This window comes from Paraburkholderia phosphatilytica (assembly GCF_003443895.1).
Lineage (GTDB): Bacteria > Pseudomonadota > Gammaproteobacteria > Burkholderiales > Burkholderiaceae > Paraburkholderia > Paraburkholderia phosphatilytica.
The window spans coordinates 1-43,786 of record NZ_QQOA01000053.1; the positions used below are offsets into that span (position 1 = coordinate 1).

The 43,786-nt window shown below is 63.6% G+C and carries 40 protein-coding genes and 1 pseudogene; 21 read left to right on the top strand and 20 right to left on the bottom strand.

Annotated features, from left to right (window positions below):
* Window positions 1-111: hypothetical protein (locus DVS29_RS32945; protein ID WP_164708047.1), on the bottom strand; the 111-nt coding region annotated here is incomplete at its 3' end.
* Window positions 112-416: 305 nt separating this feature from the next.
* Between DVS29_RS32945 and DVS29_RS32950 the strand changes: the two genes are divergently transcribed.
* Both DVS29_RS32950 and DVS29_RS32955 read left to right on the top strand, forming a co-directional pair.
* On the top strand, window positions 417-1,427 hold the full coding sequence (locus DVS29_RS32950) for a 2-hydroxyacid dehydrogenase (protein ID WP_118184830.1): 1,011 nt from the start codon (window positions 417-419) through the stop codon (window positions 1,425-1,427).
* On the top strand, window positions 1,409-1,951 hold the full coding sequence (locus tag DVS29_RS32955; protein WP_240655936.1) for a gluconokinase: 543 nt from the start codon (window positions 1,409-1,411) through the stop codon (window positions 1,949-1,951). The genes DVS29_RS32950 and DVS29_RS32955 overlap by 19 nt, the downstream gene beginning before the upstream one ends.
* 132 nt (window positions 1,952-2,083) lie before the next feature.
* Here DVS29_RS32955 and DVS29_RS32960 read toward each other — a convergent pair whose 3' ends face one another.
* Complete coding sequence (locus DVS29_RS32960) at window positions 2,084-3,187, bottom strand: porin (RefSeq protein WP_118184834.1); 1,104 nt, start codon at window positions 3,185-3,187, stop codon at window positions 2,084-2,086.
* A 128-nt stretch (window positions 3,188-3,315) separates the two neighbouring features.
* Complete coding sequence (locus DVS29_RS32965; protein WP_118184836.1) at window positions 3,316-4,524, bottom strand: aspartate transaminase; 1,209 nt, start codon at window positions 4,522-4,524, stop codon at window positions 3,316-3,318.
* Window positions 4,525-4,708: 184 nt separating this feature from the next.
* Between DVS29_RS32965 and nac the strand changes: the two genes are divergently transcribed.
* On the top strand, window positions 4,709-5,731 hold the full coding sequence (nac, locus tag DVS29_RS32970; RefSeq protein WP_240655937.1) for a nitrogen assimilation transcriptional regulator NAC: 1,023 nt from the start codon (window positions 4,709-4,711) through the stop codon (window positions 5,729-5,731).
* On the top strand, window positions 5,728-6,696 hold the full coding sequence (locus DVS29_RS32975; protein WP_118184838.1) for a LysR substrate-binding domain-containing protein: 969 nt from the start codon (window positions 5,728-5,730) through the stop codon (window positions 6,694-6,696). The genes nac and DVS29_RS32975 overlap by 4 nt, the downstream gene beginning before the upstream one ends.
* Window positions 6,697-6,727: 31 nt before the next feature.
* Here DVS29_RS32975 and DVS29_RS32980 read toward each other — a convergent pair whose 3' ends face one another.
* The 10 genes from DVS29_RS32980 to DVS29_RS33025 form a co-directional block, all read right to left on the bottom strand.
* Window positions 6,728-7,432, bottom strand: coding sequence for an HpcH/HpaI aldolase family protein (locus DVS29_RS32980; protein ID WP_118184840.1), 705 nt, complete (start codon window positions 7,430-7,432; stop codon window positions 6,728-6,730).
* Window positions 7,429-8,244, bottom strand: coding sequence for an SDR family oxidoreductase (locus DVS29_RS32985; protein WP_118184843.1), 816 nt, complete (start codon window positions 8,242-8,244; stop codon window positions 7,429-7,431). Before DVS29_RS32985 ends, DVS29_RS32980 begins: the two co-directional genes overlap by 4 nt.
* Window positions 8,245-9,939: a hydantoinase B/oxoprolinase family protein gene (locus tag DVS29_RS32990; protein WP_118184845.1), complete on the bottom strand. Its 1,695-nt coding sequence runs from the start codon at window positions 9,937-9,939 to the stop codon at window positions 8,245-8,247.
* A 14-nt stretch (window positions 9,940-9,953) separates the two neighbouring features.
* Window positions 9,954-12,032 carry a hydantoinase/oxoprolinase family protein gene (locus DVS29_RS32995; protein WP_118184847.1) on the bottom strand — a complete coding sequence of 693 codons (2,079 nt, stop codon included), beginning with the start codon at window positions 12,030-12,032 and terminating at the stop codon, window positions 9,954-9,956.
* A gap of 65 nt (window positions 12,033-12,097) precedes the next feature.
* Complete coding sequence (locus DVS29_RS33000) at window positions 12,098-12,871, bottom strand: branched-chain amino acid ABC transporter ATP-binding protein (RefSeq protein WP_118184904.1); 774 nt, start codon at window positions 12,869-12,871, stop codon at window positions 12,098-12,100.
* A gap of 5 nt (window positions 12,872-12,876) precedes the next feature.
* Window positions 12,877-13,731 carry an ABC transporter ATP-binding protein gene (locus tag DVS29_RS33005; RefSeq protein WP_240655938.1) on the bottom strand — a complete coding sequence of 285 codons (855 nt, stop codon included), beginning with the start codon at window positions 13,729-13,731 and terminating at the stop codon, window positions 12,877-12,879.
* Window positions 13,643-14,671 (bottom strand): branched-chain amino acid ABC transporter permease, encoded by a 1,029-nt coding sequence (locus tag DVS29_RS33010; protein WP_205962570.1) that lies wholly within the window; start codon window positions 14,669-14,671, stop codon window positions 13,643-13,645. Before DVS29_RS33010 ends, DVS29_RS33005 begins: the two co-directional genes overlap by 89 nt.
* 88 nt (window positions 14,672-14,759) lie before the next feature.
* The gene (locus DVS29_RS33015) at window positions 14,760-15,632 is read right to left on the bottom strand and encodes a branched-chain amino acid ABC transporter permease (protein WP_118184853.1); all 873 of its coding nucleotides are present in this window, start codon (window positions 15,630-15,632) and stop codon (window positions 14,760-14,762) included.
* A gap of 22 nt (window positions 15,633-15,654) precedes the next feature.
* Window positions 15,655-16,851, bottom strand: coding sequence for an ABC transporter substrate-binding protein (locus DVS29_RS33020; protein ID WP_118184855.1), 1,197 nt, complete (start codon window positions 16,849-16,851; stop codon window positions 15,655-15,657).
* A gap of 238 nt (window positions 16,852-17,089) precedes the next feature.
* Window positions 17,090-18,529 (bottom strand): ABC transporter substrate-binding protein, encoded by a 1,440-nt coding sequence (locus DVS29_RS33025; protein WP_240655939.1) that lies wholly within the window; start codon window positions 18,527-18,529, stop codon window positions 17,090-17,092.
* Here DVS29_RS33025 and DVS29_RS33030 point away from each other — a divergent pair.
* Window positions 18,528-19,672 (top strand): annotated as a pseudogene (locus DVS29_RS33030) (IS3 family transposase); the annotation flags it as partial. The gene DVS29_RS33025 and the pseudogene DVS29_RS33030 overlap by 2 nt on opposite strands.
* Before the next feature lie 704 nt (window positions 19,673-20,376).
* On the opposite strand, the gene DVS29_RS33035 reads toward DVS29_RS33030, so the two are convergent.
* Window positions 20,377-21,228 carry an ImmA/IrrE family metallo-endopeptidase gene (locus tag DVS29_RS33035; protein WP_240655940.1) on the bottom strand — a complete coding sequence of 284 codons (852 nt, stop codon included), beginning with the start codon at window positions 21,226-21,228 and terminating at the stop codon, window positions 20,377-20,379.
* Between the two features lie 8 nt (window positions 21,229-21,236).
* Window positions 21,237-21,584: a helix-turn-helix domain-containing protein gene (locus DVS29_RS33040; RefSeq protein WP_118184861.1), complete on the bottom strand. Its 348-nt coding sequence runs from the start codon at window positions 21,582-21,584 to the stop codon at window positions 21,237-21,239.
* Between the two features lie 177 nt (window positions 21,585-21,761).
* On the opposite strand from DVS29_RS33040, the gene DVS29_RS37095 reads away from it, so the two are divergent.
* The 14 genes from DVS29_RS37095 (at window position 21,762) to DVS29_RS33105 (ending at window position 37,786) form a co-directional block, all read left to right on the top strand.
* Complete coding sequence (locus DVS29_RS37095; protein ID WP_124800748.1) at window positions 21,762-22,715, top strand: hypothetical protein; 954 nt, start codon at window positions 21,762-21,764, stop codon at window positions 22,713-22,715.
* A 781-nt stretch (window positions 22,716-23,496) separates the two neighbouring features.
* On the top strand, window positions 23,497-25,827 hold the full coding sequence (locus DVS29_RS33045) for a bifunctional salicylyl-CoA 5-hydroxylase/oxidoreductase (protein WP_118184863.1): 2,331 nt from the start codon (window positions 23,497-23,499) through the stop codon (window positions 25,825-25,827).
* Window positions 25,828-25,829: 2 nt separating this feature from the next.
* Window positions 25,830-26,615, top strand: coding sequence for an SDR family NAD(P)-dependent oxidoreductase (locus DVS29_RS33050; protein WP_118184865.1), 786 nt, complete (start codon window positions 25,830-25,832; stop codon window positions 26,613-26,615).
* Window positions 26,612-27,175, top strand: a complete 564-nt coding sequence (locus DVS29_RS33055) for a MarR family winged helix-turn-helix transcriptional regulator (protein ID WP_118184867.1) — start codon at window positions 26,612-26,614, stop codon at window positions 27,173-27,175. Before DVS29_RS33050 ends, DVS29_RS33055 begins: the two co-directional genes overlap by 4 nt.
* Before the next feature lie 16 nt (window positions 27,176-27,191).
* Window positions 27,192-28,049, top strand: coding sequence for an enoyl-CoA hydratase family protein (locus DVS29_RS33060; RefSeq protein WP_118184869.1), 858 nt, complete (start codon window positions 27,192-27,194; stop codon window positions 28,047-28,049).
* Window position 28,050: 1 nt separating this feature from the next.
* The gene (locus tag DVS29_RS33065) at window positions 28,051-29,268 is read left to right on the top strand and encodes an acyl-CoA dehydrogenase family protein (RefSeq protein WP_118184871.1); all 1,218 of its coding nucleotides are present in this window, start codon (window positions 28,051-28,053) and stop codon (window positions 29,266-29,268) included.
* The gene (locus tag DVS29_RS33070) at window positions 29,265-29,738 is read left to right on the top strand and encodes an acyl-CoA thioesterase (RefSeq protein WP_118184873.1); all 474 of its coding nucleotides are present in this window, start codon (window positions 29,265-29,267) and stop codon (window positions 29,736-29,738) included. Before DVS29_RS33065 ends, DVS29_RS33070 begins: the two co-directional genes overlap by 4 nt.
* Window positions 29,735-30,130, top strand: a complete 396-nt coding sequence (locus DVS29_RS33075) for a RidA family protein (protein ID WP_118184875.1) — start codon at window positions 29,735-29,737, stop codon at window positions 30,128-30,130. Before DVS29_RS33070 ends, DVS29_RS33075 begins: the two co-directional genes overlap by 4 nt.
* A gap of 50 nt (window positions 30,131-30,180) precedes the next feature.
* Window positions 30,181-31,824 (top strand): AMP-binding protein, encoded by a 1,644-nt coding sequence (locus tag DVS29_RS33080; RefSeq protein ID WP_118184877.1) that lies wholly within the window; start codon window positions 30,181-30,183, stop codon window positions 31,822-31,824.
* 54 nt (window positions 31,825-31,878) lie between these two features.
* Window positions 31,879-33,099 (top strand): dienelactone hydrolase family protein, encoded by a 1,221-nt coding sequence (locus tag DVS29_RS33085; protein WP_118184879.1) that lies wholly within the window; start codon window positions 31,879-31,881, stop codon window positions 33,097-33,099.
* Window positions 33,100-33,145: 46 nt separating this feature from the next.
* The gene (locus tag DVS29_RS33090; RefSeq protein WP_118184881.1) at window positions 33,146-33,817 is read left to right on the top strand and encodes a glutathione S-transferase; all 672 of its coding nucleotides are present in this window, start codon (window positions 33,146-33,148) and stop codon (window positions 33,815-33,817) included.
* A gap of 196 nt (window positions 33,818-34,013) precedes the next feature.
* Entirely contained in the window at window positions 34,014-35,474 is a 1,461-nt protein-coding gene (locus DVS29_RS33095; protein WP_118184883.1) for a DHA2 family efflux MFS transporter permease subunit, read from the top strand.
* A 37-nt stretch (window positions 35,475-35,511) separates the two neighbouring features.
* Window positions 35,512-36,345, top strand: a complete 834-nt coding sequence (locus DVS29_RS33100; RefSeq protein WP_118184885.1) for an AraC family transcriptional regulator — start codon at window positions 35,512-35,514, stop codon at window positions 36,343-36,345.
* Between the two features lie 205 nt (window positions 36,346-36,550).
* A complete protein-coding gene (locus DVS29_RS33105) occupies window positions 36,551-37,786 on the top strand; it encodes a PepSY-associated TM helix domain-containing protein (protein ID WP_118184887.1) in 1,236 nt (411 codons plus the stop codon).
* A 248-nt stretch (window positions 37,787-38,034) separates the two neighbouring features.
* Here the strand turns inward: DVS29_RS33105 and DVS29_RS33110 are convergent, their stop codons facing one another.
* Entirely contained in the window at window positions 38,035-38,985 is a 951-nt protein-coding gene (locus DVS29_RS33110; protein WP_118184889.1) for a helix-turn-helix transcriptional regulator, read from the bottom strand.
* A 116-nt stretch (window positions 38,986-39,101) separates the two neighbouring features.
* Here DVS29_RS33110 and DVS29_RS33115 point away from each other — a divergent pair, with 116 nt between their 5' ends.
* Window positions 39,102-39,827, top strand: coding sequence for a glutathione S-transferase family protein (locus tag DVS29_RS33115; protein WP_118184891.1), 726 nt, complete (start codon window positions 39,102-39,104; stop codon window positions 39,825-39,827).
* Window positions 39,828-39,873: 46 nt separating this feature from the next.
* Here DVS29_RS33115 and DVS29_RS33120 read toward each other — a convergent pair whose 3' ends face one another.
* From DVS29_RS33120 to DVS29_RS33135, 4 genes are all read right to left on the bottom strand, one after another.
* Complete coding sequence (locus DVS29_RS33120) at window positions 39,874-41,166, bottom strand: RNA polymerase sigma factor (RefSeq protein WP_118184893.1); 1,293 nt, start codon at window positions 41,164-41,166, stop codon at window positions 39,874-39,876.
* A 52-nt stretch (window positions 41,167-41,218) separates the two neighbouring features.
* On the bottom strand, window positions 41,219-41,644 hold the full coding sequence (locus DVS29_RS33125) for a YciI family protein (protein ID WP_118184895.1): 426 nt from the start codon (window positions 41,642-41,644) through the stop codon (window positions 41,219-41,221).
* Window positions 41,645-41,778: 134 nt separating this feature from the next.
* Window positions 41,779-42,135 carry a YciI family protein gene (locus DVS29_RS33130; RefSeq protein WP_240655941.1) on the bottom strand — a complete coding sequence of 119 codons (357 nt, stop codon included), beginning with the start codon at window positions 42,133-42,135 and terminating at the stop codon, window positions 41,779-41,781.
* Between the two features lie 133 nt (window positions 42,136-42,268).
* Window positions 42,269-42,904, bottom strand: coding sequence for a glutathione binding-like protein (locus DVS29_RS33135; protein WP_118184897.1), 636 nt, complete (start codon window positions 42,902-42,904; stop codon window positions 42,269-42,271).
* Window positions 42,905-43,010: 106 nt separating this feature from the next.
* On the opposite strand from DVS29_RS33135, the gene DVS29_RS33140 reads away from it, so the two are divergent.
* The gene (locus tag DVS29_RS33140) at window positions 43,011-43,649 is read left to right on the top strand and encodes a TetR/AcrR family transcriptional regulator (protein WP_240655942.1); all 639 of its coding nucleotides are present in this window, start codon (window positions 43,011-43,013) and stop codon (window positions 43,647-43,649) included.
* Window positions 43,650-43,786 lie beyond the last annotated feature (137 nt).

Genomic DNA, 43,786 nt, shown 5'->3' on the forward strand with positions numbered 1-43,786 from the left:
CTGCTGGACCGTCACCCGGTGGCCCTGGGCGACGTATTTCTTCACCGTCTCGGGCGTCGCGGCGACGCGGGTTTCGTTCGCCCGCGTCTCGGCAGGGATGCCGATTTTCATGCGTTCCTCCATTGATGAACCAGCGCGAGCGTACGTCGATGCAAGCGGGAAACACAAAGACCTAATTCCTCTAACGGAATAGCGAACCCTTATGGCTGTCATCTATCGCGCGCACGACGCATCGGCACACGCTCCTGAAGCGGCCTGGATAACCGCCAACGCCATAAAAATCCGTTATCGGGCTAAAGCGAATCAGTCTTGGCCGATCCGCACAGCCGACGGTAGCCTGCTACGCGCGAGAGTCGCATTTCTCCGCCGGCATAGACATGCCAGCCATCTCAACACAAGCATCCAGGAGAACCATCATGCGGGAGTCCGTGCTCGTCACGCGCGCCACCTTTCCGAGTATCACCGATCGCTTGCGCGAGCATTTCGACGTGCTCGACAACTCCAGCGATACGATATGGAGCCAACCCGAACTCATCCAGCGTCTGCAGAACCGGTCGGGCGCCGTCGTTCACGGAAGCGACCGCATCGATGGAACCTTGCTCGATGCATGTCCGCAACTGCGCGCCGTCTGCAACATCGGCGTTGGCTACAACAACATCGACGTGGAAGCCTGCACGCTTCGCCGGGTTCTGGTCACCAATACGCCCGACGTGTTGACGGATACGACGGCCGACTTCGGATTCGCGCTGTTGATGGCAACCGCGCGCCGCATCACCGAATCCGAGCACTTCGTTCGACGCGGCGACTGGACGATCACCGGACGTTACGACATGTTCGTCGGATCGGATATTCACGACACGACCCTCGGCATCCTCGGCATGGGGCGCATCGGCCAGGCGATTGCGCGCCGAGGCGCGTTCGGCTTCGATATGCGCGTGATCTACCATAACCGCTCGAGGCTCGCCCCCGACGTCGAAGCGAGCCATCGCGCGCACTACGTCGACAAAGACACGCTGCTGCGCGAAAGCGATCACCTGGTCATCGTCGTTCCGTACTCGAAGAGTTCGCATCATGCCATAGCAACGCGGGAGCTTGCGTTGATGAAGCGTACGGCCACGCTCGTCAACATCGCTCGCGGCGGTGTAGTCGACGATGCCGCGCTCGCGCTCGCGCTTAACGAACACCGAATCGCGGCGGCCGGTCTCGACGTGTTCGAAGGTGAACCCCGCGTTCACCCCGATCTGCTCGATGCGTCGAATGTCGTGTTGACCCCGCATATCGGCAGCGCGTCCGTGGCGACGCGACACGCGATGGCGTCGCTGGCCACCGACAACCTGATCGCCGCTTTGGCACCGAACGCGCCCACGCGGGTGCCGCCCACTCCTGTGAATCCAGAGGTCCTGCAATCATGGGACTTGCCCAAATGACAGGCCCCGGCGAACCCGGCGGCGGTGCGTCAGCGATCAGGGTACTGGTGATGGGCGTCTCCGGATCCGGCAAATCGACATTGGCGGCAAGCCTTTCCGCCGCACTCGGGGCGGTCTTCATCGAAGGCGACGATCATCACTCTGCTTCGAGCCAGGACAAGATGCGCAGCGGCATCGCACTGAATGACGACGATCGTATGCCCTGGCTGATTCGTCTCGGTACCCTGGCTGCATCGCAAACCACGAACGTCGTGCTCTCTTGCTCCGCGCTGAAGACTGCGTATCGATCCGCACTCAGAGCCATGATTCCGGGCCTGAAGATCGTGTTTCTTGAACTCGATCTTCAGACTGCGCACAGGCGCGTCTCCGTCCGCAGCAACCACACATTCCCCGCCACGCTGGTGGCCAACCAGTTCGCGACGCTCGAATCGCCCGCGGGCGAGCCCGGCGTCCTGAGCCTGTCCGCCACCGATTGCGAAGCCGACCAGCTGCGCGCAGCGATGCACTGGTTGACGCCCACCTGATCGGCGTTCGACGATGCCGTTCCGACATCGACGCGCGCGCCGTCGATAAAAAGCAGCAGCCCTGGAATTCCTGAATTCCAGGGCCGCTCAACGGCGCCTTAGTCGCACCACCCTCCCCTCGGAGTTCCTGCCTTAGAACCGGTGCCGCAACCCAACGAACGTTTCGAGCACGCTGTTGTAGCCGTGAATCGGCATCGTAAAGTTCGGGTTCGAAGCCAGGGTCGTCCACGCGCCCGTGAAGTGGTTGTAGTCGAACCCGGCGTAGACGTCCGTTCGCTTGCTGAACAGATAATCGACCACCGGGCCCGTCGTGATGCGGGTCCCGCTGGTACCGGCGTGGTGCATGAAGTCGACGTACACCGGCAGCCTGATGTCGATATTCGGCGTCACCAGATAGTCGCCCGCCACCGAGAACGAATCGTTCTTGTAGTCGGCGGGCCAGACGTGGCTGTAGATATAGTTGGCGTAGAGCTTGAACTTCGAGAACGCGTACGTCGCGCCGATGGCAGCCGCCTTCTGCGTGCTGTCCGGAATCGTGATGCCGTAGTACGTGCTGCCGTACGTCGAGGTGGCGGGCGTCAAGCCGCCGATGTCGTTGACCACGACATACGCGCCGTTCACCGTAAGCGGGCCGTTCGCGTAGGTGAACGAGACTTCCGGCGAAGACGCATGGTGGAAATCGCCTGCCACGCCACCGAGCGTGTACTGGCCACGCAAGGTGATCCCGGCGAACTGCGGAGACGTGTACCGGATTGAATTATCCAACCGGGCTCCGGCGGTCTCGCCCGCCGCCTGGAACGCGAAGGTCTGCGAGTAGTTGGCGAGACTGAACACGTCGTTGGACGCAACCGTCTCGTGAATGAGCGCGTATTGACGACCGACGGTCACCGTGCCGTACGGGCTCGACAGGCCGACGAATGCCGTACGGCCGAAGATGCGCGTCGCACCAGCCGGCGTGGCTTGTTGCAGTGCGCCGGTGTTCGGCGTAAATCCCGATTCGAGCTGGAAGACCGCTTTCATTCCGCCGCCGAGATCCTCGCTGCCGAGCATGCCCCAGCGGTCGCTCGACAGCGCGCCGCCGTTGCCCATCGTGTAAAGCTTGCCGCCGGTCGCCGTCTGATGGGTATCCATCCGGATGCCGACATCGAGAATACCGTACAGCGTGACGCTGGACTGCGCCGAAGCAATCGACGAAAAGGCTCCAAACATCAGTAATACTAATAATTTTTGTTTCATTTTTTCCCCTGACTATGCATGGATGAATCACGCTATTGCACTTGCTCTCCCGGACAGGAACGATTCGAATCCGCTCCCGTCCGGCGCCTGCTCTCGTCCGATGTACGGCGTTGCCCCGAGGCACCCCATCACACCAGTTCGCTCACCGCCCTTTCGATCTTTCTGCAGCCTTCTTCGATCACGTCGATGCCTGTCGCGATCGACATCCGGAAATAGGGCGACACGCCATACGCCGATCCCGCGACGAGCACGACGCCGGCGGTTTCGATGAGATAGAGCACGAAGTCGCTGTCGCTGCCGATCACCTCGCCGGACCGCATCCGCTTCCCGATCACGCCCGCGCAGTTGACGAACAGATAGAAGGCCCCGGCTGGCGCCGCGCAGCGCAGACCCGGAATGGCGTTCAACAGCGCCACTGCCCGGTCTCGCCGCTTGCGGTAGATCTGTACGGCTTCGGCGATGCTGCCCTGATCGCCCTGCAGCGCCGCAAGCGCAGCGGCCTGACTGACCGACGAAGCGCAACTGGTCGACTGCGATTGCAGCGTGTCCATCGCGGCGATGATGTCGGAAGGACCTGCCGCATAGCCGATCCGCCATCCCGTCATCGCGTAGGTCTTCGATACGCCGTTCACGACGACCGTCCGGTCGCGGAGCGCGGGCTCGATCGCCGCGATGTGGGGATTGCCCTCGGCGTCGTAACGGATGTGTTCGTAGATGTCGTCAGTCAGCACGAGGACGTCGGGATGCCGTAGCAGGACGTCCGCAAGGGCCCGCAACTCACTGGCCGTGTACGAAGCCCCGGTAGGATTGCTCGGCGAATTCAGGATCAGCCAACGCGTGCGAGCGGTGATGGCGGACTCGAGCAGGTCCGGTGTGACCTTGAAGCCGGCGGACTCATCGCACGCCATGATGACCGGCACACCCTCGCACGCCACGACCATATCCGGGTACGAAACCCAGTACGGCGCGGGAATCAGGACTTCGTCGCCAGGCTCGACCGAAACCGCCAGCGCGTTGAAGATCGCGTGCTTCGCCCCGCACGTGACGATGATCTGCTTCGGGTCGAAGCGCAGATCGTTCTCTTGCGCAAGCTTCTCGGCGATCGCGGTCCGAAGGGCGATGGCTCCTGCCGTCTGCGTATAGCGGGTCTCGCCGCGCTCCACCGCCTCGGCCGCCGCCCGCCTGATGTGCGGTGGCGTCGGAAAATCCGGCTCGCCAATGGCGAGGTTGACGATCGCGCGGCCCTGGCGGCGCAGTTCCGCGGCACGATCGGCCGCGGCGCTGCTCGGCGATGTCTTGATGCGCTGCATCCGCGACGCGATGCGGGATGAACTCACTCTACGCTCCTTGTCTGCACGGTATGCCAGGCAAGTTAAGCGTGCCAAATTCTTCGCACAAAGATGGATTCGCTCTAGCGGAATCGTATTCGCTTATACCCAGGCCGCTTCCGCTGATACTGGCGAGCGCGACGGCCATAGCGCGCGATTCTCATTATTTTTCCGGATGTCGAATTGACGCCGCATGCCTTACGATTCCCGGCATCGATTGTCGAATCATGCGCGAATCGCAGGGCGGAAGGCCGTGAACCTCAGACGTTTGAAGTATTTCGTGAAGATCGTCGATCTGGGCAGCCTGACGCAGGCCTCCGAGATCCTTCATATTGCGCAGCCCGCCCTGAGCCAGCAACTGATGATTCTGGAAGGCGAATTCCGGCACCAGCTCCTCACGCGCACGAAACGCGGCGTGACGCCCACGGAGGCCGGTCTCACGCTGTACCGTCACGCGCAGATCGTGCTCCGTCAGCTCGAACAGGCGCGCAGCGACATGGACAAGCGCGACGACTCGCTGGTCGGCAAGGTCTCCATCGGGCTCGCACCAGGCACCGCCGCATCGACGCTGTCGCTTCCGCTGCTGAAGACGGTGCGCGCGCAGCATCCCGGCATCCTGCTTTACCTGAACGAGAGTTTCGGTACCACGCTCAGCGAACTGATCGTCAATGGCCGCATGGACATGGCTGTGCTCTATGGCGACCATGCGTCGCATGGCCTCGCGTTCCGGCGTCTGAAAGGGGAAGAGCTGTTTCTGGTCACGCCACGCAACATGGCCATGCCGGCGGGGCCCATCCCGATGTCCATGTTGCAGGATGTCGATCTGATGTTGCCGAGCCCTTATAACTACCTTCGCAAATATATCGACGACGCGTTGTCGATCGCGCGAGTGAGGCCTCGAATCGTGGCCGAGATCGAATCGGCATCCCCACTTTCGTCGGCGATCCGGGAGGGGATCGGCGCCACGATCCTGCCGGACTCGGCTGCCCGCATCATCGCGAACGCGGGAGACGGCATCCAGCGCCGCCTGGTGGCGCCGAGAATAGAAGCGCCGTTGTCGATCTGCGTCTCCGACCATCTTCCGCTTTCGGAGCCGGCGGTCGCGGTCCAGCAGATTCTCCTCGACCTGATCTCGAACCTGTCGCTGGACTCCGATGTGTGCGCCGGTTCCAAAGATGTTCAATGCGATCGGAAAGCGACGGAACAGCATTCATGACCATCAACTTCAAGCTGTTGAAAAGCTTCGTCGCGGCGGTCGAGCTGGAGAGCATGTCGGGCGCGGCCAGTCACCTGCATATCGCGCAGCCCGCGCTGAGTCAGCACGTCAGCCTGCTGGAGAAACACTTCGGGCAGAAGCTGTTGATCCGGACCAACGTCGGCGTGCAGCCGACTCACGCGGGCAAAGAGTTGTACCGTCACGCACTCGCCATTCTCGACCAGCTCGACAAGGCAGAAATCGACGTCACGCGATCGGCCAACGTGATTTCCGGCAATGTGCGGGTCGGCATTGCGACGTACAGCACCACGTCGTCGATCCTCTCGATCCCGCTGCTCAAGTCGATCAGACGCGACTATCCGGACATCAACCTGTTCCTCAACGACAATTTCGGTCTGGTGTTGAGCGAGATGGTCATTACCGGTCGCATGGACATGGCGATCATTTACGCGTCGCAGCCCATCAAAGGCGTCGTGTTGCAGCCGCTCCTCGAAGAAGAACTGTTCCTGATCGCGCCGCCTCACATGGATCTGCCGCCCGACATCGACGGCGCGATTCCGCTCACGGCGCTGGAAAGCGTCGAACTGCTGCTGCCAGGCCGCACACATTTCCTGCGGCAGATGATCGAGAAGTCGTTCGCGGATGCTGGAATCAAACCGCTCGTCGCGGCGGAAATCGAATCGGAAGCGACGTTGCGCGATGCGATCGAGGCCGGGCTTGGCGCGACCATTCTGCCGTGGGCACTGGCCAGCACGTTTTCTGAAACCCAACGGCCGCTCACCCGCCGTTTGATCGATCCGACTCTGCGCGCGACGGTTTCGCTCTGCGTGTCGGACAGCCTGCCGGTCTCGGAAGCGGCACAGGCAGTGCGCGGCGCGCTTGCGCAGCTGGTCGGTGATCTCGTTGCCGAGCAGCGTTTCGTTGGCGTGAGCGCGCCCGCTCGTGCGGGCGCGCTGATCGATTGACGCGGCCGCGTTGCGGCCGCCGGTTCCACTGCTACACCGCTTGCCCGGACAACCCGCGCATCAGCTTCACGCCATCCGCCACGAAAGGATCGGCGTGGTAGTACAGAAGCTGGGCGCCGGCCTTCACCAGATGCTCGACGTTCTCCTTCACCACCAGCGTGCCCGCATGCTTGCCCGCCTGACGGATCCGGCCCAGCGTGCGGTCGACCAGGTCGAGCACCGGCTGCGGACGGCGCGCGCCGGGCGCAACGTTCGGCGAATAGCCCATCGATTGCGACAGATCACCGGGGCCGACGAAGAACACATCGATCCCTTCCACCTTCAGGATCTCGTCGAGATTCTCCACGGCCTGCGTCGACTCGATCATCACGACGACCAGCCGGTTCTCGAAGTCGTCAGGGCACGCGTAGCGGATCGTGGCGACGACTTCGCGCGCGCTGTCGGCGGTATGCACGAGCGGGACCATCACGCCATCGGCGCCGCAGTTGAGGCAACGCGTAATGGTCGAGCGATCCTGGCTCTGCGGACGCACGATCGTATAGCCGCCGCCGAAGCGCGCCGCTTTTGCCATCAATTGAAGCTGGTCGAAACCAGCGGCACCGTGTTCGCAGTCGACGAAGATCGAATCCACGCCTGAGCGAGTCAGCTTCTCGGCAAGCGTCACTGAAACGTGATTCGGGTTCACCATCAGAACGGACTGCCCGTTCGCGAGTCGTTGCTTAAGCGTTGTGCTCATGCTTGCTTTCCTGGTACGTTTGCGGGCGCAACGCCATCGGGCGCGCCGAGCCAGCGGCTGATTTCCGTGTCCGGTCCCTGGTCGCGCTGCAAGGTCGGGCTGATCACGAGTTCCTCGATCGTGGTTCGCGCCGGCAACGTGCAACACAGCAGCACCGCCTGCGCGACGTCGTCCGGACTGACCATCGCCGCGCGCTCCTCGGCGCTCGGCGGGCGTACGCGGGTATCCATGATCGGCGTGTTGACCTCGCCGGGCAAAATCGTCGTGGAGCGGATGTGGTTGTTGCGGAACGTCGAGTGCAGATAGGTCATCAGGTTGCGCACGCCGGCTTTCGCGGCGCCATAGGGCGCACCGCCGAGCAGGCTCGGGCGCACCGCTGCGAGCGAAGACACGGTGATCACCGTGCCGCCGCCGCGGGCCAGCATGCCCGGAAGCACCGCCTGGATCAGCACGTAGACCGCGGTCAGATTCACCGACACGGTCGAGTCCCAGTCCGCTTCGTCGATCCACTGGATATTGCGGACCCGGCTCGACGCTCCCGCGTTGTTGACGAGGATGTCGACGGTGCCGAGCTCCGCTTCCACCCAGCGCACCATGTCGATCATCTCGGCACGCTTCTGCAGGTCGACCTGGCGAGCGTATGCCTGACCGCCGGCCGCACCGATCTCGCGCGCTACAGCTTCGAGCGTATCCAGCCGCCGGCCGACCACCACGACCCGCGCACCTTCGGCGGCGAGTCGTAGCGCGGTCGAGCGGCCAATGCCCGAACCGCCGCCCGTGACGATCGCAATCTGTCTGTCGAGCGCGCCCATTTATTGCACCTTGCCGGACGTACCCGCGCTGCCGGTAACCGGATTCGCGTAGCCGTAGTCCGACTTTGCGCCAGCCGCGGTGACCAGGCCCTCCCGCAGGTCGCGTTCGATCAGCTCGTGCGGTCGATCGCCTGGATTACCCCAACCGCCGCCGCCCGGCATTTCGAGCACCAGTTGCTGTCCCGGCTCGAGCACCATCTTCCCCTTCGGAAAGGCCGGCCGACCTTCGAGCAGCACCGCGCCGGCGCGACCGGACTGGCCGCCGACCACCCCGAAGCACGGATGGTTGACGCGTTCGGTGCTCAGATAGATGTTCATCGGGCGCGTCGAGAGATTGCGCAGCACGCCGCGCTGGCCCAGGCCGCCGCGATATTTGCCGGCGCCGCCCGAGTCGGGAATCAGCTCCTTGCGCTCGGTGAGGATCGGCACGGCGATCTCGTACATTTCGACCGGCGTCACCTTGCAGTTCGACGGGAAGCTGAGCGTGTCGTTGCCGTCCATCGTCGCGCGTCCGCCCTGGCCGCCGTGGAAATTCTGGATGCTGCCGTACGCGCTGCCGTCTTCGCGTTGCCCCTGGCAATTGACGCCCCAGATCGGCGCGCCGCCGCTATCGCCCTGCACGCGTTCCGGCAGCACATCCTGAAGCGCGCGGAAGATGAGGCTCGGAATCACGTGGCCGATCAGATTGCGCGCGCTGCCCGCAGCCGTGCGGCCGGGGTTCAGGATGCAGCCCGCCGGCGCCTCGTCGGTGATCGGGAGCATGCAGCCTTCGTTGTTCGGCGTCTCCGGGTCGAGCAGGCACTTCAACGCATACACGCTGTGCGCGACGCGGTAGTGCGGCATCACGTTGATGCCGCGTGCCACTTCCGGCGAGGTTCCGTCGTAGTCGATGTGAATCGACTCGTCGCGAATCTCGACGCTGACCGTCAGGTGCACGTCTCTCTCGAAGCCGTCGAGCATCACTTCCGCGCCGTATTTGCCGTTCGGCAGCGCGGCGATCGCGCGGCGCATGAAGCGCTCCGAGCGGCCATAGATCGCCGCGCCGAGGCCTTCGAGATCGTCGAGACCGTATTCGTCCATGAAGCGCGTCAGTTCGCGATTGATCACGTCGTTCGCCGCGACCATGCTCTGGATGTCGCCGCGAACTTCATGCGGCAGACGCACGCTCGCCTCCAGCACCGCAAACACGTCTTCATTGGGTTTGCCGGCCTTGAAGAGCTTCAGGATCGGCAGGCGGATGCCTTCCTCGAACATATCGGTCGAATCCGGCGACTGCGGCCGTCCGCCAATGTCGGGCAAATGCGCAATGCTGCCGGCGTACGCGACGATGGTCCCGTTGCGGAAGATCGGCGTGAGCATCACGAGGTCCGGCAGGTGGCCCGTGCCGATCATCGGATCGTTGGTGGCCAGGATGTCGCCCGGCTCCAGCGTCTCCGGCGGAAACGCCTTGAGGAAGTAGTTCTGCGCCGCCATCGGCAGCGACGTGATGAACACCGGAATCGACCACGTGCACTGCGACAGCGCTCGGCCTTTCGCGTCGAGCAGCACCGTCACGTAGTCGTGGTTTTCGCGCACGATCGGCGAGAAGGCGGTGCGACCCAGCGCGCTGTCCGCCTGGTCGGCGATGAAGACGAGGCGATCCCACATCACCTGCAGCGTGATCGGGTCGTTGAAATCGGGGTTGCGGATGGGCATGACGTATTCCTTCCTCAAGCGAGAAGCATGATCAGATTTTGCTGTGCATCGACCGAAGCCGTCGCGCTCGGACCGACGACGACGGTCGACTCGCGTTGCTCGATGATCGCGGGGCCCTGAATCTGGCGGTCCTGCGTTAGCGCGTAGTGGTCGTACACGGGCGTGTCGACGTACGTGCCGAGTTCGTCGAAGTACACGGGGCGCGTGCCTTTGAGCGGGTCTTTCGTTGCGGCACCCGCACCGCCGATGCGGCCAGCGGTAACGTGGCTGCGCGGACCGCTGACGCGCACGCGCCACGTAATGACCTCCACTGGCGAGCCCGCCACCGTGCGGCCGTACAGCGCTTCATACGCCGCAAAGAATCGCGCGAGGAGTTCCTCGACGAACCCGTCGGATGCCAGGTCCCGCTCCGGCAGCGCGACCGAAATCTCGTGGCCCTGGCCCACGTGCCGCATATCCACGGTAAAGGTCGCCGTGATGTCCGCGGACGCAACGCCGCTCGCGAGCACCACTTCGCGTCCCTGTTCGACGAGCGGATCGAGCACCGCGTGGATCAGCGCCGGATCCCACGACGCGAGTGCGAGCGGACGGCTCGCAGAGAGATCGGATGCCACCGGCGCGCCCAGCAGGCCGATTGCCGACGTCACGCCAGCACCCAGCGGGCAGATGACCTTGCCGATCCCGAGCTTGCGCGCGACGCCATACGCGTGCACCGGGCCTGCGCCGCCGAACGCGATCAGCGGCAGCGCGCGCGGATCAACGCCGCTTTCCGTCGCCTGCATCGCCGCCGCCTTGCTCATGCTTTCGTTGACCATGTCGTGGATCCCCCACGCGCAGCGGTCCGCCGTGATCTGGAGGCGATCGGCCAGTCGCGACATCGCGGCCTTCGCCGCCGCGCGGTCGAGCGCGAAGTCGCCGCCAAGGAACGAGTGCTCGTCCACGTAGCCAAGCAGCAGGTCGGCGTCCGTCACGGTCGGCTCGGTGCCGCCCCGGCCGTAACAGGCGGGTCCGGGCGCCGCGCCCGCGCTGCGCGGACCGACCGCCAGCAATCCCAGCTGACTGCGCGACGCGATGCTGCCACCGCCCGCGCCGATCTCGATCATGTGAATCGACTGAATCTTCAGCGGAAAGCCGCTGCCCTTCCGGAAGCGCTCGTAGCGGGCGACTTCCAGTTCATTGGCGATCATCGGTTGTCCATTCGGGATCAGGCACAGCTTCGCGGTCGTACCGCCCATGTCAAACGACAGCACGCTCTCCTCGCCCGCCGTGCGGGCGTAGTCCGAAGCGGCCACAGCACCGGCGGCGGGACCGGATTCGATCAGCCGCACCGGCACTCTCGCCGCGGTCGAACTCGGCACGACGCCACCGCTCGACGTCATCCACAGCAGTTGCCGCTCGATGCCGCGTTTCGACAGCTCACGTTCGAGGTGGTCGACGTGACGGACCATCAGCGGCTGTGTGTACGCATTGGCCACCGTGGTCGATGCGCGATCGAACTCGCGAACCTCGGGGCAGACGGACGACGACAGCGACACCGCGATCTCCGGCGCGACGCTGGCGAAGAGATCGCGCACGCGCTGCTCGTGCTCCGGATATTTGTAGGCATGCAGCAGGCAGACCGCCACCGAGCGGATGCCCGCGTCACGCAGCTGAACGGCAATGTCCTTCACCTGGGACTCGCTCAGCGAGCGCACGATCACACCATCCGCCGTCACGCGCTCGTCGGCGCCGAAGCACAGATCGCGCGAAACGAGCGGTTCCGGATACTGGATGTTCAGGTCGTACAGGTCGTAACGCCCTTCCGTGCGAATACGGAGCATGTCCTGGAAGCCGTCGGTCGTGATGAAGGCGGTTTCCACGCCTTTTCGCTCCAGCACCGCGTTGGTCACGACCGTCGTCGCGCCGAGCACCTGCGGCGCGCCCTTGCCCTCGCCGCCGGCACGCACCCGCACCAGCAGCTCGTCGATGCCCTGCAGCACGGCGCGTGCCGGATCATCCGGCGTACTAAGCACCTTGTGCAGAAGAATGTTGCCCTGTTCGTCCGCCATCGCGAAGTCGGTGAACGTACCGCCCGTATCGAATGCCAGCTTCATCTTTCCTGTTCCCTATGTCGTGTCGCCCCGCGGGGCCATCACTGAAAAATCGGTTGGTATGGACGTCAACCCGCCTGTTCGCCGTCCGCGAGGCGTCCCCAGGCAGCCGGCTGGGCCGTCCGCTGGCCGTCATGGCCCTGTCCTGTCATGAAGAGCTCGCCGAGCTTCGCCTGACTCAGTTCGCCGACCGGGCTGTCCCAGATCACCTTACCCAGACGGAGCACCACCGCGCGCTCGGCCGTTTCCATCGCTTTGCGCGTGTTCTGCTCGACCAGCAGGATGGTTCGCCCCCCTTCGTGCAGACGTTTGAGTTCGTTGAATACGAGCGTCACGGCTTGCGGCGAAAGCCCGACCGAAGGTTCGTCCACCAGCAGGATTTCCGGGCGGCGCAGTACCGCCATCGCCATCTCCAGCAGCTGCTGCTCGCCGCCGGACATATTTCCCGCGAACTGATTCCGCCGTTCGCGCAGGACCGGAAACAGCTCGTACACGTATTCGCGCTCTTCCTGGGTTTTCGCATCGCGTACCGTGTACGCCGCCATCTCCAGGTTTTCCTCGACCGTCATCAGCGGAAAATTGCAGCGGCCTTGCGGCACATACGCGATGCCTTGAGACAGGAAAGCGCGCGGGCGCTTGCCCGCCAGCTCGGTGCCTTTCCAGCGGATCGCGCCGCCCTTGTGGGTCGTCATGCCATACAGGGTTTTCAGCAAGGTCGATTTGCCCGCGCCGTTCGGCCCAAGCAACGTGACGAACTCGCCCTGTTTGACCCGCAGATCGACGCCCTGCAGGATTTCCAGATGGCCATACCCTGCACGCAGCCCCTCGATTTCAAGCATCATCGTCGTCACACTCCCAGATAGGCCTCGATGACCTGCGGATCCCGGACGATCTCCTCCGGTTCGCCGTCGGCGAGCTTCGTCCCCTGATGCAGCACGATCACCCTGTGCGACAGGTCCATCAGCACGTCGGTGTTGTGCTCGATCACGACGAAGCTCACACCAAAACGACGGTTCGCTTCGCGAATGCTGTCGATCACTTTCTCGATCAGCACCGGGTTGATGCCGGCAAGCGGCTCGTCGAGCAGAATCAGTTCAGGTTCCGGCATCAGCATCGACGCGAACTGGATCAGCTTCTGCTGACCGCCTGAGAGGTTCCCGGCAGGCAATCGCGCGACCCGCTCCAGTCCCGAGATTTCGATCAGTTCGGCCGCCCGTTCCCGCAGGCGGCGCAAGCGCCGCCGGGCGGCGGGGCCAAGCGAGAACGTCGACAGGATTCCTGGGAAACTCGCCATCTGTCCCGCGAGCACCAGGTTCTCTTCCGCATTCAGACTGTGGAAGACGACGGTCTTCTGGAAACTGCGCACCAGACGCCCTTCGCGAACGATGCGATTCATCGACCACTTCGTGATGTCGTGGCCGTTCATGACGACCTTGCCGCCGTCGCTGCGCTGCAGACCGGTGCAGCAATCGAACAGCGTCGACTTGCCGGAGCCGTTCGGTCCGATCAGCCCGCACACCTCTCCACGCCGGATCTTGAAGTCGACGCCGCGCAGCGCGAGCACACCACCGTATTTCTTGCGCAAGCCTTCAACACTCAGGAGTACCTCGCGATCAACGGTCATGGCTGTCCTCCCCGCGCGCGCCGAAGCGGATTCGGGCCAGCCGTTCCAGACCGCGATCCAACACCGGAGCGACGCCATGCGGCACGACGAAGACCAGCATGAGGAGCACGAAGCCGTAGATGATCATCCGCAGTTCCGGCGTGATCCGCAGTGCTTCGGACAGCGCGACGAACAGAATGCTGCCGATCACCGCACCCAGTACCCGTCCCACTCCGCCTCCGAGCACGATGACGAGAATCGTCGTCGAGTAGTACATCTGGAAAACCAGCGGGCTGACCACCGTCATATAGTGCGCATACAGGCTTCCGCCCATGCCGGCGAACAGCGCGCTCAGCATGAAGACCACCAGCTTGTACGCCCAGGTCGGTATGCCGAGCGATGCCGCCAGGATTTCGTTGTCGCGAATCGCCACCATGCAGCTCCCGGCAGGCGACTTGATGAGCGCGTAGAACGCGAGCGTCGCAAGAATGGCGATCACGAGCGCGAGGTAGTAGTACGCGGGAATCGAACTGACGACCAGGTCGAATCCGCCGATGTGAAGCGACGGCGAAGGCACGCCCGCCAGCCCCATGTCGCCGCGCGTCACGCTGATCCAGTTCTTCGCGACGGTCTCCGCGATCACGACGAAGCCGAGCGTGCACATCACGAACGAATAGGTTCGCAGCCGCAACGCCGGAATGCCGATCGGCAACGCGATCAGCCCGGCGACCACGCCGCTCGCTACGAAATTGAGCACGAACGGCGTGCCGAAATGCAGCGACAGCAACGCGGACACATACGCGCCGATGCCGAAGAACACGCCCTGCGCCAGCGACAGAAGGCCCGTATAGCCGAGGATCAGATTCAGGCCGTGCGCAGGCAGCAGGAAAATCATCGCGATGATGAGCGCGTGCAGGTAGTACCCGCCTAGCACGAGCGGCGCGGCCGCCAGCGCGGCGACCACCGTCACCGCGCCAACCCAGCGCAAGGCTGGCAGATGACGTGGCACAGGTGCCATCGTCTCGAGGGTGGTAGACATGTTCAAGGTTCCAAAGAGTGGCTGGGCCCGTCGTGGTTCGATCGGGTGGCGGCCGTGATGTCCGGTTGCGAGATTGCGGTCGAAGCGATCAGAACCGGGCTTTTGGTGCGAACAGCCCCATTGGCCGGAACATCAGCATCAGAAGGAGCGCAATGAATCCAACGCTGTCGCGGTACTCGAGGCCGATCGATCCGGCCACAAGACTCTCCGCGATGCCGAGCATCCAGCCTGCGAACAGCGTTCCGCGCACATTGCCCATCCCGCCCATCACGATCACGGCGAAGGTCTTCAACGTGATCGTCTCGCCCATGCCGCCATATACGCTGACGTTGATCGGCCCGGTGAGCGCGCCGGAGAATGCCGCCAGTGCGGTGCCCAGAATGAAGGTTTGCCGCACGACCTTTTCGACGTCGATACCGATGACCTGGCAGCACTCGGGGTTCTGCGACACCGCGCGGATCGACTTGCCCATCCGCGTGCTGCGCACCATCCATTCCAGTCCCGCGAACATCACGAGCGAAGCCACCACCAGCACGATCCGCTGTTGCGCCATGCCGATGCCGAAGAATTCGACCGGGTCCAGCCAGCCGCCCGGAAACACCTTGTAGCCGCCACCGAACGCGAGGATCACGGCGTTCTGCAGCACCAGCGAGATACCCAGGGTCGCAAGCACGCCCGATTGAAACGGCGCGTTCACCAGCCGCTGCATGACCAGGCGTCCGATCAACGCGGCGATCAGCGCGCTCACCGCAACCGCGATGACGATCGACGCGCCGTAGTCGATACCCAGCTTCGAAATCACGTACCACGCCGCGAACGTGCCGATCATGTAGTACTCGCCATGCGCGAAATTGATCGCGCGCAGCACGCCAAAGATCATCGTCATGCCGGCGGCGATCAGCGCGTAGACCGACCCCGCGACGACGCCGTTGACGATCTGCTCCAGCAGAAAATTGCCCATAGCCGAATGCTCCAGAACGGTATCAGTGCGCCTGATAGTCGACGCGCGACGACAGCACGCCCTTTTCCACGGCGTTGCCGTCATCCACTTCCAGCAGCACGATCGGCACGATCGCCTGCTGATGGTCGTCGAACGTCACCGGCCCCATCACGCTGTCATACCGGATCTTGGCGAGCGCGGCGCGCACGTCGGCCGGCTTCGTGCTGTTCGCATTCCTGATCGCCTGCGCCAGTAGGTTCACCGTGTCCCAGTGCGTATAGGCGTGAACGTTGGGGGTGTCGCCATCGTAGGCCTTCCTGTAGTCGGCCACGAACTTGAGGCTGCGCGGATCGGACCATGAAGGCAGCCAAGCCACGGTCTCGATCGAACCATTCAGCACGTCAGGCGCCGCCGCGATCGTGCTGGGCGTCGTGAATTCGGCGTTACCGACGAGCTTGACCTTGCCGCCGAATCCCATCTCGTGCATCTGTCGCGCGACGATCGGCGTCGTATCCGCCAGACCGTACATCAGGATCGCCTGCGCGCCGGAATAGCGGATCTTGCTGAGCACCGGACGGAAATCCGTCTCCGCTTCCTTGTAGTAGTCCTCGCTTACGATGCTCGCGTGGTCCTGCTGAAGGTACTTTTTGGTGAAGTTGATTGCGCCGCGTCCGAAGTCCGTATCCACCGAAAGCACAGCGAACTTCGTATAGCCCCGCTTCGTCGCATAGGCCAGTGCGGCCGCCGCGCGAGCTTCGTCGGTGGGATAGTTGCGAAACGTCCACTTGTAGCCGCCCACGCCTGCCTTGTAGGTGATCTCCGGATTCGACGACGCCGCGTTCAGCAGCAGCACGCCGGCCTGCTCGACCACCGGCTGCATCGCGAGCGTCACGGAGCTGCACACGTCGCCGATGATCATCGACACGTTGTCGAAGCGGATCAGCCGCTGCGTCGCCGACACCCCTTCCGCGGGCACGCACTGACTGTCGCCGGGAACCAGTTGCAACTTCTTGCCCAGCACGCCACCCGCGGCATTGATCTGGTTGACGGCTAGCGTCGCGCCCTTCAACGCGTACGCACCGTAGCGCGAGTTGGCGCCGCTTTGCGGACTCACGACGCCAATCTTGATCACGTCGTTGTCCTGCGCCGACGCTGTTGCTGCGATGAACAGGCTCGTGACGGCACATGCCGCGATGGACACTACGTTCCGCAGCCGGCTCGCCAGCGGTTTCCTTCCCATAGAGTTTCTCCGTCGATCAAGAATAGGCACTGGAAATAAAGGTACAACACCAATAAGGGCCGGCTAATACGTAATGCAGCTTCCGCCATAATGGTTCGTGATAGGGCAACTCGCGACTCGGAAAGCACGGCGTGCCGCTGCCTTCGAGCGGAACCGCGACGGGTCGCTCGAACGCAATGCAGCAAGGAATCGTGCAGTCGGAGAAGAAGGAAACTGGAGAGCGGAGACGACAGATGAATCAGCGGTGGGGGTAGTCGACCTTCGAGTACATCGCGCCCTTGATCACCGGCTTTCCGCCTTCGTCCTCGACGAGCACCATCGGCAGGACCGCCTGTTGATGATCGTCGAACGTTACCTCGCCCATCACGCTGTTGTACCGGATTTTCGTTAGCGCGAGACGGATGCTGTCATTGTTCACGCTGCCTGCTTCCTGAACGGCCTGTGCGAGCATGTGCAGCGATTCCCACGGCGAGTAGGCCTGCACGCTTGGCACCTCGCCGTCGTACGCGCGCTCGTAGTCGCTGACGAATTTCCGGCTGCGCGGGTTCCGCCACTCCGGCAACCACGCGGCGACTTCGACGGCGCCTTCCATCACCTTCGGCGCAGCGGCAATGGTGACTGGGTTCGCGAACTCTCCATTGCCGACCAGACCGACCTTGCCTGCGAGCATCATCTCGTTCATCTGTCGCGCGATGATCGGCGTGGTGTCGGCCTGACCGTACATGATGATGGCCTGCGCACCGGAATACTTGATTTTCGTGAGCACCGGCCGAAAATCGGTTTCGGTTTCCTTGTAGTAGTCTTCGCTCAGGATCTGCGCCTTGTAGCGCGACAGATATTTCTTCGTGAAAGCAATGGCGCCGCGCCCGTAGTCGGAGTCGACCGACAGGACCGCGAACTTCTGGTAGTGCTTGACCTGCACCGCGTATTGCAGTGCGATGGCGGCGCGCAACTCGTCGGTCGGATAGTTGCGGAACGTCCATTTGAATCCGCCGACACCGGCCCGATAGGTGATCTCGGGATTCGACGACGCCGCGTTCATCAGGATCACATGTGCCGATTCGACGACGGGCTGCATCGCGAGCGTCACGGAGCTGCACACGTCGCCGATGATCATCGACACATGGTCGAACCGGATCAATCGTTGCGTGGCCGATACCCCTTCGGACGGCGCGCACTGACTGTCGCCGTTGACCAGCACGATTTTCCGGCCCAGCACGCCGCCGGCTGCATTGATCTCTTCAGCGGCCAGTTGGGCGCCCTTCCACGCGAACGCGCCATATCGCGAATTCGCGCCGCTCTGAGGGCTGACGATCCCGATCTTGATCGGGTCTCCTGCCGCGCTGTTGCTCTGCGAAAAAGCGTGGGGCGAGCCTGTCAACCCGCCGAGCGCCAACGCGATAGCGGCGATGAGCCGCGCTTCTCGAAGTCGTCGAGTCATTTCCTGTCCAGCGGACGAAGTTGATTTTGTCCGCTGCATGTTATCTCCGTAAAAAGCAGACGCTCCATAGAAGTTGGCGATATCGCCATCACGTTTCATGATGCCGATACCGGTCCCACCGTCTTCCCGGGGCCTTTGAACGTGGAAATAAGAAGTGTCCGGTTGCAGGTGCTTCAGGTCTGTGAAATTGACCCGCAAAAACGGACACCTATCCTTTTGATCAGGAGGTGCCGTCATGCGCAAGCATCGAAATCCGTACCCGGCGGAATTCCGGGCGCAGATGGTGGAACTGGTGAAGGCAGGCCGAGCGCCAGAGGAATTGGCGCGCGAGTTCGAGCCGACGGCGCAAAGCATCCTCAACTGGGTGGCGCAGGCCGATCGTGACGCTGGCGTACGTCGTGACGGGTTGACCACGGCCGAGCGACAGGAGTTGACGAGGCTGCGTCGTAAGGTGCGCCAACTCGAGATGGAGCGCGACATCCTCTCTCACGCGGCTGCCTGGTTCGCTCGGGAGACCGGGGTCGTACCACCGAAGGGTACGGATTCATGAGAGCGAATCGGGCCCGCTGGCCCATTGCCACGATGGCGCGGCTGCTGCGGGTCTCCAGCAGCGGCTACTACGCGTGGCTCGAGCGCGAGCCGTCGAAGCAAGCGTGCTGCGATGCGCAGTTGCTTTCGCGCATCCGCACGCTACACGCGAGTTCGCGCGGCACCTACGGCGCACCACGCATCCATATACAGCTTGGGCGCGAGGGCGTGCACGTCGGGCGCAAGCGCATCGCCCGTCTGATGCGTGTGGCGGGTCTATGCGGGGCAAGCCGCCGCCCCTGGAAGACCACGACGCGTCAGCGTGTCGGTGCGCGGCGCGCGCCTGATCTGGTGCAGCGGCACTTCAGTGCCGACGCGGCGAACGTGCTGTGGGTGGCGGACGCCACCTACATCCCAACCGGTGAGGGATTCCTCTATCTGGCCGTGGTGCTGGACGTATTCAGCCGACGCATCGTCGGCTGGGCCATGTCCGCTCATCTGTACACGGAGCTGATGCTGCGGGCACTCGACATGGCGCTCGCGCAGCGGCGCCCTGAGCGCGTCATCCATCATTCCGACCAGGGGTGTCAATACACGTCCATTGCCTTCGGGCGGCGCTGCCGTGAAGCGGGCGTGCAGCCGTCGATGGGCACCGCAGGCGACTGCTATGACAACGCGATGTGCGAATCGTTCTTCGGCACGCTCGAGGCAGAACTGCTCAATCGCGAACACTTCTCGACCCATGAGCAGGCCAGGCAACGCATCTTCTGGTTCCTGGAAGCCTGGTACAACACACGCCGCTTGCACAGCAGCCTCGACTATCGTTCACCACTCGAATTCGAAGACGCGCACACAAAAGAAACCTCTGTGCCGCCTTGCGGGTTGCCCACCGCCGGGCGGCGTCGTGGTCGTGATAGGCGACCCGCCGCCCGCCCGTGGACAACCCGCGACTCAACACTCAATGGAGGCTAAACTGCATATCGATTCCAACCGCAAATCTCTCCGTTGCAGCGGGTCAATTTCACCTCAAGGGAAGCTCCGCCCGTCAGTCGACGTGCCCGTTACGCGCTACAAAGGCAACGGGGGAATTTTTCGCTGAACGGGAATGGTATCAACAAAGTTGGATGTCGCGGACGAATCATCGGAGCAAGGCCTGCAAATCAGCCGAGGAGCGCCTTCGTCGACGAAAGCAGGACGGTGGCAGTGTGGCGACGGGAAATTGACGGGCGAGCTGTATCTGTAGACGGATGCTATAGGTGAGGAAGACCGCCTTGTTGGTCAGGGACTTTCAGCCGGTGCGAACGCGCAATTTGAGAAAGCGCACCCATACGCCGAGAATCTCGGCCATTGGCCAGCTCGAGTGCGCCATAGAGTGAGCGACAGATTGACGCTATCTCATCATCAGTCGTCGTCCGCATCCGCGCGGGAACTGTGAAAAACTGCGCCTCAGAGAAGCCAGTTTTAGCGATTTGCGCGAGATGGTGGAATCATCGCTATACCCGCAGGACGCGAGAGAGACGGTCAGACGATGGCGCGCTGCCTAACGGATGCGTGCGTTAGCGGAAGCGGGGTCCACTCCACTCACTGTCGCGCTCGTCATCATCAGCCGGAATATCTGCAGTGATGACCGTGAGAGTCCGGCCGTATTCACCCAAACCGATGACTTCCTCATGTGCGGGTATTTCATCATCCACATGAAACCAGATATTCAACTCGGAATCGGCGCCGTCCTCTATCGCAGACTCGACGTTTTTCGAATTCTGGTTGAAGCCGCGAGTCAGGCTGTCGCGTGGCACGGTTCCATCTTTCTTCAGATGACGGTACCCCTTGCAGCCTCTCATGGATGACGATGCGAAGCAGTAGTCGACGCTCGAGCCTCGGCTAATGATGATGGCTACGGCCGCCTCGGACAACTCTGCGTACCGAATGGCGGACGCCGTCAAGGAAGTCTTGCATTCGACAGCCAGTCCTTTAATAGCTTCCAACCCGTCAGAGTACCGACCGGACGCAGCCGCGAATAGATGACTCGGCATCAAGAGGCCAGCCGCAAAGTGGTCCGCCTCGCGTTCGTACCGGTCAGACGACGCAAAGCCGGCACGGGACTCGTGCACTTCGCCGCTCCGGAACACTGCTTCCGGATGACCCGCTAGGAAGTAATGGCCGAGTTCGTGAGCGACACTGAATCGCTGAAAGCCTTCACTCTTGATGTGGGTCGCATAGGCGATTGCGAACTGCTCTCCCGACCGGATGAGCATGCCGGAGACGCCTTGGGCAGAAGCCGGTTTCGCAACGACGGTTATTTCCCTGGAGGCTGCCAGTGAAAGCACATCCACTGGCAGGCTCAGCCCCTCGTCTTTAACGAGCTTTTCGGCGATTTGTTCAGCGTCTCGTAGCTTGCTCTCAATCACGATTGCTCCTAGGAGCGGTTGCGTTCCGCCAGTTGTTTTATCAAGGTTTCCGCTATCTGCCTGTCTGCGTCACTCAATGATTTCACGTCGCGATACAACTGCTCGTCAAGAGCGGTACTTCCAAGCATATCTTCGCTTCTTCCCATGAGGTAGTCGGTTGTCACGGCCAAAGCTTTGGCTAGTGCACGCAAATTGTCGAACGAAGGCTTGCGGGTCCCATCCTCCTTTTCGAAATGCGAAATCGAAGTTGCGGGCAGATTGCAGAGCCGACCAAGTTCGGCCTGGGTCAACTTGCGGACTTCCTCTCGGACATAACGCAGACGCTGTGCAAACAGCTTGCGGATATCTTCTTCCATTTGTCGAAAATGCCAAGATTGAGTTGACGAGTTTGTAATATCGCGATAAAGTAAGGCCGAACTTGCTAAAGTCGACAAGTTCAGTTTAGCACAGTGCCCCGTGGGACGCCCACTGGTGAGGCGCGTGCGCAAAGAGCTCTGCGCACCTTCCTCGGCAGTCTGCCTGGGAGGGATGACATGCAGGACGAAGTGCAGGACGAAGTGCAGGACGAATTGCGTCGAATCGGACAGTTGCTCGATGCGGCGTGCTATCCGGTTGTAAGGAATGGTGGGCTCGTTGTGCCCGGGGGGCCCATCATTCCTCCCTCGACCCTGGGCAAGGAGTCCAATCATGCCCGAACACGAAAACAAGCGTCCGGAGCATCACCATCATCACCAGCAGCACGAACACGAGCACCCTCATGGTACGGGACACCCCCACGACCATCGCGGGCACCCGTCGGACCCGGGGCGTCCTATCCCGCCGCACCGCTCGTCCGCGCAGAGCTCCATCGCAAGTTCGCCGGTGAACTAGAAGCAGTAGCGCAGGCTTACCCCGGCACGCGAACTTGGCTTGATGACGACGGCATGTGGGCTGTTGCCGAGAGTTCGCTGCTGCCGGGGCTTTCGCATAAAGCGTTGTTCGTTATCGGCATCCGCTTTGCGAGTGGTGTCGTTCGAGGCTGGGGTTTTTGGGGCACCGATGCTGTCGGATATGAGTGGATTGGGCCTCGGCACACCAACTTCCCGGACGGCTCTATATGTGCGTTTGAACCAACTGACGGTACGTGGACCGTATGGAGTCCGCTGGTCCTGCTGCTGGACCTCTACACGTTGTGGGCCGTCAGGCATCTGCATCTCAGTACATTCGGACGCTGGCCGGGCCGTCAATCAGTTCGCTATCCATATGAACGGATGCTCGAGTTGACGCACGACGAATACTGCGGCTGCGAGAAGTCATCCCAGCTGTATGGACAGTGCTGCAAAGATTCCGACCAAGCGCGCACGCAAATCGAAGAAGCAATCCGGTTCACGTTGGATATGCACGGCGGCATTCGTCGACCGCCGGCATCAATCTGTGATTTCGTCCGTGACAGATATCGAGTGCCGAGGCCGGAAGAGGTGTTCGCTTGGATTACGCCGACGACGTAGATTGCCCCGGCGTGCAATTTGAAATTCCCATGCACGGCCTTCCACAGCCGATTTCCGACGGGAAATGAAAGCCGCGAGGGCTTTCGCATGGGGAATCCGCAGCATGAGCCGCGGCGCGCCTATACCAGGAGGGAAGAAGCGTTCCGCAGCGACTCTCCTCGATTGCTCTCTACACTAGGGGTCGCGACGCCGGTTTTTTGCTAAATCGGAGTGCCACAGTGAAAGCGTTCCGCGCCCCATCCAGGAAGATTTCGCGGGGATTCTGACTCCCTCCGCGGAACGCTTTCATTTGGTGCGAACAGCTAAATCCTTCGCGACGGAGACTACATGGCTTCCGTCGCGACGCAGTTCTATGCGTAGGAGAGAAGCGCTCCCCGACGGATTCCCGCTGGGAAACTGTGCACAGCAGAGGGGTAACTGTGCCAACAATTTGGCAAAAATCGACGATACGGAGAAAGCGCTCCTGGCCAATACCAGAAAGGCGCTCGCGGGAAATTTACCCCCGCTGGGGAGCGCTTCTAAAGGAGGTCGGGGAGCGCTTTAATTTCCTGCGAACAACCGCCTGCCGCCCAACCCGGATTCCCGACTGAGGAATCCCCGAGGTGATCTCAGGTGCGGTCCACATGGTGAAAAATCCATGACGGACTTTATTCTTTCATGACTGACTTTATTCTCTCGGATCAATTCCGCGGTCTTCCCACCGCCTTCCTCCTAAAATTTACTTGACACTTAAAATATCGAAGACTAAATTAAATCCCAGCATCCGAGCGGAGACTGGTCCATGCGTATCGTCTGTCTGGGAGGAGGTCCGGCTGGCCTCTACTTTGCGCTGCTGATGAAGCTGCGCGATCCGTCGCACGACGTGACGGTGGTCGAGCGGAACCGCCCGTACGACACGTTCGGCTGGGGCGTCGTGTTCTCCGACCAGACGCTCGGCAATCTGCGTGCTGCGGACGCTCATAGCGCGGAACAGATTCTCGACGCGTTCAATCACTGGGACGACATAGAGATCCACTTTCGCGGCCGCAGCATTCGCTCGTCGGGTCACGGCTTTTGCGGCATCGGGCGCAAACGTCTGCTGAATATCCTGCAGGCGCGTTGCGAAGCGCTGGGCGTGAAGCTGGTGTTCGAAACCCAGGCCATAGACGACGCCACATATGACGCGGACCTCATCATCGCGTCGGATGGTGCGAACAGCACGATCCGCCAGAAGTACGCCGCCACGTATCAGCCCAACATCGATCTGCGGCAGTGCCGCTTCGTCTGGCTCGGCACGCGCAAGCTGTTCGACGCCTTCACGTTCGCGTTCGAAAAAACCGAATGGGGCTGGTTCCAGGCCCACGCGTACCGCTTCGACGACGAGACCTCCACGTTCATCGTCGAAACGCCGGAGCACGTGTGGCGAGCGGCCGGTCTCGACGAGATGAGCAAGGAAGACGGCATCGCGTTCTGCGAGCGCCTGTTCGCGAAGTATCTGGACGGCCACGCGCTGATGTCGAATGCGAGCCATCTGCGCGGCTCCGCGCAATGGATCCGCTTTCCGCGCGTGATCAACGCACAGTGGGTGCACTGGCGCGATAACGAAAACGGTACGCGTACGCCGGTTGTGCTGATGGGCGACGCCGCGCACACCGCGCATTTCTCGATCGGCTCCGGCACCAAGCTCGCACTCGAAGACGCGATCGAACTCGCGAACAGCATGTCCGCGCATCCCGGTGATCTGCCCGCCGCGCTCGCGCACTACACGGACGTGCGCAGCGTCGACGTGCTGCGCATCCAGAACGCGGCGCGCAATTCCACCGAATGGTTCGAGCACGTGGACCGCTACACGGCGCTCGAGCCCGAGCAGTTCGCATACTCGCTGCTCACGCGCTCGCAGCGCATCTCGCACGAAAATCTGCGCGAACGCGACGCGACCTATCTGTCGTCGTTCGAAGACTGGCTCGCGGCTCGCGCTGGCGTGACACGCCCCGCCGAGCGCCATTCGATTCCGCCGATGTTCACGCCGTTCGCACTGCGCGGCGTCACGCTGAAAAACCGCGTGGTGGTGTCGCCGATGGCGCAATACTCCGCCGTCGATGGCGTGGCGGGCGACTATCACCTGATGCATCTCGGCGCGCGCGCGATGGGCGGCGCCGGGCTCGTCATGACCGAAATGACCTGCGTGTCGCCGGATGCGCGCATCACGCCGGGCTGCCCTGGCATGTATGCGCCCGAGCATCTGAATGCGTGGAAGCGCATCGTCGACTTCGTACACGCGAATTCGGACGCGAAGATCGGCATGCAGCTCGGCCACGCGGGCGCAAAAGCATCGACGCGCGTGAGCTGGGACGGCATCGACCAGCCGCTGCCGGACGGTAACTGGCCGATCGTGTCGGCGTCGCCGCAGCAGTATCTGCGCGGCGTGAGCCAGGTGTCGCGCGAAGCGACATACAACGAGCTGCGCGACATCGAAGCACAATTCGTTGGCGCCACGCAGATGGCCAACGAAGCCGGCTTCGACTGGCTGGAGTTGCACTGCGCGCACGGCTATCTGCTGTCGGCGTTCCTGTCGCCGCTCACGAACCAGCGCGGCGACGAATACGGCGGTTTGCTTGAAAACCGCCTGCGTTTTCCGCTGCAGGTGTTCCGCGCGATCCGCCGCGTGTGGCCGGAAGACAAACCGATCTCGGTGCGCATCTCAGCGCACGACTGGGTGGACGGCGGCAACACCCCCGACGATGCAGTCGAAATCGCGAAGGCATTCAAGGCCGCGGGCGCCGACATGATCGACGTGTCGTCCGGTCAGGTCAGCAAGGATGAGAAGCCGGTGTACGGCCGCATGTTCCAGACGCCATTCGCGGACCGCGTGCGCAACGAGGCCGGCATCGCGACGATCGCCGTGGGCGCGATCTCCGAAGCGGACCACGTCAACAGCATCATCGCGGCGGGGCGCGCGGACCTCTGCGCGGTCGCGCGTCCGCATCTTGCGAATCCATCGTGGACGCTGAACGAGGCCGCGAAGATCGGCTACTTCGACGTGAACTGGCCGAAGCAGTATTTCGCCGGCAAAACCCAGCTCGAACGCAATCTCGAGCGCGAGCGCGCGCAACGCGCGGAAGGACCCGTCTGATCATGCAAGCCACTTCTCTCGCGGGGCGGCACGCTGTGGTGACCGGCGGCGGCAGCGGCATCGGTGCGGCTGTCGCGGCGTCGCTGCTGCACGCCGGCGCGCGCGTCACGCTGATGGGCCGCGATCTGCAAAGACTGCGCACGCAGCGGGATCGCTTCACCGCGGAACGACGCAACACCGTGCAGTGCATCGCCGTCGACGTCACGCAGGCAGACGCGGTCACGGTCGCGTTCGACGAAGCGCGCAAACAGCACGACGAAATCGACATCCTGATCAACAACGCGGGCCAGGCGCAATCCTCGCCGTTCGCGCAGACCGATATGGCGTTGTGGCAGCGCATGCTCGACGTCAACCTGACCGGCGTGTTTCTGTGCACGCGCGCCGTGCTGCCTTCTATGCTCGAGCGGCAAACCGGTCGCATCGTCAATGTCGCAAGCACCGCGGGGCAGACAGGTTATGCGTATGTGGCCGCGTACTGTGCGGCGAAGCATGGCGTGATCGGTCTCACGCGTTCGCTCGCGCGCGAAGTCGCGACGAAGGGCATCACCGTGAATGCGGTGTGCCCAGGCTACACCGAAACCGAACTGCTGCATGCGTCGCTCGCAAACATCACCGCGACCACGTCGCGCTCCGACCAACAGGCGCGCGAAGCGTTGCAGCGGCAGAACCCGCAACGCCGTTTCATCGAACCGGACGAAGTCGCGCATACGGTGCTATGGCTGTGCGCGCCGGAGTCCGCATCGATCACCGGTCAATCCATTTCCGTTTCCGGCGGAGAGATCCTATGAGCCGTATCGTGAATACGAAAAAGACTTCTGCTGCCGAAGCAGCCGCCCCGCGCAAAGGCGTCGCCAAGCCAGCGGAGAACGTCGTCGACATGGAAATGAGCACCGGCGCCGACAGCCATATGGGCCTGCGCCTGTGGCTGCGCATGCTCACCACGACGAACCTCGTGCAGGCCGAACTGCGCAAGCGTCTGCGCAACGAATTCGACACCACGTTGCCGCGTTTCGATCTGATGGCGCAGCTGGAACGCAACCCGGAAGGGCTGAAGATGACCGAGCTGTCGCGCCGGTTGATGGTCACGGGCGGCAACGTGACGGGCATCACCGATCAGCTCGAAAAAGAAGGACTCGTGGTGCGCGATACCGATCCGAACGATCGCCGCGCCACCACCGTGCGCCTCACGCGCGAAGGCCGCGCGCTGTTCGATCGGATGGCGGTGGCCCACGAGCAATGGGTCGTCGAACTGTTCGGCGGTCTCGGCCTCGACGACAAAACCCGCATGCACCAGCGGCTCGGCAAGCTGAAGCATCACCTGCTCGACAGCCTGCGCGAAGACGATTGAACAGAGAGAGAACACCATGACTTCATCGCATGTCGATGCGTTGCTCGCCGGCAATCGCATCACACTCGCAGACTACCGTCCGCAACATTTCGGCTGGTCGCTCGACACAGCTACGCGCATCGCGACCATTACGCTGAATCGCCCGGAACGCAAAAACCCGCTCACGTTCGCGTCGTATGCGGAATTGCGCGACCTGTTCCGCCAGCTCGCCTACGCAACCGACGTGAAAGCCGTCGTGCTGCACGGCGCCGGCGACAACTTCTGCTCCGGCGGCGACGTGCACGAAATCATCGCGCCGCTCATCGAACTGCCGATGCCCGAGCTGCTGCTCTTCACGCGCATGACGGGCGACCTCGTGAAAGCGATCCGCCATTGCCCGCAGCCGGTGATCGCCGCCGTGGATGGCGTGTGCGCCGGCGCGGGCGCGATTCTCGCGATGGCCTCTGATCTACGCCTCGGCACCGCGCGCAGCAAGCTCGCGTTCCTGTTCTCGCGCGTCGGTCTCGCCGGCTGCGATATGGGCGCGTGCTCGATCCTGCCGCGCATCATCGGCCAGGGCCGAGCCACCGAACTGCTGCTCACGGGCCGCGCGGCCAGCGGCGATGAAGGACATACGTGGGGCTTCTACAACCGGCTGTGCGAGCCCGCCGAACTGCTCGAAGCGGCGCACGCGCTTGCAGCCGAACTGGTCGCGGGACCGACGTTCGCGCACGGCATCACGAAGAAAATGCTGCATCAGGAATGGAGCATGAGCGTCGACGAAGCGATCGAATCCGAAGCGCAGGCGCAGGCGATCTGCATGAGCACGGGCGATTTCGAACGCGCGTATCGTGCGTTCGCCGCGAAGCAGCGTCCGCAATTCGAGGGCAACTGACGTGAGCACATCTGCACCGGATCCTCACGACGCGCTCGCGTGGCCCTTCTTCGAAGACCGTCACCGCGAATTGGCGAACGGTATCGAAGCGTGGGCTGCCGCGCATCTCGATACGCACGCGCCGCACGATACCCGCGATGCGGTCGATGCCACGTGCCGCGCGCTCGTGCGCTCGCTCGGCGAAGCGCGCTGGCTGCGCTATGGCGTCGGTGGTCAGGCGTATGGCGGCCACGGCGACACGATTGATACGCGCGCGGTCTGTCTGCTGCGCGAAACGCTCGCGAAGCACTCGGGTCTTGCCGACTTCGCACTCGCGATGCAAGGCCTCGGCAGCGGATCGATTTCGCTGGCCGGCACGCATGAGCAGAAGTCGCGCTATCTGCCACGCGTTGCAGCGGGCGAAGCGATCGCTGCGTTCGCGCTGTCCGAGCCCGAAGCCGGTTCCGACGTCGCGGCGATGGCGCTCGCCGCCCGCGAAGACGGCGACGCGTACGTGCTCGATGGCGAAAAAACGTGGATCTCGAACGGCGGCATAGCGGACTTTTACGTGGTGTTCGCGCGCACCGGCGAAGCACCAGGCGCGCGCGGCATCAGCGCGTTCGTCGTGGATGCGGACACGCCGGGCTTCGAGATCGCCGAGCGGATCGACGTGATCGCGCCGCATCCACTCGCGCGTTTGCGCTTCAACGGCGCGCGCGTGCCACGCAGCCAGATGCTCGGCGCGCCCGGCGAAGGCTTCAAGCTCGCGATGCGCACGCTCGATATTTTCCGCACGTCGGTGGCGGCCGCGTCGCTCGGCTTTGCGCGCCGCGCGCTTGCCGAGGGCCTGGAGCGCGCCACGTCGCGCCGCATGTTCGGCCAGACGCTCGGCGACTTCCAGCTGACACAGGCGAAGCTCGCGCAGATGGCGCTCACGATCGACAGCAGCGCGCTGCTCGTCTATCGCGCCGCGTGGCTGCGCGATCAGGGCGTAAGCGTCACGCGCGAAGCGGCGCTTGCGAAGTGGCACGCGAGCGAAGGCGCGCAGCAGGTGATCGATGCGGCCGTGCAGCTATGGGGCGGCATGGGCGTGCAAAGCGGCAGCGCGGTCGAAACGCTGTACCGCGAAATCCGCGCGCTGCGCATCTACGAAGGCGCGACCGAAGTGCAGCAGCTGATTGTCGGGCGGGATCTGATCAAGGCATACACGGCAAATCAACCCGCGGAGACGTCACGATGAGCGCGACCTTCGAATGGCCGATCCGCATCCGCTTCGCGCATTGCGACCCCGCCGGCATCGTGTACTTCCCGCAGTACCTGGTGCTGACCAACATGCTCGTCGAAGACTGGTTCACCGAGCGCCTCGGCATCGACTACGCGCAGATGATTTCGGTGCGCCGCGTCGGCCTGCCGATCGTGAAGCTCGACTGCGAGTTTTCGCGGCCCAGCCGCATGGGCGAAACCGTCACGCTCGCGCTGACGGTGGACCGCATCGGGCAGCGTTCGCTGCGCATCACGATCGTCGGCCGGTGCGGCGACGAAGTGCGTTTCCGCGCGCATCAGGTGCTCGTCACGACGTCGCTGGAAAGCGGGCAGTCGATCGATATCCCCGACGACATCGCAGCCGCGCTCGCCCGCTTCGCGCCTCAAAGCGAAGCCGAAAGCAAAGCCGAATCGCAGCACCCCACCGAACCGGAGTTCCGCCAATGAAAAAGGCCCTTCTGCCCGCAGGCTGGATCAAGCCGCGCGGCTATGCGAACGGTGTCGCGACACGCGGCACGCAGGTGTTCATCGCCGGCCAGATCGGCTGGGACGAACAGGCGCGCTTCACGCGCCTCGAATTCGCGAAGCAGGCCGAGCAGGCGCTGCGCAATATCGTCGCCGTGCTGCGCGAAGCGGGCGGCGAACCCAGGCATCTGGTGCGGATGACGTGGTACGTCACCGACAAGCGCGAATATCTCGCGGCCTTGCGCGACATCGGCGCAGCGTTTCGCGAGCTGATCGGCGACTACGACATCGCGATGAGCGCGGTGCAGGTCGTAGCGCTGATCGAAGACGACGCCAAGGTCGAAATCGAAGCGACCGCGGTCATCCCGGACTGAGGTCCACACCCCCTCTTCGCAGTGCATCGTCTTTCCTTCGGGAGACCATGATGGAACCGTCCGCTCACGTCGACACCTTCGCGCGCGACAACCTGCCGCCGCAGGACGAATGGCCCGTGCTGCTGCTCGACAATCCCGACGTCGCGTATCCGCCGCGCTTCAACTGCGCGACCGAATTGCTCGATCACGCGATCGAGGCGGGTCAGGGCGAGCGTCCGGCGATCTGGTCCGACGTCGACGGCAAGCCGCACGCCACCACGTATCGCGAACTGCTGGCGATGGTCAATCGCAGCGCGCACGTGCTCGTCGACGACATGGGCCTTGAGCCCGGCAATCGCGTGCTGCTGCGCGGGCCGAATACGTTGCAGATGGCAGTCGCGTTCCTCGCGTCGCTGAAGGCCGGGCTCGTCGTGGTACCGACGATGCCGTTGCTGCGCGCGAAGGAACTCAAGCAGATCGTCGACAAGGCGCGGATTTCCGCCGCGCTGTGCGATACGCGGCTCGCCGACGAACTCGAACGGTGCCGCGATCCACAGGGCGAATGGCATTGCCCGCAACTCACGCAGGTGCTGCGCTTTCACGACGAAACCGCCGCCGATTCGCTCGAAGGGCTCGCCGCGAGCAAATCCGCCGCATTCACCGCGTGCGATACCGCGGGCGACGACGTTTGCCTGATCGCATTCACGAGCGGCACGACCGGCGCGCCGAAGGGCTGCATGCACTTCCACCGCGACGTGCTCGCGATGTGCGACCTGTTTCCGCGCCACATCCTGAAGCCAACGGCTAGCGACATTTTCTGCGGCACGCCGCCGCTCGCATTCACCTTCGGACTTGGCGGGCTGCTGTGCTTTCCGCTGCGCGCCGGCGCATCGACGGTGCTGCTCGAAAAGCTCACGCCGGAACTGTTGCTGGTCACCGTCGAGCATTTCCGCGCGACGATCATGTTCACCGCGCCGACCTTCTACCGGCAGATGGCGCCGCTTGCCGCGCAGCACGATCTGTCGAGCCTCAGGCAGACGGTCTCGGCCGGCGAAGCGCTGCCCGATTCCACGCGCGAGCTGTGGCGGCATACCACGGGCATCGAGATGATCGACGGCATCGGCGGCACCGAGCTGATCCACATCTTCATTGCGGCGGCGAACGGCGAGGTGCGGCCGCATGCGATCGGCCGCGCGGTGCCGGGCTACGTGGTGTGCGCGGTCGACGACGACATGCGTCCGCTGCCGCCGGGCGAAGTGGGCAGACTCGCGGTGCGCGGCCCGACCGGCTGCCGCTATCTCGCGGACGAGCGCCAGCGCAAGTTCGTGCGCGACGGCTGGAACCTGCCGGGGGATGCCGTGATCGTCGATGCGGACGGCTACGTGTTCTACCAGGCGCGCGCCGACGACATGATCGTGTCCGCCGGCTACAACATCTCGGGTCCGGAGGTGGAAGACGTGCTGATGCAGCACCCTGCCGTCGCCGAATGCGGGGTGATCGGCAGTCCGGATGAAACGCGCGGCCAGATCGTCAAGGCGTATGTGGTGCTGCACCCTGGTTTTGCGGCCAATAACGAGCTGGTCGCGCAATTGCAGGATTTCGTGAAGAATACCGTTGCGCCGTACAAATACCCGCGCGCCATCGTCTTCACCGACTCATTGCCTCGCACCGAAACCGGCAAGCTCAAGCGGTTCGCGTTGCGCGCACTGGGTTGACGGTGACGCGCTGTCCCATGTTGCCGTCGGTTCTTTCGATGCAAGGAGACAGCGATGCCCGGTTCGACCATTGAAGTCACCGCCCACGATGGCGGCCAGTTTCAGGCCTATCTCGCGCGGCCCGCGCAGGGCTCCGGCCCCGGCCTCGTACTGCTGCAGGAAATTTTCGGCGTCAACGGCTACATGAAGTCGATGGCGGACCGCTACGCCGAGGAAGGTTATGTCGTGCTGGTGCCGGACCTGTTCTGGCGCATCAAGCCGGGCGTTGCATTCGGCTACGGCGAAGACGACCTGAAGCACGCGTACGACTTTCTGCAGCGCCTCGACACCGATCGCGCGGTGGACGACATCGCCGCCACCATCGCCGCGATGCAGCTACTGCCGGAGCATGCAGGCAAAATCGGCACGATCGGCTACTGCCTGGGCGGCAAGCTCGCGTTTCTCGCGGCCGCGCGCACGGATGTGGATGTCGCGGTGAGCTACTACGGCGTGGGCATCGAACACTATCTGGACGAAGCACCTGCAATACGCTGCCCGATCATGCTGCACTTCGCCGGCCGCGATTCGCATTGCACGCCGGATGCACGCGAGCAGATCGCTGCCGCATTGAAAGCGCGGCCGCATGTCGAGCACTACCTGTACCCCGACGCCGATCACGCGTTTGCCTCGCCGTCGCGCCCGAGCTACGACAAGCCTTCGTCGATGATGGCCTACTCGCGCACGCTCGCGCTGCTGCGCAAGACGCTCGGCCCCGTCTACGACCTCAACGCCTTGTGGGAAGCGCACTGCCACTACGAGTTCGCGACGCGCGATGTGGAAGCCGTGATGCCGACGATGATCGCCGAGCCCTACGTCAACCACGTACCGACGATGACCGGCGGCGTCGGCTACGACAATCTCAAGCGCTTCTACACGAATCACTTCGTGCATTCGAATCCGCCGGATACGAAGCTGATTCCGATCTCGCGCACGATCGGCGCGGACCGCATCGTCGACGAGTTCATCTTCTCGTGCACGCATACCTGCGAGGTCGACTGGCTGCTGCCAGGCGTCGCGCCAACCGGCCGCTATTTCGAGGTGCCGATGCTCGCAGTGGTCTGCTTTCGCGGCGACAAGCTCTACAACGAGCACATCTATTGGGACCAGGCGTCGGTGCTCGTGCAGGTCGGGCTGATCGATCCGAAGGGCTTGCCGGTGGCGGGCATCGAGAGCGCGAAGAAGCTGCTGGACGAGAGCCTCCCGTCTAATGCGCTGATGGGCGGCAAGTGGCAATGAAAGGCCCGTATGATGGGCGGTTCATCGACCACCCATCATGCGCCCCATGCTGACCGTCCATCACCTGAACAACTCGCGCTCGCAGCGCGTGCTGTGGCTGCTCGAAGAACTCGGCGTGCCGTACGAGATCGTGCGCTACCAGCGCGACCCGCAAACGATGCTCGCGCCGCCGGAACTGAGCGCGGTGCATCCGCTCGGCAAATCGCCGGTGATCACCGATGGCAGCAACACGATCGCGGAATCCGGCGCGATCATCGAGTACCTGGTGGAGCGCTACGGCAACGGGCAGTTCGCGCCACCTGCCGGCACGCCGGAGCGACTGCGCTACACGTACTGGCTGCACTATGCGGAAGGCTCCGCGATGCCGCCGCTGCTGCTGAAGCTCGTCGCGTCGCGCATCGCCAATGCGCGCATGCCGTTCTTCGCGAAGCCGATCGCGCGCAAGATCGCAGGTACGTTGCAGTCGAGCTTCATCGATCCACAGCTCGCACTGCATCTAACCTATATCGACGAAACGCTGCGTGCCACCGGCTGGTTCGTCGGCGATGCATTCAGCGCCGCGGACATCCAGATGAGCTTCCCGCTCGAAGCCGCAAGCGCGCGCGGCGGCGCGGGCAAACAGTATCCGCACATCGCCGCATTTAACGAGCGCATTCATGCGCGGCCCGCGTATCAGCGCGCGCTGGAACGCGGCGGTCCGTACGAACTGCTGCACTGATCGACACGGCCGCGCGTAGAAACCGCCGGCCATTTCCGCGCGTTCCACCGTGTTATCGCGCGCCGCGCCGCCGCGCGCGGTGCTACGCTGCACACTTCAGCGATGTGACAATTACGCCGCCGCCATGCCTCTGCATCGCGGCTTAACAGTTGTCGCGGGTTGTCGCGTTATGCAGGCGAATTCTGGAGATCGTGCCGTGACTCACAACATCGAAGGCAAAAAGCGCTGGCTTGCGTTGATCGTGCTCTGCCTGGGCGTGCTGATGATCGTGCTCGATTCAACGATCGTCAACGTCGCGCTGCCGTCCATCGCCGCGGATCTCGGCTTCTCGGAAACCGCGCTCGTGTGGGTCGTGAACGCGTACATGCTGACCTTCGGCGGCTTCCTGCTGCTGGGCGGTCGGCTCGGCGACCTGTACGGTCACCGCAAGCTGTTTCTGGCAGGCATCGTGCTGTTCACGACGGCATCGCTCGCGTGCGGCCTCGCGAACTCGCAGATGCTGCTGGTATGCGCTCGCGCGGTGCAGGGACTGGGCGGCGCGGTCGTGTCCGCCGTGTCGCTGTCGCTGATCGTGAACCTCTTCACCGAGCCCGCCGAACGCGCGAAGGCAATGGGCGTGTACGGCTTCGTCTGCGCGGGCGGTGGCAGCATCGGCGTGCTGCTCGGTGGCCTGCTGACGAACCTGTTGAGCTGGCACTGGATCTTTCTCGTCAATCTGCCGATCGGCGTCGCCGTGTATGCGATGTGCGTCGCGCTGTTGCCCGCCGGCCGCGGCACCGCGCACGGCGAGCGGCTCGACATCGCGGGCGCGACGATCGTCACCGTGTCGCTGATGCTGGCCGTCTACGCAATCGTCGATGGTAACCACGCCGGCTGGCTGTCCGCGCAGACGCTCGGCCTGCTCGGCGCAGCGGCGCTGCTGTTCGCCGTGTTCATCGCGATCGAAGCGCGCGTCGGGCATCCGTTGATGCCGCTCGCGCTGTTCCGCCTGCGCAACGTCGCGGTCGCGAACATAGTCGGCGTGCTGTGGGCCGCGGCGATGTTCGCGTGGTTCTTCATCTCCGCGCTGTATCTGCAGCGCGTACTCGGCTACCGGCCGATGCAGGTCGGCCTCGCGTTCCTGCCCGCGAACGTGATCATGGCGGTGCTGTCGCTCGGCGTGTCTGCGAAAATCGTGATGCGCTTCGGCATTCGCGCGCCGCTCGCGGTCGGTCTGCTCGCCGCGGCGCTCGGGCTCACGCTGTTCTCGCAGGCGCCCAGCGACGGCAGCTTCCTGCTGCACGTGCTGCCCGGCATGCTGCTGCTCGGCTTCGGCGCGGGCATCGCGTTCAATCCGGTGCTGCTCGCCGCGATGAGCGACGTCGAGCCGTCGGACTCGGGGCTCGCATCGGGCGTCGTCAACACGTCGTTCATGATGGGCGGTGCGGTGGGCCTCGCGGTGCTCGCAAGTCTCGCGGACGCGCGCACCCATAGCCTGCTGGTCACGCACGCGTCCCCGCTCGACGCGCTCACCGGCGGCTACCACGCGGCGTTCCTCGTCGGTGCGATTTTCGCTGCGGTATCGGCGCTGCTCGGCGCGCTGCTGCTGCGCGTCGGACTGCACGCGGCCACGCAGTCCGACGATGCGCAATCGCGATCAAATGTGCACACGGTGTGATCGCTAAGCTGCAATCGTGCTGACATGAGGGACCGGCATGAATCCAGTGGCGAAGGCGTTGTGGTTCATCGAAAGCCGTTACGCGGCGGAGCTGACGCTCGACGAGATCGCGCGTAGCGCGTGCGTGACGCGCTTTCATCTTTCGCGAGCCTTCGAAGCGGCGACGGGACGGCCCGTGATGCGCTACGTGCGCGCACGGCGTCTCACCGAAGCGGCGAGGCGGCTCGCGGCCGGCGCGCCGGATATCCTGGCCGTCGCGATGGATTCGGGTTACGGCTCTCACGAGGCATTCACGCGCGCGTTTCGCGAACAGTTCGGGCTCACGCCCGACGCGCTGCGCGCGCGGGGTCATCTCAACCAGCTTGAACTCGTGGAGCCGAACGACATGAACGAAACTTTTATCGACGACCTGGCGCCGCCGCGCTTCGAACAGACTCGCCCGCTGCTGGTCGCGGGCCTGAGCGGCCGCTATACCTGCGAAAGCGGCGCGGGCATTCCCGCGCAATGGCAACGCTTCGGCCCGCAGATCGGACACGTGCCGGGACAAGTCGGCATGGTCACCTACGGCGTGTGCTGCAACTCGGACGACTCGGGCAATTTCGACTACGTCTGCGGCGTCGAAGTGTCCGACTTCTCCGCGCTGCCGGCGGAACTTGCGCGTGTGCGGATTCCGTCGCATCGCTATGCGGTGTTCGCGCACGACCGGCACATCTCCGAAATCCGCCGCACGTGGAATACGGTGTGGAACCGCTGGCTGCCCGAATCGGGCCATCGTCCGGCCGACGCGCCGGTGTTCGAGCGCTACAGCGAACGCTTCGATCCGCGCACGGGGATGGGCGGCGTCGAGTTGTGGCTGCCGATCGAGGGGTGACACTCGCCCGGCTGACCGCGGACGCGCGTTCAGCCCAGCCTTTGCAAGCCGATCGAAAACTTCCGTATAATCGCCATCTGCAAATGCGAATCAGTGTCATTATCTGATCGTTCACATCATCCCAGTCGGCGCTGCGTCTTGCGATAGCGGTAAGTAAGCACTCACATATAGCCGGCCGCTTTTGACTGTCCGCATCCATGTCGATATGAGGCCGCTCTTCGTCAAGCTGCACCGCTGGTTCGGCATCGGCATTGCGCTGTTCCTGTTCATGTCCGGACTCACCGGCGCGATCATCGCGTGGAATCAGGAACTCGATGCCACGCTGAACCCCGGCTTCTTCCACGCGCGCGTGCATACGCCGCCGCCCTCGCTGTCCGCGCTCGAACTGGCGAATCGCGTGGAAGCGGCGGACCCGCGCATTCGCGTCACGTATCTGCCGCTCGGCATCCAGCCCGGCGATACGTTGCAGATTCGCGTCGAGCCTCGCATCGATCCGGCCACGCGCGCGCCTTATAAGGTCGACTACAACCAGGTCGCCGTCGATCCCGCTACCGGCGACATTCAAGGTCGCCGCGACTGGGGCAAGGCGTCGTTGTCGCGGCTGAACCTGATGCCGTTCCTCTACCTGTTCCACTACACGCTGTACCTGCCTGCGGTCGGCAATGGCTTTGAAACGGGCATGTGGGTGCTGGGCGTCGTGTCGATCGTGTGGCTGTTCGATAGCATGATCGCGCTCGGCCTCGCGTTTCCGAGCCTGAGGGCGTGGCGCAAGTCGTTTGCGTTCCGCGTGAAGCGCGGCGGCTATGCGCTGACGTTCGATCTGCACCGCTCGGGTGGCGTATGGATCTGGGGCCTGTTGATCGTAATCGCGGTCACGTCGATTTCGCTGAACCTGCCGACGCAGGTGATGCGCCCCGTGCTGTCGCTGTTCACGACGCTCTCGAAAACGCCGTTCACGGACGTGGATCTGCAGCCACGCGTCGACGCGAACGCGGCTACGCTGAGCCGCGAGCACATCGTCGAACTCGCGACGCAAGTGGGCCGGGAGCGGCACATCGGCCGGCCGCCGGGCGCGATCTTCTACGAACCTGAGCAGCATGTGTATGGCGTGGGATTTTTCCGTCCCGGCGGCGACTATGGCGATGGGCCGCTCGGCAATGCGTGGACTTACTGGAACGCGTCGACAGGCGCGCTGATTTCCACGGGCATTCCGGGCCGCGGCTCAGCCGGCGATATCTTCCTGCAGGCGCAATTCCCGCTGCACTCCGGGCGCATGTTCGGTTTGCCGGGACGCATCGTCGTCAGCTTCATGGGCGTGATGGTCGCGACGCTCAGCGTCACGGGCCTGATGATCTGGCTAAAGAAGCTCAACGCGCGGCGCAGGTCCGCACAGGCGAAAGCGGTGGTACAAGTGCCGCGCGATGAGCGGGTGGGTTCGTGATGCGTGACGCAACGGCTAGTGGAAAATCAGATACAGAATCACCAGCACGATGAGCGGAACACCGAGCAGCCATCCGATGAGATAAGGCATGGCGCACCTCCCTGGTTGCGGTTCGTTGTGTCGCGTGCCGCTAGAGGCGGCGCGCGGGCTATGTCCGCACTCTTCGCAAGCGGTGTGCCCTTTTCGTCAGAGCTTTATCGAACAGGCGTGCTTAAACGTGTGCTTAAACGTGTGCCTTAGCGCGTGCATCATCGATCGACCTGTTTGAGCAGATGCGTCGCGAACTCGCGCACGGCATCGCGCAATTCGAGCGGCTCCAGAATCTCGAAGCCGAACGACAGACGCGCCAGCTCGCGCGCGAACCACTCCAGGCTATCGGTATGCGCGGACAGCCGCAGACCGTCTTCGAGCGGCGCAAGCAGCCCCATGTCTTCGCGCAGTTCGAGCATGGCCTGCTGCAAACTGGTGTGCAGCCGCACTTCCACCGTATAGCGGCGCCGCAACGTTGCGATGCTGTGCGACAGATAGCCGTCCGCCGAAAAACCTTCCGGCCGCTCGAAGGTGGTATCGAGCGTTTCGATGTTGTCCATGCGATCGAGCCGGAACGTGCGCAGCGCGTCGCGCAGACGACACATGCCGCTCATGTACCAACGGCCGTTCCGGTACACGAGGCCGTACGGGTCCGCGTCGCGGCGGGTCGCGTCGCCGTGCAGGTCGTGATAGTTGAAGCGCACGCGCTGTTGCGCCTGGGTGGCCGACGCGAGCATCATCAGCAACTCGGGGTTGCCTTGCGATGCGGCGTTTGGAGCATGCAGCGTCGCGTTCTCGCTAAGCGCGCGCACCTGGCGCTTGAGTTGCGCGGGCATCACGCGTTCGAGCTTCGCCTGCGCGCTCGCCACTGCTGCCGATGCATCGCCGAGCCCCATGCGCCGCGCCGCCACGAGTCCGATCGAGACCGCCATCGCTTCCGGCTGGCTGAACATCATCGGCGGCAGGCGATAGCCGGCAATCAGCGCGTAGCCGCCATAGCGTCCGCGCTCGGCCGTGATTGGGATGCCGAGTTCCTCGAGCGCGGTGATGTAGCGGCGCAACGTGCGCGCATCGACATCGAGCCGCCGCGCAAGCTCGCTACCGCTCAACTGCCCATGCGTCTGCAGCAGTTCGAGTACGGCAAGCACGCGGGTGGTCGGTCGGGACATTCGACCAGTATGCTGCTCCATTAGGGCGGAATGTGTCCTCTTTCGCGTTTATCTTGGGTTCCGTGGGCCGGTTGTGGTACGTGATCGAGTCCGCACGTTCGCACAAGGAACCCGTCATGGAACCCGTCCTGTTTTACGGCGTCCCGCAGGGATGCTCGCTTGGTTCGATCGTCGCGCTGGAGTGGCTCGGTCTGCCGTACAGGCTGTGCCGTATCGATAGACTGCAACCCACGCCCGAAGACCGCAACGATCCTGGCTCTACACTCAACGCTCACTGCAAAACGCCGGCGCTGCTGCTCAACGGCAGCGTGCTGACCGAAAGCTTCGCGATTCTGTCGAACCTCGCAGCGCGCGGCGTCGCGAAGCGGCTCGGCTTCCGGCAAGGCGCGCCGGAACACGACCGTTTCAACGAAATGCTTGCGTTCCTGCATACCGGTTTCGTCGGCGCATTCGAGCCGCTGTGGACCGCGAACCGTCTGCGCGAACCCGACGAGCGCACGCGCACGCTGCTGCGCGCACAGCTGCGCACGCTTGGCCGCGACAACGTGCGGCGTCACTGCGCGTGGCTCGATGGCCTGCTCGCAGAGCGCGCGTGGCTGCTCGACGGCGAGGAGCGCACGCTCGTCGACGCGTATTTCGCGGGCGTCGGGCGCTGGATCGAGCATCACATGCTGTTCGAAGTGGCGCGCGAATTTCCGCATCTGAACCGCTATCAATACCGGCTGCGCGAAGATCCGGCGGTGCAGTTCGCGCTCGCGATCGAAGCCGGCGAACAGGTGACGAGCGCCAACTTCAAAGGCCACGTCACGCTCGACGAGCTTCAGCCGAAGCTCGCCGCTTGACCGGCGCGAGTCGGCAAGCGGCCAGCTAGCGCGGCGATTCACGACGTCACGACGGATTCGCCGCCCGCTCCGCTTCCTGCACGCGCTCCAGCAACAGCGCCTGCTCGCGCGCATTGCGCGTCAACGCGGCCGCCTGCTCGAATTCCGCGCGCGCTTCACGATGACGGCCGAGCTTCATCAACAGATCGCCGCGCACGCTCGGCAGCCAGTGATAGTTCGCGAGCGCGCCGCCGTTCGTCAATTCATCGACGATCGCGAGCGCGGCTTCCGGACCGAACGCCATCCCCACCGCGACCGCGCGATTCAGCTCGACGACGGGCGACGGCATGATGTCCGCCAGCGCATCGTAGAGCGCGACGATCTGCTGCCAGTCAGTATCGTCCGCTGTGGCGGCACGCGCATGACATGCGGCCAGCGCGGCCTGCAACACATACGGTCCGTTATCGCCGCCGCCGAGCGCCAGTGCGCGCTCCAGCGCCGCAAGGCCGCGGCGAATCAGCAGACGATCCCAGCGGCTCCGGTCCTGATCGGTGAGCAGGATCGGCCGGCCTTGCGCATCGATGCGCGCGTGCATCCGCGACGCCTGTATCTCCATCAGCGCGACGAGGCCGTGCACTTCACCGTCGTCGGGCATCAGGTTCGCGAGAATGCGGCCTAAACGCAGTGCTTCCTCGCATAGCGCGGGGCGCATCCAGTCGTCGCCGGCGGTCGCGGAATAGCCTTCGTTGAACACCAGATAGATCATTTCGAGCACCGATGCGAGCCGCGCGGCACGCGCGTCCGCCTGCGGCACTTCGAACGGCACCTGCGCGGCAGTGAGCGTGCGCTTCGCGCGCACGATGCGCTGCGCGATGGTCGGCTCCGGTACGAGGAACGCGCGCGCAATTTCGTCGGTGGTGAGACCGCCGAGCAGGCGCAGCGTGAGCGCGACCCGCGCATCGCGCGACAACACCGGATGGCACGCGGTGAACACGAGCCGCAGCAGATCGTCGCCGATGTCGTCGGCACGGGCGGCATCGAGCGCATCGACGAAATCGGGCACGACGTGCGCTTCCAGCGCATCGAGGTCCGCGCCGAGTTCTTCGTGCTTGCGCGCGTGCAGCGCGTTCTGCCGCAGCCGGTCGAGCGCGCGGTTCTTCGCGGTGGTCATCAACCACGCTCCCGGATTGTCGGGCACGCCGGCGTGAGGCCAGGTTTCGAGTGCGGCGACGAGCGCATCCTGCGCGAGTTCTTCGGCCACGCCCACGTCGCGCGTCATGCGCGCAACGCAGGCGATCACGCGCGCGGATTCGATCCGCCATACCGCCTCGATGGCCTGATGCGTCGCTGACCGACTCATGACGAATCGCCTCGCGGTCTAGATCGGGTCACGACGCATCGCCGGCATCGCGCTACGCGCGGCCTTGCGTGTGGCCCGTTTCGAGCTTGCGGAAACGCTCGACGGCTTCGCTCGGCCCGAGTTCGTCCAGCTCCATCAGCTGACGCACTTCGATCTCACACTCCATCTCTTCGCCGAATGGCGCCGGAAAACGGCGCGTCCATTCGATCGCTTCTTCGCGCGAACGCACCTGGATCAGCGTGTAGCCGGCAATCAGCTCCTTAGTCTCGGCGAACGGTCCGTCGATCACGCTGCCCTTGCCGTTCCGGTAATGCACGCGCCAGCCCTTCGAGCTCGGATGCAGGCCCGTTGCGTCGAGCAGCACGCCGGCCTTCGCCAGTTCCTCGTGATAGACCGTCATCGCGGCCATGAGCTTTTCTTCGGGCATCGCGCCCGATTCGGAAATGGCGTTCGAACGCACCATGATCATGAATCGCATCGCATCTCTCCAGTAGCGGTTGGGACCGGAGCTTCACCGATGAGCCCCGTTCGTCTCCACGACGTTCCAGCCGTAGAGAGATCGACAGATTGCGACGCTTTCCAGGGGAAAACCCTGGAGCGGTATCAAGCGAACTACTCGTAGCAGGGCGCGACGCGGCGCACCTCGACGGTAGCCCAGTTCGCGGCCGGACATTGCGCGGCGATATCGATCGCTTCCTGCTGCGTGTCCACGTCCACCAGGAAAAAGCCGCCGACCATCTCCTTCACTTCGGCGAACGGCCCGTCGACGACGCGCTTCGCACCGTCGCGCACCTGTACGCGCGCGCCCTTCGACAACGACGCCAGCGATTCGACGCCGCGCAGCACGCCGCGCTCCTTCAGCCTCTGGGCAAATTCGGCCATGGCTGCATACGCGGCGCGGCCCTGTTCGGGCGTGCGGTCCGGACGCTGGGCAGGATCTTCGACGATGAGGAGCATGTAGGCCGACATGATGTCTCCCGGAGCAGTTGCGCGCCGCGCGGAATGCGCGGGTACGCGCCCGCAGTCTAGCAAGCGAAACCGGCGGTCAGCAACGCAGCCGGTCCGTAGTTCGCTGCGTGCTCCGCCCGCGAGACTGCATCGCTCACGACTGCCGTTGCTGCGCCTGCTCCGCGCGATACAGCGCCAGCTCCTCACGCAGCGCGCGAGCCACCGCGGGGCGCGCGGTGATGCGCTCGTAGTACGCGGCGACAGCAGGCCAGCGCGCCAGATCGATGCCCACGTAACGCGCCCAGTTCAGCACCACCGTGAGGTACGCATCGGCCACGCTAAATGCATCGAGCAGATAGTCGTGCTCCGCGAAGCGCGCGTGCAGCAATGCAAGACGCAGCTCCACTTCGTCGCGCGCGTAGTGCTTCACGTCGTCCGACGCCTGCGGGTCGAGCAGCGGCACGAAGATCGCCTTGTGCAGTTCGGTGCTGACGAAGCCAAGCCATTGCTGCAGCCGCGCGCGTTCGAAGCCGCCGACGGGCGCGAGCTTCGCGGCAGGAAAACTGTCCGCGACGTACGGCAGCACGGCCGTATTCTCCATAAGCAGTTCACCATGATCGGTGCGCAGCACGGGCACCTGGCCAAGCGGATTCACCGCGAGAAAATCGCTGCCGTCCTCCACGCGTTTGCGCTTCGTATCCACCTGAATGAAGGTGGCCTCGGCGTTCGCTTCATACAGCGCGATACGCGTGGCGAGCGAACAGGCGAGCGGCGAGAAGTACAGTTCCATGCGGGGTCTCCTTCAGGTGTGCGTGTTTTTGTACTATATTGCACACAAATCCAGAGCGTCAATTTTTTTATCCGATATGGTACAAAAATCGCGCAGACCGGTAGCAGTGACTACCGAAGAACCGAAACGGCCGCGCGGCCGCCCGCGCGCCTACGACGCAGACGAAGCGCTCGATCAGGCGCGCGACACGTTCTGGGTGCACGGCTACAGCGCAACGTCGCTGGACGAACTGAGCGCCGCGACTGGCATGAACCGCCCGAGCCTGTATGGCGCATTCGGCGACAAGCGTTCGCTGTATCTGTCCACACTCGATCGCTACATCGAAGTGAACCGTCAAGGCATGGACCGCGCGCTCGCGGGCGATCGACCCTTGCCGCAGGCGTTGCAGCACGTGTTCGATCTCGCGCTGTCGCTGTACTACCCGCCGGAGAGCGAATCGAAGGGATGCTTTCTGATCGGCACAGCCGCTGTCGAATCGGTCACCGACGACGAAGTGCGCACGCGTCTCGCCGAAGGGCTGCGCGAGTTCGATCGTTCGTTCGAAGCGCGCTTTCGCCGCGCGCAGCTGGATGGAGAAATCAGTGCGGACGCCGACCCGGCGATGCTGGCGAGGCTCGCATCGGCGATCCTGCATTCGCTCGCATTGCGTTCGCGGGCCGGCGATAAACGCGCGACGTTGCGCGCTACCGTTACGGCCGGAATTGACCTGCTCTGTGCAACCTCTGTGCGGACAACAGGATCGTGATTCGCAGGTCCGAGTTTGAATCCCTGATTCGACGAGCAGCTCTATTGAGACTTACGTAAGTCATGACATCACCACAGCTCGGCTTGTTTCCAACATGCGACGATGATCGATTTGCGCTTCTGGCCGCTCTTGAGCTT

What these genes read in the sequence shown, in the direction of transcription:
- DVS29_RS32950 (WP_118184830.1), top strand. Translation starts at nt 417, where the DNA reads ATGCGGGAGTCCGTGCTCGTCACGCGCGCCACCTTTCCGAGTATCACC.
- DVS29_RS32955 (WP_240655936.1), top strand. Translation starts at nt 1,409, where the DNA reads ATGGGACTTGCCCAAATGACAGGCCCCGGCGAACCCGGCGGCGGTGCG.
- DVS29_RS32960 (WP_118184834.1), bottom strand. Translation starts at nt 3,187, where the DNA reads ATGAAACAAAAATTATTAGTATTACTGATGTTTGGAGCCTTTTCGTCG.
- nac (WP_240655937.1), top strand. Translation starts at nt 4,709, where the DNA reads ATGCCTTACGATTCCCGGCATCGATTGTCGAATCATGCGCGAATCGCA.
- DVS29_RS32975 (WP_118184838.1), top strand. Translation starts at nt 5,728, where the DNA reads ATGACCATCAACTTCAAGCTGTTGAAAAGCTTCGTCGCGGCGGTCGAG.
- DVS29_RS32980 (WP_118184840.1), bottom strand. Translation starts at nt 7,432, where the DNA reads ATGAGCACAACGCTTAAGCAACGACTCGCGAACGGGCAGTCCGTTCTG.
- DVS29_RS32985 (WP_118184843.1), bottom strand. Translation starts at nt 8,244, where the DNA reads ATGGGCGCGCTCGACAGACAGATTGCGATCGTCACGGGCGGCGGTTCG.
- DVS29_RS32990 (WP_118184845.1), bottom strand. Translation starts at nt 9,939, where the DNA reads ATGCCCATCCGCAACCCCGATTTCAACGACCCGATCACGCTGCAGGTG.
- DVS29_RS32995 (WP_118184847.1), bottom strand. Translation starts at nt 12,032, where the DNA reads ATGAAGCTGGCATTCGATACGGGCGGTACGTTCACCGACTTCGCGATG.
- DVS29_RS33000 (WP_118184904.1), bottom strand. Translation starts at nt 12,871, where the DNA reads ATGATGCTTGAAATCGAGGGGCTGCGTGCAGGGTATGGCCATCTGGAA.
- DVS29_RS33005 (WP_240655938.1), bottom strand. Translation starts at nt 13,731, where the DNA reads ATGGCGTCGCTCCGGTGTTGGATCGCGGTCTGGAACGGCTGGCCCGAA.
- DVS29_RS33010 (WP_205962570.1), bottom strand. Translation starts at nt 14,671, where the DNA reads ATGTCTACCACCCTCGAGACGATGGCACCTGTGCCACGTCATCTGCCA.
- DVS29_RS33015 (WP_118184853.1), bottom strand. Translation starts at nt 15,632, where the DNA reads ATGGGCAATTTTCTGCTGGAGCAGATCGTCAACGGCGTCGTCGCGGGG.
- DVS29_RS33020 (WP_118184855.1), bottom strand. Translation starts at nt 16,851, where the DNA reads ATGGGAAGGAAACCGCTGGCGAGCCGGCTGCGGAACGTAGTGTCCATC.
- DVS29_RS33025 (WP_240655939.1), bottom strand. Translation starts at nt 18,529, where the DNA reads ATGACGGCACCTCCTGATCAAAAGGATAGGTGTCCGTTTTTGCGGGTC.
- DVS29_RS33040 (WP_118184861.1), bottom strand. Translation starts at nt 21,584, where the DNA reads ATGGAAGAAGATATCCGCAAGCTGTTTGCACAGCGTCTGCGTTATGTC.
- DVS29_RS37095 (WP_124800748.1), top strand. Translation starts at nt 21,762, where the DNA reads ATGCAGGACGAAGTGCAGGACGAAGTGCAGGACGAATTGCGTCGAATC.
- DVS29_RS33045 (WP_118184863.1), top strand. Translation starts at nt 23,497, where the DNA reads ATGCGTATCGTCTGTCTGGGAGGAGGTCCGGCTGGCCTCTACTTTGCG.
- DVS29_RS33050 (WP_118184865.1), top strand. Translation starts at nt 25,830, where the DNA reads ATGCAAGCCACTTCTCTCGCGGGGCGGCACGCTGTGGTGACCGGCGGC.
- DVS29_RS33055 (WP_118184867.1), top strand. Translation starts at nt 26,612, where the DNA reads ATGAGCCGTATCGTGAATACGAAAAAGACTTCTGCTGCCGAAGCAGCC.
- DVS29_RS33060 (WP_118184869.1), top strand. Translation starts at nt 27,192, where the DNA reads ATGACTTCATCGCATGTCGATGCGTTGCTCGCCGGCAATCGCATCACA.
- DVS29_RS33070 (WP_118184873.1), top strand. Translation starts at nt 29,265, where the DNA reads ATGAGCGCGACCTTCGAATGGCCGATCCGCATCCGCTTCGCGCATTGC.
- DVS29_RS33075 (WP_118184875.1), top strand. Translation starts at nt 29,735, where the DNA reads ATGAAAAAGGCCCTTCTGCCCGCAGGCTGGATCAAGCCGCGCGGCTAT.
- DVS29_RS33080 (WP_118184877.1), top strand. Translation starts at nt 30,181, where the DNA reads ATGGAACCGTCCGCTCACGTCGACACCTTCGCGCGCGACAACCTGCCG.
- DVS29_RS33085 (WP_118184879.1), top strand. Translation starts at nt 31,879, where the DNA reads ATGCCCGGTTCGACCATTGAAGTCACCGCCCACGATGGCGGCCAGTTT.
- DVS29_RS33090 (WP_118184881.1), top strand. Translation starts at nt 33,146, where the DNA reads ATGCTGACCGTCCATCACCTGAACAACTCGCGCTCGCAGCGCGTGCTG.
- DVS29_RS33100 (WP_118184885.1), top strand. Translation starts at nt 35,512, where the DNA reads ATGAATCCAGTGGCGAAGGCGTTGTGGTTCATCGAAAGCCGTTACGCG.
- DVS29_RS33105 (WP_118184887.1), top strand. Translation starts at nt 36,551, where the DNA reads ATGAGGCCGCTCTTCGTCAAGCTGCACCGCTGGTTCGGCATCGGCATT.
- DVS29_RS33110 (WP_118184889.1), bottom strand. Translation starts at nt 38,985, where the DNA reads ATGTCCCGACCGACCACCCGCGTGCTTGCCGTACTCGAACTGCTGCAG.
- DVS29_RS33115 (WP_118184891.1), top strand. Translation starts at nt 39,102, where the DNA reads ATGGAACCCGTCCTGTTTTACGGCGTCCCGCAGGGATGCTCGCTTGGT.
- DVS29_RS33120 (WP_118184893.1), bottom strand. Translation starts at nt 41,166, where the DNA reads ATGAGTCGGTCAGCGACGCATCAGGCCATCGAGGCGGTATGGCGGATC.
- DVS29_RS33125 (WP_118184895.1), bottom strand. Translation starts at nt 41,644, where the DNA reads ATGCGATTCATGATCATGGTGCGTTCGAACGCCATTTCCGAATCGGGC.
- DVS29_RS33130 (WP_240655941.1), bottom strand. Translation starts at nt 42,135, where the DNA reads ATGTCGGCCTACATGCTCCTCATCGTCGAAGATCCTGCCCAGCGTCCG.
- DVS29_RS33135 (WP_118184897.1), bottom strand. Translation starts at nt 42,904, where the DNA reads ATGGAACTGTACTTCTCGCCGCTCGCCTGTTCGCTCGCCACGCGTATC.